General features: G+C 74.6%; 47 protein-coding genes and 1 riboswitch (1 of these 48 cut by a window edge). Of the genes, 26 read left to right on the top strand and 21 right to left on the bottom strand.

The window, feature by feature from the left end; genetic code table 11:
• Window positions 1-607, bottom strand: partial view of an EamA family transporter gene (locus tag ABZ449_RS24710; RefSeq protein ID WP_360349663.1) — the 5' portion only. The gene continues 335 nt to the left of window position 1, outside the view; 607 of the gene's 942 nt are visible here — the first part of the coding sequence; it begins with the start codon at window positions 605-607; its stop codon lies beyond the left edge, outside the window.
• A gap of 139 nt (window positions 608-746) precedes the next feature.
• Between ABZ449_RS24710 and ABZ449_RS24705 the strand changes: the two genes are divergently transcribed.
• Window positions 747-1,256: a MarR family transcriptional regulator gene (locus tag ABZ449_RS24705; protein ID WP_360349661.1), complete on the top strand. Its 510-nt coding sequence runs from the start codon at window positions 747-749 to the stop codon at window positions 1,254-1,256.
• Window positions 1,257-1,357: 101 nt separating this feature from the next.
• On the opposite strand, the gene ABZ449_RS24700 is transcribed toward ABZ449_RS24705, so the two are convergent.
• Together ABZ449_RS24700 and ABZ449_RS24695 are read right to left on the bottom strand one after the other, a co-directional pair.
• A complete protein-coding gene (locus ABZ449_RS24700; RefSeq protein WP_360349658.1) occupies window positions 1,358-2,020 on the bottom strand; it encodes a class I SAM-dependent methyltransferase in 663 nt (220 codons plus the stop codon).
• A 262-nt stretch (window positions 2,021-2,282) separates the two neighbouring features.
• Window positions 2,283-3,476 (bottom strand): FAD-dependent monooxygenase, encoded by a 1,194-nt coding sequence (locus ABZ449_RS24695; RefSeq protein ID WP_360349655.1) that lies wholly within the window; start codon window positions 3,474-3,476, stop codon window positions 2,283-2,285.
• 117 nt (window positions 3,477-3,593) lie between these two features.
• Between ABZ449_RS24695 and ABZ449_RS24690 the strand changes: the two genes are divergently transcribed.
• Entirely contained in the window at window positions 3,594-4,256 is a 663-nt protein-coding gene (locus ABZ449_RS24690; RefSeq protein WP_360349652.1) for a TetR/AcrR family transcriptional regulator, read from the top strand.
• Between the two features lie 93 nt (window positions 4,257-4,349).
• Here ABZ449_RS24690 and cpt read toward each other — a convergent pair whose 3' ends face one another.
• From cpt to ABZ449_RS24660, 6 genes are all read right to left on the bottom strand, one after another.
• Window positions 4,350-4,880: a chloramphenicol phosphotransferase CPT gene (cpt, locus tag ABZ449_RS24685; RefSeq protein WP_360349702.1), complete on the bottom strand. Its 531-nt coding sequence runs from the start codon at window positions 4,878-4,880 to the stop codon at window positions 4,350-4,352.
• Window positions 4,881-4,994: 114 nt separating this feature from the next.
• Complete coding sequence (locus ABZ449_RS24680; RefSeq protein WP_360349649.1) at window positions 4,995-6,428, bottom strand: cobyrinate a,c-diamide synthase; 1,434 nt, start codon at window positions 6,426-6,428, stop codon at window positions 4,995-4,997.
• A 19-nt stretch (window positions 6,429-6,447) separates the two neighbouring features.
• The gene (gene cobO / locus ABZ449_RS24675; RefSeq protein WP_360349646.1) at window positions 6,448-7,053 is read right to left on the bottom strand and encodes a cob(I)yrinic acid a,c-diamide adenosyltransferase; all 606 of its coding nucleotides are present in this window, start codon (window positions 7,051-7,053) and stop codon (window positions 6,448-6,450) included.
• 6 nt (window positions 7,054-7,059) lie between these two features.
• The gene (locus ABZ449_RS24670; protein ID WP_360349643.1) at window positions 7,060-9,180 is read right to left on the bottom strand and encodes a putative cobaltochelatase; all 2,121 of its coding nucleotides are present in this window, start codon (window positions 9,178-9,180) and stop codon (window positions 7,060-7,062) included.
• 82 nt (window positions 9,181-9,262) lie between these two features.
• Window positions 9,263-10,801, bottom strand: a complete 1,539-nt coding sequence (locus ABZ449_RS24665; RefSeq protein WP_360349640.1) for a cobyric acid synthase — start codon at window positions 10,799-10,801, stop codon at window positions 9,263-9,265.
• The gene (locus ABZ449_RS24660) at window positions 10,798-11,814 is read right to left on the bottom strand and encodes a cobalamin biosynthesis protein (protein WP_360349637.1); all 1,017 of its coding nucleotides are present in this window, start codon (window positions 11,812-11,814) and stop codon (window positions 10,798-10,800) included. The genes ABZ449_RS24665 and ABZ449_RS24660 overlap by 4 nt, the downstream gene beginning before the upstream one ends.
• A 107-nt stretch (window positions 11,815-11,921) precedes the next feature.
• A riboswitch (cobalamin riboswitch) is annotated at window positions 11,922-12,055 on the bottom strand.
• A 330-nt stretch (window positions 12,056-12,385) separates the two neighbouring features.
• On the opposite strand from ABZ449_RS24660, the gene ABZ449_RS24655 reads away from it, so the two are divergent.
• Window positions 12,386-13,492 (top strand): alpha/beta hydrolase, encoded by a 1,107-nt coding sequence (locus ABZ449_RS24655; protein ID WP_360349634.1) that lies wholly within the window; start codon window positions 12,386-12,388, stop codon window positions 13,490-13,492.
• A gap of 744 nt (window positions 13,493-14,236) precedes the next feature.
• On the top strand, window positions 14,237-15,562 hold the full coding sequence (locus ABZ449_RS24650) for a hypothetical protein (protein WP_360349631.1): 1,326 nt from the start codon (window positions 14,237-14,239) through the stop codon (window positions 15,560-15,562).
• Window positions 15,563-15,740: 178 nt separating this feature from the next.
• On the opposite strand, the gene ABZ449_RS24645 is transcribed toward ABZ449_RS24650, so the two are convergent.
• The 9 genes from ABZ449_RS24645 to ABZ449_RS24605 all read right to left on the bottom strand — a co-directional run bounded on the left by ABZ449_RS24645 (window position 15,741) and on the right by ABZ449_RS24605 (window position 27,367).
• Window positions 15,741-16,565: a CDP-alcohol phosphatidyltransferase family protein gene (locus ABZ449_RS24645; protein ID WP_359903462.1), complete on the bottom strand. Its 825-nt coding sequence runs from the start codon at window positions 16,563-16,565 to the stop codon at window positions 15,741-15,743.
• A gap of 40 nt (window positions 16,566-16,605) precedes the next feature.
• Entirely contained in the window at window positions 16,606-17,298 is a 693-nt protein-coding gene (locus ABZ449_RS24640; RefSeq protein WP_224280704.1) for a phosphatidylserine decarboxylase, read from the bottom strand.
• Window positions 17,299-17,787: 489 nt separating this feature from the next.
• Window positions 17,788-18,990: an acyl-CoA dehydrogenase family protein gene (locus tag ABZ449_RS24635; RefSeq protein WP_360349628.1), complete on the bottom strand. Its 1,203-nt coding sequence runs from the start codon at window positions 18,988-18,990 to the stop codon at window positions 17,788-17,790.
• A 146-nt stretch (window positions 18,991-19,136) separates the two neighbouring features.
• Window positions 19,137-19,640, bottom strand: a complete 504-nt coding sequence (locus ABZ449_RS24630) for a MaoC family dehydratase (protein WP_359961015.1) — start codon at window positions 19,638-19,640, stop codon at window positions 19,137-19,139.
• 11 nt (window positions 19,641-19,651) lie between these two features.
• Window positions 19,652-20,614: a CoA ester lyase gene (locus ABZ449_RS24625; RefSeq protein ID WP_360349625.1), complete on the bottom strand. Its 963-nt coding sequence runs from the start codon at window positions 20,612-20,614 to the stop codon at window positions 19,652-19,654.
• A 42-nt stretch (window positions 20,615-20,656) separates the two neighbouring features.
• Window positions 20,657-22,687, bottom strand: coding sequence for a protein meaA (locus ABZ449_RS24620; protein WP_360349622.1), 2,031 nt, complete (start codon window positions 22,685-22,687; stop codon window positions 20,657-20,659).
• Window positions 22,688-22,697: 10 nt separating this feature from the next.
• Complete coding sequence (gene ccrA, locus ABZ449_RS24615) at window positions 22,698-24,035, bottom strand: crotonyl-CoA carboxylase/reductase (protein ID WP_360349619.1); 1,338 nt, start codon at window positions 24,033-24,035, stop codon at window positions 22,698-22,700.
• A gap of 369 nt (window positions 24,036-24,404) precedes the next feature.
• Window positions 24,405-25,328, bottom strand: coding sequence for a TetR family transcriptional regulator (locus ABZ449_RS24610; RefSeq protein ID WP_360349616.1), 924 nt, complete (start codon window positions 25,326-25,328; stop codon window positions 24,405-24,407).
• 263 nt (window positions 25,329-25,591) lie between these two features.
• On the bottom strand, window positions 25,592-27,367 hold the full coding sequence (locus ABZ449_RS24605) for a 3-hydroxybutyryl-CoA dehydrogenase (protein WP_360349613.1): 1,776 nt from the start codon (window positions 27,365-27,367) through the stop codon (window positions 25,592-25,594).
• 550 nt (window positions 27,368-27,917) lie between these two features.
• Here ABZ449_RS24605 and ABZ449_RS24600 point away from each other — a divergent pair.
• The 4 genes from ABZ449_RS24600 to ABZ449_RS24585 all read left to right on the top strand — a co-directional run bounded on the left by ABZ449_RS24600 (window position 27,918) and on the right by ABZ449_RS24585 (window position 35,045).
• Window positions 27,918-30,629 carry an MXAN_6230/SCO0854 family RING domain-containing protein gene (locus tag ABZ449_RS24600; protein WP_360349610.1) on the top strand — a complete coding sequence of 904 codons (2,712 nt, stop codon included), beginning with the start codon at window positions 27,918-27,920 and terminating at the stop codon, window positions 30,627-30,629.
• 77 nt (window positions 30,630-30,706) lie between these two features.
• A complete protein-coding gene (locus ABZ449_RS24595) occupies window positions 30,707-32,182 on the top strand; it encodes a glutamine synthetase family protein (protein WP_360349607.1) in 1,476 nt (491 codons plus the stop codon).
• A gap of 3 nt (window positions 32,183-32,185) precedes the next feature.
• On the top strand, window positions 32,186-33,304 hold the full coding sequence (locus tag ABZ449_RS24590; RefSeq protein WP_360349604.1) for an amidohydrolase family protein: 1,119 nt from the start codon (window positions 32,186-32,188) through the stop codon (window positions 33,302-33,304).
• Window positions 33,305-33,557: 253 nt separating this feature from the next.
• Window positions 33,558-35,045 carry a S8 family serine peptidase gene (locus tag ABZ449_RS24585; protein ID WP_360349601.1) on the top strand — a complete coding sequence of 496 codons (1,488 nt, stop codon included), beginning with the start codon at window positions 33,558-33,560 and terminating at the stop codon, window positions 35,043-35,045.
• Window positions 35,046-35,189: 144 nt separating this feature from the next.
• Here ABZ449_RS24585 and ABZ449_RS24580 read toward each other — a convergent pair whose 3' ends face one another.
• Window positions 35,190-36,089 carry a HipA family kinase gene (locus ABZ449_RS24580; protein ID WP_360349598.1) on the bottom strand — a complete coding sequence of 300 codons (900 nt, stop codon included), beginning with the start codon at window positions 36,087-36,089 and terminating at the stop codon, window positions 35,190-35,192.
• Window positions 36,090-36,180: 91 nt separating this feature from the next.
• Here ABZ449_RS24580 and ABZ449_RS24575 point away from each other — a divergent pair, with 91 nt between their 5' ends.
• The 9 genes from ABZ449_RS24575 to ABZ449_RS24535 all read left to right on the top strand — a co-directional run bounded on the left by ABZ449_RS24575 (window position 36,181) and on the right by ABZ449_RS24535 (window position 47,333).
• On the top strand, window positions 36,181-36,621 hold the full coding sequence (locus ABZ449_RS24575) for an SRPBCC family protein (RefSeq protein ID WP_355263872.1): 441 nt from the start codon (window positions 36,181-36,183) through the stop codon (window positions 36,619-36,621).
• 275 nt (window positions 36,622-36,896) lie between these two features.
• A complete protein-coding gene (locus ABZ449_RS24570) occupies window positions 36,897-38,051 on the top strand; it encodes a glycosyltransferase (protein WP_360349595.1) in 1,155 nt (384 codons plus the stop codon).
• A 396-nt stretch (window positions 38,052-38,447) separates the two neighbouring features.
• On the top strand, window positions 38,448-39,962 hold the full coding sequence (locus ABZ449_RS24565) for a sugar transferase (protein WP_360349592.1): 1,515 nt from the start codon (window positions 38,448-38,450) through the stop codon (window positions 39,960-39,962).
• Window positions 39,963-39,968: 6 nt separating this feature from the next.
• Window positions 39,969-41,360 (top strand): O-antigen ligase family protein, encoded by a 1,392-nt coding sequence (locus ABZ449_RS24560; RefSeq protein WP_360349589.1) that lies wholly within the window; start codon window positions 39,969-39,971, stop codon window positions 41,358-41,360.
• A complete protein-coding gene (locus ABZ449_RS24555; protein ID WP_360349587.1) occupies window positions 41,357-43,096 on the top strand; it encodes a lipid II flippase MurJ in 1,740 nt (579 codons plus the stop codon). The genes ABZ449_RS24560 and ABZ449_RS24555 overlap by 4 nt, the downstream gene beginning before the upstream one ends.
• Entirely contained in the window at window positions 43,086-43,937 is an 852-nt protein-coding gene (locus tag ABZ449_RS24550; protein ID WP_360349584.1) for a polysaccharide deacetylase family protein, read from the top strand. Before ABZ449_RS24555 ends, ABZ449_RS24550 begins: the two co-directional genes overlap by 11 nt.
• Window positions 43,934-45,049, top strand: a complete 1,116-nt coding sequence (locus tag ABZ449_RS24545) for a glycosyltransferase (protein ID WP_360349581.1) — start codon at window positions 43,934-43,936, stop codon at window positions 45,047-45,049. The genes ABZ449_RS24550 and ABZ449_RS24545 overlap by 4 nt, the downstream gene beginning before the upstream one ends.
• A 50-nt stretch (window positions 45,050-45,099) precedes the next feature.
• On the top strand, window positions 45,100-46,176 hold the full coding sequence (locus ABZ449_RS24540; RefSeq protein WP_360349578.1) for a Wzz/FepE/Etk N-terminal domain-containing protein: 1,077 nt from the start codon (window positions 45,100-45,102) through the stop codon (window positions 46,174-46,176).
• Window positions 46,173-47,333 (top strand): GNAT family N-acetyltransferase, encoded by a 1,161-nt coding sequence (locus ABZ449_RS24535; protein ID WP_360349575.1) that lies wholly within the window; start codon window positions 46,173-46,175, stop codon window positions 47,331-47,333. The genes ABZ449_RS24540 and ABZ449_RS24535 overlap by 4 nt, the downstream gene beginning before the upstream one ends.
• A gap of 4 nt (window positions 47,334-47,337) precedes the next feature.
• Here ABZ449_RS24535 and ABZ449_RS24530 read toward each other — a convergent pair whose 3' ends face one another.
• A complete protein-coding gene (locus tag ABZ449_RS24530; protein ID WP_360349572.1) occupies window positions 47,338-48,603 on the bottom strand; it encodes a glycosyl hydrolase in 1,266 nt (421 codons plus the stop codon).
• Window positions 48,604-48,972: 369 nt separating this feature from the next.
• Between ABZ449_RS24530 and ABZ449_RS24525 the strand changes: the two genes are divergently transcribed.
• The 9 genes from ABZ449_RS24525 (at window position 48,973) to ABZ449_RS24485 (ending at window position 56,228) form a co-directional block, all read left to right on the top strand.
• Window positions 48,973-49,983 carry a hypothetical protein gene (locus ABZ449_RS24525; RefSeq protein WP_360349569.1) on the top strand — a complete coding sequence of 337 codons (1,011 nt, stop codon included), beginning with the start codon at window positions 48,973-48,975 and terminating at the stop codon, window positions 49,981-49,983.
• Window positions 49,984-50,253: 270 nt separating this feature from the next.
• Window positions 50,254-51,852, top strand: a complete 1,599-nt coding sequence (locus ABZ449_RS24520; protein WP_360349566.1) for an ABC-F family ATP-binding cassette domain-containing protein — start codon at window positions 50,254-50,256, stop codon at window positions 51,850-51,852.
• A 327-nt stretch (window positions 51,853-52,179) separates the two neighbouring features.
• Window positions 52,180-52,413 carry a helix-turn-helix domain-containing protein gene (locus ABZ449_RS24515; protein WP_030059940.1) on the top strand — a complete coding sequence of 78 codons (234 nt, stop codon included), beginning with the start codon at window positions 52,180-52,182 and terminating at the stop codon, window positions 52,411-52,413.
• A gap of 324 nt (window positions 52,414-52,737) precedes the next feature.
• The gene (locus tag ABZ449_RS24510) at window positions 52,738-53,544 is read left to right on the top strand and encodes an enoyl-CoA hydratase/isomerase family protein (protein ID WP_360349563.1); all 807 of its coding nucleotides are present in this window, start codon (window positions 52,738-52,740) and stop codon (window positions 53,542-53,544) included.
• 237 nt (window positions 53,545-53,781) lie between these two features.
• Entirely contained in the window at window positions 53,782-54,270 is a 489-nt protein-coding gene (locus tag ABZ449_RS24505; RefSeq protein WP_360349699.1) for an Asp23/Gls24 family envelope stress response protein, read from the top strand.
• Between the two features lie 62 nt (window positions 54,271-54,332).
• Window positions 54,333-54,524 (top strand): hypothetical protein, encoded by a 192-nt coding sequence (locus tag ABZ449_RS24500; protein ID WP_359903317.1) that lies wholly within the window; start codon window positions 54,333-54,335, stop codon window positions 54,522-54,524.
• 116 nt (window positions 54,525-54,640) lie between these two features.
• On the top strand, window positions 54,641-54,919 hold the full coding sequence (locus ABZ449_RS24495) for a hypothetical protein (RefSeq protein WP_360349560.1): 279 nt from the start codon (window positions 54,641-54,643) through the stop codon (window positions 54,917-54,919).
• 98 nt (window positions 54,920-55,017) lie between these two features.
• Window positions 55,018-55,581, top strand: coding sequence for a DUF6286 domain-containing protein (locus ABZ449_RS24490; protein ID WP_360349558.1), 564 nt, complete (start codon window positions 55,018-55,020; stop codon window positions 55,579-55,581).
• Window positions 55,578-56,228 carry an alkaline shock response membrane anchor protein AmaP gene (locus ABZ449_RS24485; protein ID WP_360349555.1) on the top strand — a complete coding sequence of 217 codons (651 nt, stop codon included), beginning with the start codon at window positions 55,578-55,580 and terminating at the stop codon, window positions 56,226-56,228. The genes ABZ449_RS24490 and ABZ449_RS24485 overlap by 4 nt, the downstream gene beginning before the upstream one ends.
• Before the next feature lie 42 nt (window positions 56,229-56,270).
• Here ABZ449_RS24485 and ABZ449_RS24480 read toward each other — a convergent pair whose 3' ends face one another.
• Window positions 56,271-57,032: an SDR family oxidoreductase gene (locus tag ABZ449_RS24480; RefSeq protein WP_360349552.1), complete on the bottom strand. Its 762-nt coding sequence runs from the start codon at window positions 57,030-57,032 to the stop codon at window positions 56,271-56,273.
• Window positions 57,033-57,190: the final 158 nt, after the last annotated feature.

Below are 57,190 nucleotides of genomic sequence, written 5' to 3'. Positions count from 1 at the left end.
CGCCCTCGACCACGGCGGCGAGCGGCACGAGGAAGATCGAGCCGGCCAGGAGCTGCCAGGCGGTGAGGTCGAGCAGGGAGGCGCCCTCGGGGCGGCCCCAGCGGCGGGTGAGGACGGTGCCCATGGCCATCAGCGAGATCCCGGCGACCATCGAGGCGATCCCGACGCCGTCCAGCCGGGCGCCGCTCTTGAGCACCAGCAGGGCCACGCCGCCGACCCCGACCAGCCCGGCGATCACCGCCCGCCGTCCGGGGCGCACCCGCAGCACGCCGATCGAGAACCCGGCGACGAGCAGCGGCTGGATCGCCCCGATGGTGGCGGCGACGCCGCCGGGAAGGCGGTACGCGCCGACGAACATCAGCGGGAAGAACAGCCCGATGTTGAGCATCCCGAGTACGGCCGCGCGCCCCCACCAGCGCCCCTTGGGAAGTCGACGGCCGATCAGCAGCAGGAGCAGTCCGGCCGGGAGGGCGCGGAGCGCCGCGAGCAGCAGCGGGCGTCCCTCGGGCAGCAGCTGGGTGGTGACGAGGTAGGTGGTGCCCCACGCGGCCGGCGCGAGGGCGGCGGTGACGGCGATCCCTGCGCGCTTGCGGTCCATGACGGCCATGACGTCCCCCTGAACGTTGATTATCTGAACGTTGAGATACTTTCTACGCCCGGGATCGGAGAACGTCAAGTATGTGAATGTTAAGATATCTGCGATGGATGGACGGCTTCGGACAGGCGGCTCCGGGAGGGCGGCGGGCATGGAACAGCGCGACACCGTGGACGACATCGTCGAGCAGTGGGCCCGGGCCCGCCCCGACCTGGACTCCGGGCCGATGGCCCTGATCGGCCGGCTGCGACGACTCAACGTCCGGGTCGACAACGCCCTGCGCGAGTACTTCACCGCCTGCGGCCTGGACTCCTCCGAGTTCGACGTCCTGGCCACCCTGCGCCGCTCCGGCGAGCCGTACGAGCTCAACGCCCGCGCACTGCTCAAGTCCGCGATGGTCACCTCCGGCGCCATCACCAACCGGGTCGACCGGCTGTCCGCCAAGGGCCTGGTCGAGCGCAATCCGTGCCCGACCGACCGCCGCGCCGTCCTGGTCCGCCTCACCCCGGCCGGCAAGGACCTGATCGACGGCGCGCTGACCGGTCACGTCCACAACGAGGAGCGCATCCTCTCGGCCCTCGACGTGGACGAGCGCACCCGGCTCGACGCCCTGCTGCGCAAGCTGCTCATCGCGCACGGGGACACCGAGCCGCTCCTCTGAACCGGGGCCGGTGCCCCCGGGGTGGGGCGCGGCGGGACGACGGACGGCGTGTCCAGCGGCGTCCCGGCCGCGTCACTCCTGACGGGCGCCCGGAGGGGTGCTCAGCGGCGCGCGACCAGCGCGTACCGCTCGTCGTCCACCGGGCCGCCCCACAGCTCGGCCTCCCCGCCGAGCGGCTCGACCCGCAGCTCGGACACCAACGGCCGGACGGCCGCCGTGAGTTCCTCCGCCCCGACCCCGTCGCCCCACGGCAGCGGCCCCGCCCCGGCCGGGTACGGCGAGGAGGTGGCCTGCCCGGCCTCGCGCCAGCGGCCCTCGACCAGGACCAGTCGGCCGCCGGGCCGCAGCAGCCGCACCCAGGCGCGCAGCGCCCGCTCGGGCTCGGGGAGCGTCCAGACCAGGTGGCGCGACAGCAGCGCGTCGAAGCTCCCGTCCCCGAGCGGAGGCGCGCCGGCGTCCCCCACCAGGAAGCGCGCCGTCAACCCCGCCGCGACCAGCTTCGCCCGGGCCCGCGCGACCATCCGCGGCGCCAGGTCCACCGCCGTCACCCTGTGCCCGTCCGCCGCGAGCAGCAGTGAGAGCGAGCCGGTGCCGCAACCGACGTCCAGCACGTCCGCGGCCCCGCCCGGCACCCACCCCCGCACCCGCCGCGCCCACGCGGCCCGCACCGGCTCCTTCCGCAGCCCGTGGTCGGGCTCCTCGTCGAAGGCCTCGGCGGCTGCGTCCCAGTACTCGGCAATGGCCCGGCGGCCGGAGTCACCCATGGCGCGCATCATCGCAGCCGCCACCGACACGTTGACCGGTTCGACCTGTGCCGCGCTCCACGCACCCCGGTCGTGTTCCCGGCCGCGCCGTTCGCCGTGCGCGCGCCGGAGTCCCCCGGTGAACCCGGCGCGGTGGCCCAGTGGTTCCCGGTGGGCGGCGAGCTGCCGGTCCCGTGGCCCTTGCCGGTCCCGCGCGGCGCGTGACGATGCCGCCGACCGGCACGCCTGCCGTGGCCGACAGTGCCCGGCCGCCGCGATCCGCTCAGCCCGCTCCGCCCAGGGTCGGCGGCTGCCAGCCGTACGTCCGGGCGGAGCGGCTCAGCAGGGCGCGGGCGGGGAGGAGGCCCGCGAGGGTGAGGGCCGTGGTGCGCAGGAGGGTGGCGGCGGGGGAGCGGAGGGCGACGAGCTCGCCGATGCGGCGGGAGCCGGCGACGACGGCGGTGGTGCGGGGGAGCCGGGCGGCGGTGTAGGCGGGCAGGGCGGCGGCCGGGTCGGCGCCGGGGGCGAGCAGGGAGGCGAGGACGACGGCGTCCTCGATGGCCTGACAGGCGCCCTGGCCCTGGAAGGGGCACATCGCGTGGGCGGCGTCGCCGAGGAGGACGACCCGGCCGCGGTGGTGGGCGGGCAGCGGGTCGGCGAGGTCCCGGACGTCGTGGCGCAGGACGCGCTCGGGCTCGGCCAGGGCGAAGAGCTGCGGTACGGGGGCGCACCAGTCGCCGAACCGGCGCAGGAGTTCGGCCCGTTCGTCGCCGTCGGCGGCCCGCTCGCCGGCCGGGGCGAGGGCGGCGCCGTACACGTAGACCCGGCCGTCGGCGAGCGGGACGATTCCGGCGAGCCTGCCACGGCCCCACACCTCGCCGGCGGCGGCCGGGTGGCGGCCGGGGGTGACGATGGTGCGCCAGGTGGTGAATCCGCTGTAGCGGGGGCCGGGGTGCCCGGGGAAGAGCAGGCCGCGGGTCGCGGAGTGGATGCCGTCGGCGGCGACGACCAGGCCGGCCGCCTCCTCCCCGTCGGCGGTGCGGACGACGGCGGGCTCGGTGGCGCTGCCGGGGGTGACCAGGGTGGCGGGTGAGCCGGTGCGGACGGTGTCCTCCGGGAGCGCGTCGACCAGGGCGGCGATGACGTCGGCGCGGGCGACGGCGGCGATGGTGTCGTTGAAGTAGGCCACGAAGTCCGAGGTGTCGATGCGGGCGAGCCAGCGGCCGGAGGGGTGGCGCAGGCCGACGGCCGGGTGCGGGGTGGCGAGGGCGCGCAGACGCCCGCCGATGCCGAGCCGGTCGAGGGAGCGCAGGGCGTTGGGGGCCAGGGCGAGCCCGGCGCCGACGGGTTCGAGGGAGTCGGCGCGCTCGTGGACGCGGACCGGGACGCCCTGCCGGTGGAGGGCGAGGGCGGCGGTGAGCCCGCCGATGCCGCCGCCGATGACGATCGCCTGCTGACTGCCCTGCGGGTTGCCCATGGGAGGGCTCCTCTCCTCGCACTACATCCGTAGTGCTCATCTGCCAGCACCGTACTACAGATGTAGTCTGCGAACACTACTGCTGTAGTGAGTTGGGGTCGCCCCAGGAGAGAGGCCATGATCGGACCCATGACGCCCCCGCGCCCGACCCTGATCGCCGATGCCGCCATCACCCTGATCGCCGAGCGCGGCCTGCGCGGGCTGACCCACCGCGCCGTGGACGAGGAGGCCGGCCTGCCCGCCGGCTCGACCTCCAACCTCGCCCGGACCAGGGCCGCCCTGCTCGAACTCGCGCTCACCCGGATCGTCGAACGGGAGACCGAGGACCAGCCTGTCCTCGCCGAGGAGGCTCCCGCCGCGGCCCCGCCCGTCCCCGCCGCCGCCATCCCCGCAACGCCCGCCGGCCCCGCCGTGCCCGCCACCCCCGCCGCCGCGCGGGACCTGCTCGTCCGGGGCGGCGCCGAGCTGCTCCACCAGGCGCTCACCAGCGGCCGCCGGTTCACCCTGGCCCGCCTGGAGCTCGCCCTGGAGGCCACCCGGAGGCCCGAACTGCGCGCCGTCTACGACCGCCTGGGCGGGCGCTTCGCCGGCACCGCCGCCGCCCTGCTCGCGCGGTGCGGCTCGGCGGACCCGGCGGCCGACGCCCGCCGCCTGATCCGCTGGTGCGACGGGGTGCTGTTCAACGCGACGGCGGGCAGCGGGCACTGGCACATCCCGGCACCGGAGGAACTGCGCGACGAGGTGGCGGGCTACCTCTCCGCGCTGCTCGACCGGGAGTAGCCGGCGAGTGGCACGCGGGCCCGCGAGGGGCGGGGGCCGCGGCGTCCGCGCACCCGCTGACCCGCCGGCCTTCCCGTTCGCCCGTTCACCGGTTCACCCGTTCATCCGTGCGGCCACGGCCCGGGCGCAGTCCGCCGCGGACGCCCGTGAGCTGTCCACCACCAGGTCGTACGCGACGCCCCGGTGCACCGTCTCCGCCTGCGCGGCCGCCATCCCGGCCACCCGGTCGCCGCGCGCGGCCTCCCGTTCCACGGCCACCGCCGGAGCGCAGCGCACCCCGACCCAGAGCACGTCCAGGCCCTCCAGCGCCGCCCGCCACCGGGCCTGTGAGGCGGCGCCACCGAGGAACACCTCGTCCACCACGATCCGGGCCCCGGCCCGGGCCATCGCCGCGACCCCGATCGTCCAGGCGGCGTCCAGCGCGGCGAAGACCGGACCGACCTCGACCGTGCCGTCCCCGTCCTCCAGCCCGCCGATCCCCGCGCCGCCGCTGCGCAGCGAGGGCGGCAGCGCCTCGACCATGGTGTCCGCGCCGAGGTGCAGCCAGGGCTCCGGCAGTAGCTCCTGCAGGCACCGGGCGATGCTCGACTTCCCGGAACTGGACCCGCCGTTGAGAACGATCACGTGCATGCGCGCAGCCTAGGTCCGGGTGGCCCGCGGCGTCGCGGCGTTATCCCCGCAGGGCCGCCGCCGAGGCCGGAGCCAGGCGGGACGCGCAGCCGCCGCCGCTTCTCCCGGCTAAGCCTTCCCGGCGGCCCCGGCGGCCCCGGCGGCCCCGGCGGCCCCGGCGGCCCCCGCCTTCCCCGCCACTCCCGCCGCGAAGTCCGCCGCCGCCGCCGTGAAGGAGGACGCCACCGCCGGTGCGCCCGCCCAGTGCAGGTGCAGGTAGGAGGCGTGCACGTTGCCGCCCCCGAAGCCCTCGGTGCGGGGCCCGGTCGGCAGGCGCCAGCCCCAGGCCGGGAGTTCGCCCGCCCCCGGGTCGCAGACCGTGCGGTGGAACTCGTGGCCGCGCAGCCTGGTACCGGCCGGGGCCAGCGGGGAGTCGTGCAGGGCGACCGCCTCCCGGTAACCGAGGGTGAGCCGTTCGGTCATCCGGGCGTCGGTGGCCAGCACGCCGCACATCGGCAGGCCGTCCAACTCCCGCCCCAGGTAGAGCAGTCCGGCGCACTCGGCGGCGACCGGCCCGCCCGCGGCGGCGAACGCGGCGATGGCGGAGCGCAGCGGGCCGTTGCCGCTCAGCTCGCGGACGTACAGCTCCGGGAAGCCGCCGCCGATCACCAGGCCGGCCGTCCCCTCGGGCAGCGCCGAGGCGTGCAGCGGGTCGAAGGGGACCACCTCCGCGCCCGCCGCGTCCAGCAGTTCGGCGTTCTCGGCGTACGAGAAGGAGAAGGCCGCGCCGCCCGCCAGCGCGATCCGCGGCCGGCCGGCCACCGGGGTGACCTCGGCCGACGGGTCCCACGGCTCGGCGTCCAGGTCCGGTGCCGTCCGGGCGAGTGCGAGCAGGGCGTCCAGGTCGACCGAGGAGGCGACCAGTTCACCCATGTCGGCGACCGCCCGGAGGGCCTCCGCCGAGCGCTCCACCGCCGGGATCAGCCCGAGGTGGCGGGACGGCGTGGCGACCGCCGCGGAGCGGCGCAGCGCGCCCAGCACCGGCACGCCGGAGCCCTCCTCCAGGGCCTCGCGCAGGAGTTGCTCGTGCCGGTCGGAGGCGACCCGGTTGAGGATCACCCCGGCGAGCCGGACCTCGGGGTCCCAGGAGGCGAAGCCGTGCACCAGCGCGGCCACCGAGCGGGACTGCGAGGAGCCGTCCACCACCAGCACCACCGGCGCCCGCAGCAGCTTGGCGACGTGCGCCGTGGAGGCCAGCTCCCCGCGGCCGGAGGCCCCGTCGAACAGGCCCATGACCCCCTCGACCACCGCGACGTCCGCCCCCGCCGCGCCGTGCAGGAACAGCGGGGCGATCCGCTCCGGCCCGCACAGGAAGGCGTCCAGGTTGCGGCCCGGGCGCCCGGCGGCGAGCGCGTGGTAGCCCGGGTCGATGTAGTCGGGGCCGACCTTGTGCGGCGACACCGCCAGCCCGCGCGCGGCGAGCGCCGCGATCAGGCCGGTGGCGACGGTGGTCTTGCCGGCGCCCGAGGAGGGCGCGGCGACGACGAGGCGGGGGACGTTCACGGGGCCGGTGCTCAACGCTCTACCACTCGATACCGCGCTGGCCCTTGCGGCCGGCGTCCATGGGGTGCTTGACCTTGGTCATCTCGGTGACCAGGTCGGCGAATCCGGTCAGCGCCTCGGGCGCGTACCGGCCGGTGATGACGACGTGCTGACTGCCCGGACGGTCCCCGAGCACGGCCACCACCTCCTCCGGGTCGATCCACCCCCAGTGCATCGGGTAGGTGAACTCGTCCAGCACGTAGAAGCGGTAGGTCTCGGCCGCGAGGTCCCGCTTGACCTGCTCCCAGCCCTCCTTGGCCGCCTCCTCGCTGGACATCTCCTGCTCGGCGGAGCGCTGGATCCAGGACCAGCCGGAGCCCATCTTGTGCCAGTCGACGGTGCCGCCCTCGCCGGAGGCGCCGAGCACGCGCAGGGCGTTCTCCTCGCCGACCTTCCACTTGGCGGACTTCACGAACTGGAACACCCCGACCGACCAGCCCTGGTTCCAGGCCCGCAGTGCCATGCCGAACGCGGCCGTGGACTTGCCCTTCCCGGGGCCGGTGTGCACGGCGGTGATCGGCAGCGTGCGGCGCTGACGGGTCGTCAGGCCGTCGTCGGGAACGCTCTCGGGGACACCCTTGGGCATGTCGGCTCAGGCCGCCTTTCGCATCGAAGCAGTCGAAGTGGCACCACGGTTCTCGGTACGGCTCTCGCGGACGAGCGAGGCCACGCCCTCGGCGCGCAGCTCGTCCAGGCTGACGGCGGTGCCGCCGAGCAGCCCGGCCAGGGTGCGGGCCAGGCCCAGGCGGACCGGGCCGGACTCGCAGTCCAGCACCACGCTCGCCGTGCCCTGTGCCGCGAACAGCGCGGCCGCGCGACGGGACCGGTCGAGCGCGTCCCGCCCGCCGGTGGCCCGGCCGTCGGTCACCACGACCAGCAGCGGGCGCCGGTTCGGGTCGCGCAGCCGCTCCACCCGCAGCACCTCGTGGGCGCGCAGCAGGCCGGCGGCCAGCGGGGTCCGCCCGCCGGTGGGCAGTGACTCCAGCCGGGCCGCGCCGACCTCCACCGAGGAGGTGGGCGGCAGCGCAAGCTCGGCACCCGCACCCCGGAAGGTGATCATGCCGATCTTGTCGCGGCGCTGGTAGGCGTCCATCAGCAGCGACAGCACCGCGCCCTTGACGGCGGTCATCCGCTGCCGGGCGGCCATCGATCCGGAGGCGTCCACCACGAACAGCACCAGGTTGGACTCCCGTCCCTGACGCACCTGTTCGCGGAAGTCGTCCTTGTGCACCACCAGGGCACGCCCGCTGCGCCCGCGCGCCACCTGGTGCGGTGCGGCGGCCTGGAGGGTCGCGGTCAGGTGCAGCCGGGCGAGCGCGCCCTGCGGGCGGCGGGCGCGGATGGTGTGCCCGCCGGTGGTCTCGGCGGGGGAGCGGCGGCCCTGGGCGCCCTGCCCGGTGCCCTTGACGGTGAACAGCCGGGTCCGGTACGGGTCCCCGGCCGCGACCGGCGCCGACTCCCGTGCGGGGGAGGGGTGTTGCGCGGGCACGGGCGGCTGCGCGGGCTCCTCGGCGCCCTCGGTGGCGGGGGTCTCGGAGGCCGGCCCCTCGGGGCCGCCGTCGGACGGCTCGGGTGCGCCGCCGCCGTCGGGGCCGCCACCCCCCGGGCCGTCGTCCTCCGGGCCCCCGTCCGGCCCGCCCTGGGGCCCGCCGTCGCCGTCCGGGCCGGGACCGTCGCCCTCGGGCTCGGGGTCCTCCTGCTGCGCGTGCTCCTCCAGCGTCCGGTCCAGCTGCTCCTCGTCCAGACCCGGCGCGTCGAAGGGGTTGCGGCGGCGCCGGTGCGGCAGCGCCAGCTGCGCGGCCTTGCGGACGTCCTCCTCCAGCACCTCGGAGCGCCCGTCCCAGGCCGCCAGTGCGACGGCGGTGCGGGCCATCACGATGTCCGCGCGCAGCCCGTCCACCTCGAACGCGGCGCACACGGCGGTGATCTGACGCAGGGCCACATCGGTCAGCTCGACCTTCGGCAGCAACCCCCGTGCCGCGACGATGTGTTCGGCGAGCGCCCGCTCGTCCTCGGCGAACCGGGCGGCGAAACCGGCCGGGTCCGCGTCGTAGCCGAGCCGACGGCGGACCACCTCGGCGCGCTCGGCCGGGTCCCGGGTGGCGGCGATCTCGACGGTCAGGCCGAACCGGTCGAGCAGCTGCGGCCGCAGCTCGCCCTCCTCCGGGTTCATCGTGCCGACCAGCAGGAACCGGGCCGCGTGGCGCACCGACACGCCCTCGCGCTCGACGTAGGAGCGGCCCATCGCGGCGGCGTCCAGCAGCAGGTCCACCACGTGGTCCTGGAGCAGGTTCACCTCGTCGATGTAGAGCACGCCGCGGTGCGCCCTGGCGAGCAGTCCGGGCTCGTACGCCTTGACGCCCTCGGCCAGCGCCCGCTCCAGGTCGAGCGAGCCGACGATCCGGTCCTCGGCCACGCCGACCGGCAACTCGACCAGTTGGGAGGGGCGTTCGGAAGCGGACGGGGAGACGTGCGGCCCGTCCGGGCACTGCGGGTCGGGTGCGGCCGGGTCGCAGGCGAAGCGGCAGTCGTCCACGGTCGCGATGGACGGCAGCAGGCCGGCCAGCGCGCGGACCATGGTCGACTTCGCGGTGCCCTTCTCGCCGCGCACCAGCACGCCGCCCACGGCCGGGGAGACCGCGTTCAGCAGCAGCCCGAGCCGCAGGTCGGCCATGCCGACGATCGCGGTGAACGGATAGCGGACGTCACTCATGCCGTACCCCACTCCTGTCGTGCCCGGCTCTGCGTTCCTGCCCGGTCCTGCGTTCCTGCCCGGCGCCGTCGACCTACCCGGCTCATGCGTCACTCCCAGGGGCCCCGGGCGGCACGAACGGCAGCGATCCGGCCGCCGGCACCCCGCCCTCGATCAGCTTCCACAGCGCGTCGGTGTCGGCGTGCTCCTCGATCAGGTCGCCCAGCCGGTCCAGCCGGGCCTCGCGCGCCGCGGCGAAGGAGGTGTCCGGGGCCGGGACGAACGCCCGGCCCGACAGCTCCGCGACCTCGCGCAGGAACGCGCGGCGGAACCCGTCGTTCTCCAGCGCGCCGTGCCAGGTCGTGCCCCGGACCGAGCCCACCCGGCAGCCGTCCAGGCTCCGTCCCCGGCCGTCGGAGAGGAAGGTCTCCCCGCCCTCGACGGTGACCACCCCGTGGTGGATCTCGTAGCCCTCCACCCGCTGCCCGTACGCCTCGCCGACGGGCCGCGCCAGCACCTTCTCGGCGCCGAACCGCACCCGCGTCGGCAACAGGCCGAGGCCCTCGACGGCGCCGGCCCTCGACTCGACCTCGTCCACGATCGAGTGCGCCAGCATCTGGTAGCCGCCGCAGACCCCGAGGATCGGCAGCCCGGCCGCCGCCCGCGCCTTCAGCACCGGCTCCAGGCCGCGCTCGCGCAGCCAGGCGAGGTCCGCGACGGTGGCCCGGGTGCCGGGCAGCACCACCAGGTCGGCGTCGGCCAGCTCCTCCGGCCGGGTCGCCCAGCGGACCAGCACGCCCGGCTCCTGCGCGAGCGCGTCCATGTCGGTGAAGTTGGACAGCCGCGGGAAGCGCACCACGGCCACCCGCAGCACGTCCGCGCCGAGCGGTCCGGGCCCGTCCGCCCGGTCCACCACCGTCGACAGGTCCAGCGAGTCCTCGGCGTCCAGCCAGAGCCCGGGCAGCATCGGCAGCGTGCCCAGCACCGGACGGCCGGTCAGCTCGTGCAGCATCTCCAGCCCGGGCGCGAGCAGCCGCGCGTCGCCGCGGAACTTGTTGACGAACCAGCCGGCCACGTGCCGCTGGTCCTCCGCCGACAGCAGCGCCAGTGTCCCGTACATCGCCGCGAAGACCCCGCCGCGGTCGATGTCCCCGACCACCACCACCGGCAGGGCGGCGGCCGTGGCCAGGCCCATGTTGGCGATGTCGCGGTCGCGCAGGTTGATCTCGGCGGGCGAGCCCGCGCCCTCGCAGACCACCACGTCGTAGCGGCGGCGCAGGTCGGCCAGGCACTCCAGGGCGCGCTCCAGCAGGACGGGCTTGCGCTCCCGGTAGTCCAGCGCGCCCACCTCGGCCACCGGCTTGCCGAGCAGCACGACCTGGCTGCGGCCGTCCGCGCCCGGCTTGAGCAGCACCGGGTTCATCGCCGCCTCCGGCTCCACCCGGGCGGCCTGCGCCTGCATCGCCTGGGCGCGGCCGATCTCGGCGCCGTCGGCGGTGACGAAGGAGTTGAGCGACATGTTCTGCGCCTTGAACGGCGCGACCCGTACGCCCTGGCGGACGAGCCAACGGCAGATCCCGGCCGTCACCACGCTCTTGCCCGCGTCCGAGGTCGTCCCCGCGACCAGCAGCGCGTTGCTCATGCCCGTCCCCTCTTCTTCAGCAGTGTCCGCAGCAGGACGTGCCCCGCGACCGTCGTACCCAGCGCCAGTGCGCCCACCCGCCGGGAGAGCGCGCAGGCACGCTCGATGTCGTCGACCGTCACCGGCCGCAGCTCCGCACCCAGTACGGGCCGGTGCTCCACGCGCTCGCCGTACCGCAGCGTCCCGCCCAGCCGGACGCCCACCGCTCCGGCGAACGCCGACTCGGCCTGGCCCGCGTTCGGGCTCGGGTGCGCGGAACCGTCGCGCCGCCAGACCCGCCAGGCGGTCCGGGGCTCGGGCGCGGCGGCCACCGTCAGCAGCGCCGTCAGCCGGGCGCCCGGCCAGCCCGCCAGGTCGTCCAGCCGGGCCGAGGCCCAGCCGAACCGGGCGTAGCGCGGCGAGCGGTGGCCCACCATGGCGTCCAGGGTGTTGACGGCGCGGAAGGCCAGCAGGCCGGGGGTGCCGGCCAGGGTGCCCCAGGTCAGCGCGTTCACCACGGCGTCGGCGGTGTTCTCGGCCACCGACTCGACCACCGCCCGGGCGATCTGCTGCCCGTCCAGCGCGCTCGGGTCCCGCCCGCACAGGTGCGGCAGCCGCTCCCGGGCGGCCGCGAGGTCGCCCGCGGCCAGCGAGCGGCCGATGGTGCGCGCCTCCCGGGTCAGCGAGGTGCCGCCGAGCACCGTCCAGGTCGCGGCCGCCGCCAGCGCCGCCCGGCCCAGCGGGCGCCGGCCCACCGTACGGTCCAGGGCGAGCGCGCCCGCCGCGACCGTGCCCACGCACAGCGCCGTGTACCCGGCTCCCGCGCCGCGGTCGTCGCGCCACAGCCGGCGCTCCAGCCGGGTGGCGGCGCTGCCGAAGGCGGCCACCGGGTGGCCGCGGCGCGGGTCGGCGAAACGGGCGTCGGCGGCGTAGCCCGCGGCGGCGCCGAGCGCGAACGCAGCGGCGCGGACCAGCGGGCGCGGAGCGCGGGCAGGCCGGCGCGGGGAGGAGGACGGGGGTGCGGACGCGGTCATCGGGCGCACGACGGAGGGCGGCTCGGAGTCCGGCAGGGCGGGGCAGCCTGCATCGCGTGCGTGTCCTCACTCAGGGTCCGCGCCCTGGATCGACGTGACGGGGGCGAGAGTCTCCTGGCTTCCGGGTCGGACGCACCCCCGGAGCCTTCCAGCGGCCGTCGACGGCCCGCCGTGGCGATGTTCCGAACGTGCTCCCCGGTGACAGTGGCGGGACCGCGCCGGAATTCCACCGGCTTCCTCTCCATGCCTCCGTTTGGCCCCAGGATCCCATCACGCGCCCGAACCGGGAGTCAACCGAGGTCACGGAGGGGTTGGTCACACGCGGACGCCGCTGACACCCCGTGGGACGCCCGGCACGGCACCACTCCGGGCCGGCCGCACCGCCCCACGTCGCCCCCTGCGCCGCCCCCGCCACCGGCACCCTCGCCGCCCGCTTCTGGCACCTCCTCAGCGCCGTCGGGCCGCCGCCCGGGTGACCCGGACGGCCCAGCCGGGTGGCCGGGCGGGCGGGGCGCCGGTGGACTGGTGCTCGAACACCGTCCGGTCCGTCAGCAACAGAGCGGGGAGCGAAATGCGTTGGGGAACCGCCGCCGTCGTGGCGGCCGCCGCGGTCGGGGCCGCCGTGCTGGTGATCGGCCGTCGGGCCTCCGAGCGGATGGTCCGTCCGGAGGCCACCGTCCAGGAGTCGGGGCCGGTCCTGGTCCGCGAGCTCGCCCCCGGCCGGATCACCTTCACCCGCGCCCCCGAGAGCCTGCGCCCCGGCCGCTGGGCGGTCGAGTGGGCGGACGGCGGGCACGCGGTGGTCGAGGAGGTCCTGCACGGCGACGAGTCGGGTGTCACCCGCCGGCTGGTCCGCGCCGACCGGGGCACCCTCGCCCCGGGCACCGAGGTCCGCTTCACCCCCCGCGTCCACCTCGGCGACCCCACCGAGGCGCTCGGCCTCGCCTTCGCCGACACCGCCGCCGACGGAGAGCTCGGCGCCCTGCCCGCCTGGCGGCTCGACGGCAAGCGCGGCACCTGGGTGATCCTGGTGCACGGCCCCGAGGCGGACCGCCAGCAGACCCTCCCGGTGCTCCCCGTCCTCGACCGGCTCGGCCTGCCCGCCCTCGCCGTCACCTACCGAGGCGACCGCGGCGCCCCCGCCTCCCCGGACGGGCTCAGCCACTTCGGCGAGACCGAGTGGCGCGACATCGAGTCGGCGGTACGGCTGGCGCTCGACAGCGGCGCGGGCCGGGTGATCCTCTACGGCTGGTCCCTCGGCGCCACCATGGTCCTCCAGACCGCGGCCCGCTCCGCCTGGCCGCACGCCATCAGCGGCCTGATCCTCGACTCGCCGGTGCTCGACCTCCCGGCCTCCGCCCGCCGGGACGCCGCCCGGGCCGGCTTCCAGGGCGTCGCCGCCGAGCTCGGGGCCCTGGCCGCGGAGGGCCGCACCGGCGTCGACCTCGCCGACTTCGGCCGCATCGCCGAGGGCACCGACCTGCGGGTGCCCACCCTCCTCCTGCACAGCCCCGAGGACCGGATCGCGCCCTTCGGCACCGCCGAGAAGCTGGCCGCCGCCCGTCGCGACGTGGTCAGCCTCCAGCCCTTCCCCGGGGCCGACCACGCCACCCTCTGGAACACCGCTCCCGACCGCTACACCGAACTCCTCCGCCGCTGGCTCACGCCGCTGCTGTAGGGCGACTCCCGCGGCTCGTGGCCGGGCCCCGGGACGGGGAAGGTCCCGGAGTCCCGCGGAACCCACGAGCCGGGCCCTCGCCCCCCTCCTCGTGCGGGCGTTTCCGGCGGCGCCCGACGACCTTTTCCGGTGCGCTTCCCCCCGTCCACGAATGAACGTTTCCCCCATTCCGCCCACGGCGCGCGAGAAGTCGGCCAGTCCGACTTCTCGCGCAGCACGATCCCCCCACCCCGCGCGCCGCCCGTCCGGATTCGTTCTGGACAGCTCCGCCGGAAGTCGGCGGAGGACGAACCACCATGCGAGCCGCGCGAAATCCACCCTGATGTCAGGGGCAATTATTGACCCGGCCCCTGACCCCCCACCCGTACGCGCAGTGACCGCCCGGGCAATTCCGGTGACCGGGACGGCACGAGTGGCATGGGCAGGTCACTCGTTTCCGGCCAGGCGGTTTGCCGCTGTTGCCCGATCTTGCGGAGGTGCCACCGGCGGTCGCCCGGTCGTACGGACAACCGGATGTGACAGAAGGCCGGTACAAGGGGAAGACTGCTCGACGTGACGTCTCGGAACCCGCGCGACCGTGATGCCCCGCTCCCGCCGACGATCGGTACCGGTGCGACGGTGACCCGTCTCCCCGGAACGGCCCAACGGCCCGCCGGCGGCAGGCCGGGCGGGGCGGGTGTCCCCCGTAACGGAGTACCCCGGCGGCGAGGGCCCGCTCCGGCTCCCGGGCGGGGCAGGGTTCCCGTGCCGGAGGGCTTCCCGGCACCCGCCGAGCTGGCGCCGCTGGCCCGCCGGATGCTGGTGGACGCCGTCCGCGTCGCCCGCTGGGCCGGCGAGCTGGCCGAGGTCGACAAGCGCGGCGAGCTGCTCCCCGAGGACGCCCGTGAGGCGGGCCGGGCGCTGGCCATGACGGTCGCCGCCGCCGCCAAGGCGTGGGGACAGGCGCTGCTGGTGGGCCTGGTGGAGGCCCGGGACGGCGGAGCCGGCCCCGGCTGGCGCCTGCACGCCTGGGAGCACGACGACGAGGCCGTGGTGCGCGGCTGGTCGGCGCTGTTCGACGCCTGGACCCTGCTCGCCCCGGTGCCGCCCGCCGCGCTGCGCGGCGTGTTCGCCGTCCTGGCCGGACAGGCCGTGGACCAGGCCCCGCAGCTGCTCTCCTTCCTGCACCTGGTGGACGGCCCGGTCGCCGAGAGCGAGCTGCTGGAGCTGCTGCGCCGGGGCCTGGACGAGCGCCGGGTCGGCGCCGGCCTCGGCGGACCGGGGCTGTCGCCGGTGCCGCACGCGGCCTCGGCCGTCTCCGCCGTCCGCGGCACCTGCCGGGCGCCGCAGATCGACACTCCGGCCGCGCCCTCGGACGTGGCCGCCGTCCTGGACTGGATGCTGGACGGCCTGGCGGCCGTCGGCGCCCTGGTGCGCAGGAACGATGCCGCGGAGCTGTCGCCGCTCGGCCACTGGGCGGTGCGGGCCAAGCTGGAGGAGATCTGCACCGTCGCGCAGACCGCGGCCGGGCACATCGAGCAGAGCGCCTTCGAGCTGCTGAACGCGTGCGCGGACTACTCGCCGGGACCGGCCCGTGCCGAGTTCCGGGCCTGGGTCGCGGCCCGCCCGGCGGACCGGGCGGTGGGCGAGCTGCTGGAGGCCGCCCAGGGCGACGACGCGCTGGTGCGCGGACTGGCCTTCGAGGCGCTGCGGGTGGCCGGCGGCCCGGCCGAGCAGGCGGTGCGCGCGGCGGTGGACGAGCCGGTGCTGCGCCCCTACGCGCTGCTGTGGCTGGCGGAGCGCGCCGACGAGGGCGTCTCCCCGGCGGACGTGCTGGGCGCGGAGGACGCGGCCTGGCTCTGGGTGGACACCGCGGCCGCGGTGCTCGACCACGGCGAGACCGAGCTGCTGGTGGGCCACGTCGAGGGCGCCGCGGCGGGCGACCCGGTCCGGCTGTTCGCCCGGGCCCGGCAGTCCGGCCACCCGCGGGCGGCCTCGGTACTGACGGCGGTCTCGGGGGTGCACCCGGACCCGGGCGTGGCCCGGGCGGCCCGCCGCTCGGCGTTCAGCGTGCACACCGGCGGCGCCTGAGCCCCGCACCCCGCCGCACCCGCCGCCACCGCGGCGCTCGCAGCCGTCACGAGACAAGATCGCCCGTGGCCGTCACGACACAGCCGTCACGACGCGCACGACACAGGGGAAGGGCCCGGAACCACCAGGTTCCGGGCCCTTCCCCATGACGATCACGCGGACCGAGCCGAGCCGGGACTCAGCCGAGCCGGGACTCCGCCCGCCGGGCGCGGACGTCGCCGACCTTCTGCCCCACCTTGCGGCGGATGACCAGCAGCGGCGCCATCGCCGCGAGGGTGATCTGGGCGAACGCGCCGACGTGCATCAGCTGGTTTCCGCCGGGCAGCCCGGTGGCCCAGGCGGCCAGGCAGCCGATGGAGACCACGATCCAGCAGAGCGTCGCGGTGGCCAGCAGCCCCTGCGGCTTCGGGTACTCGATCCGGCTGACCATCAGGTACGCGGCGCCGAAGATGGCGAGCAGACCGGGCAGGAACGGCGGGTCGAGCAGCACGATGGCGATCACCGTCATCGCGCCCATCGGGCAGGGCATGCCCTGGAACACCCCCGGCCGCATCTTGACGGCCGAGAAGCGGGCCAGCCGCAGCACCACCGCGAGCAGCACCGTGATGGCGATGAGCGCCGACAGCTTGCTGTTGGAGCCCTGGGAGACCATGCCCCAGACGGCGACGAAGTAGGCCGGCGCGATGCCGAAGCTGATCAGGTCCGCCAGGTTGTCCAGTTCCGCTCCGAGGGCGGAGGAGCGCAGCTTGCGCGCCACCAGGCCGTCGAAGAGGTCGCACATCGAGCCGATCAGCAGCAGCGTGACCGCCGTGGCGGCGCTGTGCCGGTCCGGAGCCGCGTCCGGGTTGGTGATGTGCGGGACGAGGACCCCGGTGGTGATCGAGTAGATCGCCAGGAAGCCGCAGACGGCGTTCCCCAGGGTCAGGAAGTCGGCGGTGGACAGGTGTTGAGGAGAGCGCGGGGCGCGCAGCTCGCGGTCGCGCGCCCAGCGGCGGCGGCGCAGGGCCGTCTCCTCGTCGTCCAGGCCGACGATTGTCTCAGGATCAGTCACGGTCAAGGCGCGTCACCCCGGCTGTGGTCTTCTGGCCGACCTCGACGCCGACCTCGACGCCGGCCGGCAGGTAGGTGTCGACCCGGGACCCGAACCGGATCAGACCGATCCGGTCGCCCTGCTCGACCTTGGTTCCGGCGTCCACGTACGGCACGATGCGGCGGGCCACGGCCCCCGCGATCTGGACCATCTCGATGTCGCCGAGCTCGGTGTCGAAGTGCCAGACGACCCGCTCGTTCTGGTCGCTGTCCTTGTTGAACGCGGGGACGAAGCCGCCCGCGACGTGCTCGACCGACGTCACCGTGCCCGGCAGGGGCGCGCGGTTGACGTGGACGTTGAGCGGGCTCATGAAGATCGCGACCCGGGTGCGGCCGTCCGGCCAGGCGTCGATGCTCTGCACCACGCCATCGGCGGGGGAGATCACTCTGCCCGTGCCGATCTCACGCTCGGGGTCGCGGAAGAACCACAGCATGCCAGCGCTGAGCGCGCAGGCGGGTACCGCCGCCAGGGCCCACTTGCCGCTGCGCCGGGTGAGGGCGGTGGTCACGGCGGCCGTGGCGAGGGTGGGGACGAACCAGGGGGTGGCTCCGCGCGCGATGGTCACGCGGGGTCGCCGACCGGCCGTCGGGGCTGCGAGGGCATCGCGGTCCGTGACGGAGGTGTGAGGGGACGGGCTGATGGGCATCGAAGACCTTTGTCGCGGGGGATCATGGCCGCTGGACGGGGGCCACCGCGGGATCGGTAATAGAGGGACGGCTTGCTGTCCCGGTGGATGCTATCGGGAGCACACGGTGGGTGGGCAACCCGCCTGCTCGTTCATGTGTCCGGTGGCGGCGCGTGTGCGCGTCCACCTCTACGACCGTAGCTCGACCCGGTCCGGTTCCCAAGGGACCGGACAGGGCTGGTGACTCTTGTCTCAACGGGTGCGCCGACGGAACCCGGCGGGCGAAACGGCCGTAGCGGCCGGAAGCAGGTGTGCGGAAGCGGCCGCAGGGCGCGTCGTTGCAGCTGTACGCCCTGCGGCCGCTTCCGAAGGGCCGTGCCGGACCCAGGCGGACCAGGCTTGGGCCCGTGACGGGGCACGGCGCTCCGCCGGGACGGGCCCGCACGCCCGTCGACCGGCGGTTCGAGGGGGCCGCCCGGCGACGTGGTCCGTCGGGGGGCGGCCCGGGGGTCAGTCGGCGATCCGGTACTCCTCCAGGAGCCGGCGTCCGACGATCATCTTCTGGATCTCCGCAGTACCTTCACCGATGAGCAGCATCGGGGCCTCGCGGTAGAGGCGCTCGATCTCGTACTCCTTGGAGAAGCCGTAGCCGCCGTGGATGCGGAAGGCGTCCTCGACGACCTCCTTGCAGTACTCGGAGGCGAGGTACTTGGCCATGCCGGCCTCGAGGTCGTTGCGCTCGCCGCCGTCCTTCTTGCGGGCGGCCATGACCATCATCTGGTGGGCGGCCTCGACCTTGGTGGCCATCTCGGCGAGCTTGAACTGGATCGCCTGGTGCTCGGCGATCTTCTTGCCGAAGGTGGAGCGCTGCTGGGCGTAGGAGATGCCGAGCTCGAAGGCGCGGCGGGCGACGCCGCAGCCGCGGGCGGCGACGTTGACGCGGCCGACCTCGACGCCGTCCATCATCTGGTAGAAGCCGCGGCCCGGGACGCCGCCGAGGACGCGGTCGGCCGGGACGCGGACGTCCTGGAGGACCAGCTCGGTGGTGTCGACGCCCTTGTAGCCCATCTTCTCGATCTTGCCGGGCACGGTCAGGCCGGGAACCCGGGGGTTCGGCCCGAAGCCGGCCTCCTTCTCGATCAGGAAGGTGGTCATGTTCTTGTACGGGGTGTCGCCGCCCTCGTCGGTCTTGCAGAGGACCGCGACCAGGGTGGAGGTGCCGCCGTTGGTGAGCCACATCTTCTGGCCGTTGAGGACGTAGAAGTCCCCGTCCTTGACGCCCTTGGTGGAGATGGCCGAAACGTCGGAGCCGAGGCCCGGCTCGGACATCGAGAAGGCGCCGCGGATCTCGCCGGCCGCCATCCTCGGAAGGAAGTGGTCCTTCTGCTCCTGGGTGCCGTGGGCGTTGATCATGTGCGCCACGATGAAGTGGGTGTTCACGATGCCGGAGACCGACATCCAGCCGCGGGCGATCTCCTCGACCACCAGGGCGTAGGTGAGCAGCGACTCGCCGAGGCCGCCGTACTCCTCGGGGATGGTGAGGCCGAACAGGCCGAGCTGCTTCATGCCCTCGACGATGGCGGTCGGGTACTCGTCCTTGTGCTCCAGCTCGGTCGCGACCGGAATGATCTCCTTGTCGACGAAATCCCGCACGGTGGCGAGGATGTCCCGCTGGATCTCGGTGAGGCCGTCGGTCTGTGCGAGGCGTCCCATCGTGCGGCTCCGGAATGTCTGAAGAGGGCGGGGGGGGGGATTTCCGGGGGCCCTGCCGGCGTGGCTGCGGCAGCAGGGCCCCCGACCGGGTGGGGGTCGGCCGATGACGGCGGCCTCCCCGTCCGGGGTCTGTGGAGGGGAGGGGCTCAGGAGAGCGGGGTCGGACGGCCGGGCTGCTCGCCGCCGCGCTCCTTGGTGTACGTCTCGGTCGGCACCATCACCTTGCGGCGGAAGATGCAGACGACCGTGCCGTCCTGCTTGTACCCCTTGGTCTCGACGTAGACGATGCCGCGGTCGTCCTTGGACTTGGACGGCCACTTGTCGAGGACGGTGGTCTCGCCGTAGATGGTGTCGCCGTGGAAGGTCGGTGCGACGTGCCGCAGCGACTCGATCTCCAGGTTGGCGATCGCCTTGCCGGAGACGTCCGGGACGGACATGCCGAGCAGCAGCGAGTAGATGTAGTTGCCCACCACGACGTTCTTGCCGAAGTCCGTCGTCTTCTCCGCATAGTTGGTGTCCATGTGGAGCGGGTGGTGGTTCATGGTGAGCAGGCAGAAGAGGTGGTCGTCGTACTCGGTGACCGTCTTGCCGGGCCAGTGCTTGTAGACCGCGCCGACCTCGAACTCCTCGTAGGTGCGTCCGAACTGCATGCCGTGGGCCCTCAGCTTTCCGGGATCTCGAACTTGGTGGTGCGCTGCATGCCCGCGGCCCGGCCCTTGCCGGCGACGACCAGCGCCATCTTGCGGCTGGCCTCGTCGATCATCTCGTCGCCGAGCATGGCGGAGCCCTTGGCGCCGCCCGCCTCGGAGGTGCAGTAGTCGTACGCGTCGAGGATCAGCTCGGCGTGGTCGTAGTCCTCCTGCGAGGGCGAGTAGATCTCGTTCGCGGCGGCGACCTGGTCCGGGTGGAGCACCCACTTGCCGTCGAAGCCGAGGGCGGCCGAGCGGCGGGCGACCTCGCGGTAGCCCTCCTGGTTGCGGATCTGGAGGTACGGGCCGTCGATCGCCTGGAGGTCGTTGGCGCGGGCGGCCATCAGGATGCGCATCAGGATGTAGTGGTAGGCGTCGGCGTTGTAGCCGGGCGGCTGCTCGCCGACGACCAGCGACTTCATGTTGATGGAGGCCATGAAGTCGGCGGGGCCGAAGATGATGGTCTCCAGCCGGGGCGAGGCCTCGGCGATGGCGTCGACGTTGATCAGGCCCTTGGCGTTCTCGATCTGCGCCTCGATGCCGATCCTGCCGACCTCGAAGCCCATGGTCTTCTCGATCTGGGTGAGCAGCAGGTCGAGCGCCTTGATCTGCTCGGCGTCCTGCACCTTGGGCAGCATGATGCAGTCGAGGTTGGGGCCGGCGCCCTCGACCACGGTGATCACGTCGCGGTAGGTCCAGTGGGTGGTCCAGTCGTTGACCCGGACCACGCGGGTCTTGCCGCCCCAGTCGCCGTTGTTGAGCGCGTCGACGATGTTGTGGCGCGCGCTCTCCTTGACCAGGGGGGCGCAGGCGTCCTCCAGGTCGAGGAAGACCTGGTCGGCCGGCAGGCCCTGGGCCTTCTCCAGGAAGCGCGGGTTGCTGCCCGGCACGGCGAGACAGGAGCGGCGCGGGCGCAGGCGGTTGACAGGAGTCATGAGAATCGAGGGTCCCTTCCCAGTGGTCAGCTGGTCAGCTGTTCAGTTCGTGGCCGCGGTCGGTGCGGGCGTCCACGGCTGGAGCTCGTTGGCCAGCCGGATCTCGTCCACGATCCGGCCGATGATGGTCGTGATGCCGAAGTCCTTCGGGGTGAACACGGCGGCGACGCCGGCGGCCCTGAGGGCCTCGCCGTCCGCTGCCGGGATGATGCCACCCACGATCACCGGGACATCCTCCACCCCGGCGCGGCGCAGCCGCTTCAGGACGTCGGGCACCAGCTCGCCGTGCGCGCCGGAGAGGATGGACAGGCCCACGCAGTGCACGTCCTCCGCGACGGCGGCGGAGACGATCTGCTCCGGGGTCAGCCGGATGCCCTGGTAGACCACCTCGAAGCCGGCGTCGCGGGCCCGGACGGCGATCTGTTCGGCGCCGTTGGAGTGCCCGTCCAGGCCGGGCTTGCCGACCAGCAGGCGCAGCTTGCCGGCGCCCAGCTCCCGGGCGGTGGCGGCGACCGCGGCACGGACCTGCTCCAGCTCGCCGCCGGGCTCGGCGGGCACCGCGACGGGGGCGCCGCCGACGCCGGTGGGCGCGCGGTACTCGCCGAAGACCTCGCGCAGGGCGAAGGACCACTCGCCGGTGGTGACGCCGGCCCGGGCGCAGGCGAGCGTGGCCGGCATCAGGTTGGCCCCGGTGGCGGCGACGGCCTTGAGCTCGGCCAGCGACGCCTGGGCGGCGGCCTCGTCGCGCTCGGCGCGCCAGGCCTCCAGGGCGGCGAGCACGGACTGCTCGGAGGCCGGGTCGACCACCATGATCGCGGTGTCGAGGTCGGCGGTGAGCGGGCTCGGCTCGGTGGTGTCGAAGCAGTTCACCCCGACGATCTTGTCCTCGCCGGACTCGATCCGGGCCCGGCGGGCGGCGTGCGAGGCGACCAGGTTGGACTTCAGGTAGCCGGACTCGACGGCCGGGATCACCCCGCCCATCTCCAGCACCTTGGCGATCTCCGCCTCGGCGCCGGCCAGCAGCTCGTCGGTCTTGGCCTCGATCACCTCGGAGCCGTCGAAGATGTCGCCGTACTCCAGCAGGTCCGACTCGTACGCCAGCACCTGCTGGATGCGCAGCGACCACTGCTGGTCCCAGGGCCTGGGCAGGCCGAGCGCCTCGTTCCAGGCGGGCAGCTGGACGGCGCGGGCGCGGGCGTCCTTGGAGAGGGTGACGGCCAGCATCTCCAGGACGATCCGCTGGACGTTGTTCTCCGGCTGGGCCTCGGTCAGGCCGAGCGAGTTGACCTGGACGCCGTAGCGGAAGCGGCGCTGCTTGGGGTCGGTGACGCCGTAGCGCTCCCGGGTGACCTTCTCCCACAGCCGGGCGAAGGCGCGCATCTTGCACATCTCCTCGACGAAGCGCACGCCGGCGTTCACGAAGAAGGAGATCCGGGCGACCACCTCGCCCATCCGCTCGGCCGGCACCTGTCCGGAGTCGCGCACGGCGTCGAGCACCGAGATGGCGGTGCACATCGCGTAGGCGATCTCCTGGACGGGCGTGGCCCCGGCCTCCTGCAGGTGGTAGCTGCAGATGTTGATCGGGTTCCACTTGGGGATGTTGCCGACCGTGTAGGCGATCATGTCGGTGATCAGCCGCACCGACGGGCCGGGCGGGAAGACGTGCGTCCCGCGCGACAGGTACTCCTTGACGATGTCGTTCTGGGTGGTGCCGGTGAGCTTGGCGATGTCCGCGCCCTGCTCCTCGGCGACCACCTGGTAGAGCGCCAGCAGCCACATGGCGGTGGCGTTGATCGTCATGGAGGTGTTGGTCCGTTCGAGCGGGATGCCGTCGAACAGGGCGCGCATGTCGCCGACGTGGCCGACCGGGACGCCGACCCGGCCGACCTCGCCGCGGGCGAGGACGTGGTCGGAGTCGTAGCCGGTCTGGGTCGGCAGGTCGAAGGCGACGGACAGGCCGGTCTGGCCCTTCGCCAGGTTCCGCCGGTAGAGCGCGTTGGAGTCGCTCGCGGTGGAGTGGCCGGCGTAGGTGCGCATCAGCCAGGGACGGTCGCGCTTCTGAGGCTCGGTCATCTGATCCGTCTCACACGTTCCGGAAGCGGTTGATGGCGTCGATGTGCTGGGCGCGGAACTCCGGGTCGGTGACGCCGAGTCCCTCCTCGGGGGCCAGGCAGAGCACGCCGACCTTGCCCTGGTGCTTGTTGTGGTGCACGTCGAGGGCGGCCTGGCCGGTCTCCTCCAGGGAGTAGACCTTGGACAGGGTCGGGTGGATCTTGCCCTTGGCGATCAGGCGGTTGGCCTCGAAGGCCTCGCGGTAGTTCGCGAAGTGCGAGCCGACGATGCGCTTGAGCGACATCCACAGGTACCGGTTGTCGTACTGGTGCATGTAGCCGGAGGTGGAGGCGCAGGTGACGATGGTGCCGCCCTTGCGGGTGACGTACACCGAGGCGCCGAAGGTCTCGCGGCCCGGGTGCTCGAAGACGATGTCCACGTCCTCGCCGCCGGTGAACTCGCGGATCCTGGCGCCCAGGCGCTTCCACTCGCGCGGGTCCTGGGTGTGCTCGTCCTTCCAGAACCGGTAGCCCTCGGCGGAGCGGTCGATGATCGCCTCGGCGCCCATGGCGCGGCAGATCTCGGCCTTGGCGTCGCTGGAGACCACGCAGATCGGGGTGGCGCCGCCGGCCAGCGCGTACTGGGTGGCGTACGAGCCGAGGCCGCCGCTGGCCCCCCAGATCAGCACGTTGTCGCCCTGCTTCATGCCGGCGCCGTTGCGCGAGACCAGCTGGCGGTACGCGGTGGAGTTGACCAGACCGGGGGAGGCGGCCTCCTCCCAGGTGAGGTGCTTGGGCTTGGGCAGCAGCTGGTTGGTCTTCACCAGGGCCAGCTGGGCCAGGCCGCCGAAGTTGGTCTCGAAGCCCCAGATGCGCTGCTCCGGGTCCATCATCGTGTCGTTGTGGCCGTCCGCGGACTCCAGCTCGACCGAGAGGCAGTGCGCGACGACCTCGTCGCCCGGCTTCCAGGCGTTGACCCCGGCACCGGTGCGCAGCACCACGCCGGCGAGGTCGGAGCCGACCACGTGGTACGGCAGGTCGTGGCGCTTGGTGAGCGGCGACAGTCGGCCGTAGCGCTCCAGGAAGCCGAAGGTGGAGACCGGCTCGAAGATCGAGCTCCAGACGGTGTTGTAGTTCACCGCGCTCGCCATGACGGCGACCAGGGCCTCGCCGGGGCCCAGCTCGGGCAGGGCGACCTCGTCGAGGTGAAGGGACTTGCGGGGGTCCTTGTCGCGGCTGTCGAGGCCCGCGAACATCTGCTCCTCGTCCTTGTGGAGCGTCACCGCTCGGTAGGACTCGGGGAGCTCGATCGCCGCGAAGTCCGCCGACGTGGTGTCGGTGCTGATGATCGCGTCGAGGATTTCCTGCATGGCTGCCTCCGAAGGCGTACCTGTGTGAGGGCACAGGGCGTCTGGGGGAGCCGGGAGCGGACACCGGCTTCGCTGAGGTGGGTGGTGGGCGGGTCAGGCTGGGCGCCCGGGGTGGACCGGGCGGGTGCTGGCTCTGCTCCCGGGGTGTGGGAACGCCGGACGACGGCGCGCCGAGGTGGGGAGCCGCGGCGCCGCGACTGGTGGGTAACAAGGTAGTGGCACCCTGTGCCACTCGTAAAGACACCGGGTGTCACGAATTCCGACGGCTTCCGAGCCCGCGCGACGCGCGTTGCGCGGACATGCGAAGGGCCCGCGCCGATTCCTCGGCGCGGGCCCTTGATGCCGCTCTGACCTGCGTAAATGCTGTGGCTATGACTCCCGGGCGCCACTCAGTGCGGCCCGGATGCTGTCCACGACGACCTCCAGCGGGGCGTCCGTCCGGGCGACTGTGATGAGGACCTCACCTCCGGGGCTGGCACTCAGTGCGCTCTCCGCCCCGATGTCACCCGGGGTCCCACTGGCACCCGGTGCCACCAGTGAGCCCCGCCGCCTGGCACCCGGCGCGCTGGCGGCCCAGAAGGTCCGCCGGATCACCTCGAAGGAGTGGTCCAGCTGCGCCTCCACGTCGCCCCGGCCGCCGGCCCGGAGCCAGCGCCGCAGCACGTGGTTGTGCGCCGCGACCACCGCCGCCGCCGAGACCTCGGCCAGCATCGAGTCGTCCTCGCCGCCGCGCTGCCAGCCGGACGGGATGGACTCGCTGGTGTCGAAGCGCCCCAGCAGGTAGCGGGTGAACAGCCGCTCGTAGCGGGCCACCACGGCGATCTCCCGCTCGCGCAGCGCCGGGACCTGACGGATCAGCTGGTACCGCGCGACCGACACCCCCGGGGTGGAGGCGTACATCCGCAGCACCTCCTTGATGCCGCGGCACACCACGTCCAGCGGGTGCTCCTCCGGCTCCGCGCTGGCCAGCAGGTCGGCCACCCGCACCAGGGTGTCGTCGTGGTCCGGGAAGATCGCCTCCTCCTTGGACCGGAAGTACCGGAAGAAGGTGCGCCGGGCCACCCCGGCGGCGGCCGCGATCTGGTCGACCGTGGTCTCCTCGTAGCCCTGCGAGGCGAACAGCTCCATCGCGGCCGTGGCCAGGTCCTGGCGCATCTGCTGGCGCTGTGCCGCCGCCCGGCGGCTGCCCGGCCCGCCGTCCGGCCCGGTGCCCCCGGTCGAGGGGGCGGTCCGGTCGGCGCCGCCGTGCGGCCCGGCGGGGTGCTGCGGGGAGGTTGACTGAACCCGATCCATGTCCGGAACGCTACACGGCCCGGACGGCGCGGCCACGGCCCTTCCCCGCCGCACCGGCGCGACCGGGCCGGTCACGGCCGGACGGGGCCAGCGGGCGGACACCGTCCCGGGGCTCCAGCCGGGGCGCGCGGAGGACGCGGAGGACGCGGAGGACGCGGAGGACGCCGAGGACGCGGGGCCGTACGGCGGGGTGCCGTTGCCGGAGGCAGCCCCGCCGTGGGGCTGCGCCCCGGGCGGCGGGGATCCGTACGGCTGCGGCGTGGTCATCGGCGCGCGTGGTCGCGGAAGCCGCGGCCGGTCTTGCGGCCCAGGCAGCCCGCCGCGACCAGGTGCTCCAGCAGCGGCGCGGCGGCGAGGCCGGGCTCGCGGAACTCCTGGTGCAGCACCTGCTCGATCGTCAGCGAGACGTCCAGGCCGACCACGTCCAGCAGCTCGAACGGGCCCATCGGGTAGCCGCAGCCGAGCTTCATCGCGGTGTCGATGTCGTCCACCGTCGCGTAGTGCTCCTGGAGCATCCGCACCGCGTCGTTCAGGTAGGGGAAGAGCAGCGCGTTGACGATGAAGCCGGCCCGGTCGCCGCACTCCACCGGGTGCTTGCGGACCTTGGCGGTCAGCTCCAGCACGGTGGCGGTGACGTCCGGCGAGGTCAGCACGGTGGAGACCACCTCGACCAGCTTCATCGCCGGGGCCGGGTTGAAGAAGTGCATGCCGATCACGTCCTGCGGCCGCGTGGTGGCGGTCGCGCAGCTGATCACCGGCAGCGAGGAGGTGGTGGTGGCGAGCACCGCGCCCGGCTTGACGATCTTGTCCAGGGTGGCGAACAGCTCCCGCTTGACCGCCAGGTCCTCGGCCACCGCCTCGACCACCAGGTCCACGTCGGCCAGCTCGGCGTACCGGCCGACCGGGGTGACCAGCGCCAGCGCGGCGTCCCGCTGCTCGTCGGTCAGCCGGCCCTTGGCGACCGAGCGCTCCAGCGACTTCGCCAGCTGCGCCTTGGCCCGCTCGGCCTTCTCCTGGCTGCGGGCGGCCAGCAGCACCGGGTGCCCGGCCTTGGCGAAGACCTCGGCGATGCCGGTGGCCATCGTCCCCGAGCCGCAGACGCCGACGCTGCGCACCTCCCGGCCCGGCACCTTCGGCAGGCCCGGCCCGGTGGCCGCGTCCACGGCCCGGGACGAGCCCGGCGCCTCGTAGGTGTAGAAGCCGCGCCCGCTCTTGCGGCCCAGCAGCCCGGCGGCGACCAGCTGGCCGAGGATCGGGGCGGGCGCGTGCAGGCGGTCCCGGGACTGCTCGTACATCGCCTCCAGCACGGTGCGGGCGGTGTCGACGCCGATCAGGTCGAGCAGCGCCAGCGGGCCCATCGGCAGGCCGCAGCCGAGCCGCATCGCGGCGTCGATGTCCTCCCGCGACGCGTACTTGGACTCGAACATCGCGGCGGCCTGGTTCAGGTACGCGAACAGCAGGCCGTTCACCACGAAGCCGGCCCGGTCGCCGGCCGCCACCGGCTCCTTGCCGAGGTCGCGGGCGAACTCGGCGGCGTCCTCGGCGGTCCGCGGGGAGGTCAGCACGGTGCGGACCACCTCGACCAGCTTCATGGTGTGCACCGGGTTGAAGAAGTGCAGGCCCAGCACCCGGTCCGGGCGGGAGGTCGCGGCGGCGATCCGGGTCACCGACAGTGCGGTGGTGCCGGTGGCCAGCACGGTGGTCTGCGGGCAGATCCGGTCCAGCTCGGCGAAGACCTCCCGCTTCAGCTCCAGCTGCTCGGGCACCTCCTCGATCACCAGGTCCGCCCCGGCGGCGGCGGCCAGTTCGTGGCCGACGGAGATCCGGGCCAGCAGCCCGGCGCGCTCCTCGGCGGTCAGCCGCTCCCGGTCCACCGCGTGCGCGGTGGCCTCCTCGATCCGGGCCAGCGCCCGGGCGGCCGAGTCCTCGGTGGCCTCGATGCCGATCACCCGGCGGCCGCTCTTGGCGACCGCCACCGCGACGCCGGCACCCATCGTGCCGAGGCCGACGACGGCGACAGTGGGGAAGGGACGCTCCATCTGTCCTGACTCCTAGTCATGAAGGGCCCGCGCGTGCTCCGGCGGGCACGCCGCCGCGCCCGGGCGCACGCCGGGGGCGGCCGCCGCCGGAGGAGGAGGGTCCACGCGCGGGGGCTGGGGAGATGACGGGGTTCGGCGCACCCGGGCAGCGGCCGGTCCGCTCCGGCCGAACTGCGGATGTGCCGTGGTGCTCAGGCGCTCGAAGGTGAAGGAAGCGGCTCTGATACGAGGAGGAACCCGGCCCGCCGCGGTCCGCGGCACCTGCCGGTGAAGGCGCACCGCGCGGGCGCCGGAGAAACGGCGACCGCGGCCTGCCGCCGGTGCGGCTCCCGAAGCCCGGCGGAGGTGCGTGTCCGGCCACTGTAGCGAAGCTACTCGCGAGTAGGAAGAGGGCGTGGGCGGAAAACCGTTCGGGTCGCGGGCGGGCTTTCGCTAGGGTGACCGACGCGGGGGCGGCTCCGCGGCGTGCTTCCTTCTCACTCATCTCCAAAATGACCCGAGTGCGCCCACTCTCCGCCCCCGCTTTGTCGTATCCACCGGGGGAAGAGCAGTGAAGAAGCAGAACGCCGTGGTGCCCGAGGCCGCACTGGCCGCCTACCTGCTGCGCCGTCACGGGACGGTCCTGGTCCCGGGCCCGGCCGCGCCCGAGGAGCCCGACCCGTGGACGGCCAGGGGCCTGGTGGCCCTGGAGGCCGACCTGGTGCGGCGCGGATACGTCCTGACCGCCCCGCTGCGGGCCGCACTCGGGCGGCTCCGCCCGCAGGCGCTCGCCGAGAACGGGGCGGGACTGCTGGAGCGGATCGACGCCGAGCTCGGCGCCGACCGTCCGCACCAGCCGCTGTTCCGCGGCTTCCCCGGCTCCGTGCCCTCGCACGCCCACGCCTCCTACTCCGCGATGATCCGCGGCTTCCTGCTCTGCCAGGCGGGCCAGATCTGCCTGAGCTGCGCGCGGAGCAGCCTGGAGGCCGGGGTCGGCGCCCTCGCCCCGTGCGCCCACCTGCTGTGCGGCGAGTGCCACGAGGAACTGGTCGAGCAGGGCCGCGGCGACAGCTGCCCCTTCTGCCACGTCCCGCTGGAGCGCCGGCGCCACCTGGCGCTCGACACCAGGGCCGCCCGCAACGCCGCCGCCGAACTGCGGCCCGGTCAGCTGCTCAAGCCGCTGCGCCTGGCCGAGGCCGCCGACACGGCCGCACTCGCCGGCGCCGCGCTGGCCGCCCTGCTCGCCCGGCGGACCCCGCTGAGCCCGCAGGACCGCGAGGACCTCGCCCTGCTGCTGCGGCACGCCCCGGCCGACCCGGCCGGCTGGCTGCCCGCCGAGATCCCCGTCCGGGAGATCCGCGCCACCGTGCTGGCCACCCTGCTGCACCGCGACCGGGAGACCGTCCGCCCGCTGCTCGCCGCCCACCTCACCACCGCCACCGACGTGCTGCGGCTGATCTGGGCGTGGTCCGGCGCCGAACCCGACCTGCTGCCGCAGACCGCCCGCACGCTGCGCCTGCGCAACCTGCCCCGCCCGCTGCGCCGCGAACTGCTCGCCGTCCTGGACGCGCTCCCGGTCGGCACCCTCGCCGAGGACCTGCGCCGCCACCGCGAGCCCTGGCTGCGCGCCGGCGAACTGCTGCACCCGTACGAGCACCGCGCCCGCTTCCCGTACGCGGCGGCCGCGTTCGCGGTGGTCCGGCAGAGCGATCTGGACCTGCACGGCCTCGGCCCGCTGCTGCGGGAGGCGCCCGCCCCGCTGCGGGTGCGCGAGACGCCCGGCGGCCACACCCGGCTGACCGTGGAGACCTTCGCCGCCCGGGTCGAGCACGCCCTCGGACAGGGCGACCTGCCCGCCGCCGTCCGGCTGCTGGCCCGCCGCCCGGGCGAACTGGTGCGCCGACTGCACCACCTGCTGCGGGTGCACGCCGACTGGAGCCCCGGCGAGCCGCTGCCCGCCGAACTCGCCGAGGCCCTGCCGGGAGCGCTGCGCGCGGTCGCGCCCGGCCCGCTGCTCGGTGCGTACGGGCGGCTGCGCGCGCCGCGCCGGGCCGGCGAGCGGCGGCTGTACTTCCCGCGCGGCCGGGTCGCCTCGGCGCACTCCCGCTCCGACTGGGGCACGGTCGTCCCGGCCGCCCTCGGCGCGCCGGTCTGCGCCCTGATCGAGGCCGAACTGCTGCGCCGGGCCGAGCGGACGGCGCGGGAGGCGGGCCGCTACGAGGTGGCCGTGCTGGACGCCGCGCTGGCCGACCTGGTGGTGCCCTTCGCCGAGCGCGCCAGCGCCAAGTCCCTGGTCGCCGTGCCGCGCGGCAGCGTGCAGGGGCTGCCGGACGGGCAGCACCTGCGGCTGTTCGTGCACTGGACGCAGCGCCCGCACCAGCGGGTCGACCTCGACCTGTCGGTCGCCTTCTACGACGAGCAGTGGCAGTTCACCGGCCTGTGCGACTACACCCGGCTGGTCCTCGGTCCGCGCGCCGCCGTCCACTCCGGGGACTTCACCACCGCCCCGCCGCCGCACGGCGCCACCGAGTTCGTCGACCTCGACCTGCGGGCGCTGGGCGAGGCCCGGGCCCGGTACGCCGTGGTCGTGGTGTTCAGCTACAACGACGTCCCGTTCGAGGACCTCACCCACGCCTTCGCCGGCTTCATGACCCTGACCCCGTCCGAGGCGGCCCGCACGCGCAAGGGCGGCTTCCACCCCAGGAGCGTGCGCCAGCGCCTCGATCTCGCCGGGGACGCCAGGATCTGCGTGCCGGTGATCGTCGACCTCCAGCGCCGCGACTACACCTGGACCGACCTCAACGTCGGTGCCGACAGCGGGTTCCACAACCTCGCCCGGCACCACGCGCGGATCGGCTCGCTGGCCGCCGACGTGCTCGGACACTTCGCCCCCGGCGCCCGGGCCACCCTGTGGGACCTCGCCTGCGCCACCGCCGCGGCGGGCAGCTCCGAGGTGCTGGTCCGCGACCGGACCGGCCTCGGGCTCGACGTCTACCGGCGGGGCGCGGACGAGCCGGTGAGCGCCTTCGCCGAGCGGGTGCGCGCCCGCCACCGGAGCGACCGGCGCACCGAGCAGCGGCCGGACGACACCGGCCGGCTGATCGCCGAACGCCTGGCCGGCACCCGGGCGTTCGCCGCGCTGGTGCACGCCGACGTGCCCGCGCCGGTCGAGCTGGGCGGGACGCTCTACCGGCTCTACCCGGGCCCGACCGACGCCGCCCCGGACACCCTGGAGCGGATCACCGCGGGGGAGTTGACCGCCAGGTTCGCCCCGAACGAGTGAACGGATGAGCAGGGCCGCCAAGAGGACCACCCGATAGGGGAGTTACCCGGCCCCGGCCGGCGGGGCAGCATGAGGGCATGACCCCCGGAACCGCCACCGCCGGCCCCACCGCGCCCGGTCCCGCCGAGCCGCCCGTCACCGCCGAACGGCTCGTCGCCGCCGCCGCGGCGGCCGTCGCGCTGCCACCGCGCGACGAGCGGGCCCGGCGCGCCGAGGCGGCCGTCGACCGGCTGCGCACCGAGGCCGTCGAGGCGGTGGCCGTCACCTGGGTGGACAACGCCGGCATCACCCGGGTCAAGGCCGTGCCGCTCGGCGGTCTGGTGCACGCCGCGCAGTGGGGCGTCGGCACCGCACCGTGCTTCGACGTGTTCCTCGCCGACGACGCGATCACCACCAGTCCGATCATCGGCGGCCCCACCGGGGACCTCAGGCTCTACCCGGACCTCGACCGGATCGTCCCGCTGGCCGCCCAGCCCGGCTGGGCCTGGGCCCCGGGGGACAGGTACACCCAGGTCGGCACCCCGCACCCCGGCTGCCAGCGGCTGTTCGCCCGCCGGGCCGAGGCCACGGCCGCCGCGCGCGGCCTGGGCCTCAAGGCCGGCATCGAGGTCGAGTGGACGGTCGCCCTGCCCGGCGCCCCGCAGGAGGGCCCGCAGGACGCCCCGCAGTACCCGACGTACGGTCCGGCGTACGGGATGCACCGGGTCACCGACCTCTCCGACTACCTGCGCGACGTCCTGCGCGCCCTCGGCCGGCAGGGGCTGAACGTCCTGCAGATCCACCCCGAGTACTCCCCGGGCCAGTTCGAGGTCTCGGTCGCCCCCGAGGGCCCCGTCGCCGCCGCCGACACCTCCGTCCTGGTCCGGCACACCGTCCGGGCCGTCTCCGCCCGGCACGGCCTGCGGGTCTCCTTCGCCCCGGTGGTCGAGGCCGGCGCCGTCGGCAACGGCGGGCACCTGCACGTCAGTCTCTGGCGCGGTGAGCGCAACCTCGGCCACGGCGGCCCCGGCCCGCACGGCCTGACGGCCGAGGCCGAGGGGTTCCTCGCCGGGGTGCTCGACGCCCTGCCCGAGCTGCTGGTGCTGGGCTGCTCCAGCCCGGCCGGGTACCTGCGGCTGGTGCCCTCGCACTGGGCCGGCGCCTACCAGTGCTGGGGCCTGGAGAACCGCGAGGCCGCGCTGCGTCTGGTGACGGGTTCCACCGGGGAGCGGGCCGCCGCGGCCAACGCCGAGGTCAAGTGCTTCGACGCGAGCGCCAACCCGTACCTGGCGGTCGGCGGGGTGATCGCCGCCGGCCTCGCCGGGCTGGACCAACGCCGCGCGCTGCCACCGGAGTTCACCGGGGATCCGGCGGCCGCCGAGCCCGGCACGGTGCCCCGGCTGCCGGTCAGCCCGGCGGAGGCGATCACCGCGTACGAGCGCTCGGCGGTGCTGCGCGAGGCGCTCGGCGAGCCGCTCTACCAGGCGGTGCTGGCGGTGCGCCGGGCCGAGCGGGACGCGTACGCGGCCGTCACTCCCGAGGAGCTGGTCGCGGCCACCCGTTGGCGGTACTGACCGGTGGCGCGGCCGGAGGAGCTCGTCCTGGTCGACCACCACTGCCACAGCGTGGTGGCGGCCGAGCTCACCGACGACGCCCTGGCCGGGCTGCTCACCGAGTCCGACCGGCCGCCCGCCCCCGGCTGTTCGCCCTTCGACAGCGCGCTGGGCCTCGCGGTGCGGCGCTGGTGCCCGCCCGCGCTCGGCCTGCCGGCGCACGCCCCGGCCGCCGACTACCTGGCCCGGCGGCGGGAGTTGGGCGCGGTCGAGGCCACCGGGCGACTGCTGGCGGCGGCCGGGCTGGACACCTGCCTGGTGGACACCGGGCCGGCCACCGCCGCCGGCCACGAGTTGCTGCCGCTGACCGAACTCGCCGAGGCCACCGGGGCGTCGGTGCGCGAGGTGGTCCGGCTGGAATCGGTCGCCGAGACGGTGACGGCCGGCGCCGGACAGTGGCCGCGGGCCGTCGCCCAGGCGCTCGGGTCGGCCGCCGCCGGGGCTGTCGCGGTCAAGTCGGTGCTGGCCTACCGGCACGGCCTGGCCGCCCCCGCCGAACGCCCCGCCGCCGCGGCCGTGGTGGCCGCGGCCGGTGCCCACCTGCGCGGCGGTCGGCGGCGGTTGACCGACCCGGTCCTGCTGCACCACCTGCTCTGGACGGCGGTGGACGTCTGCGCCGAACTCGGCCTGCCGCTCCAACTCCACACCGGCTTCGGCGATCCGGACCTCACCCTGCACCGGGCCGACCCTTCGCTGCTGACGGACTTCGTGCGGGCCGCCGAGCCCGCCGGAGTCCCGCTGGTGCTGCTGCACGGCTACCCGTACCACCGGCAGGCCGCCTGGCTGGCCCAGGCCTTCCCGACGGTGTACACCGACCTCGGGCTGACGGCCTCCTACACCGGGCCGAGGGTGGCCGCGGTGCTGGGCGAGATGCTGGAGCTGGCCCCGTTCGGCAAAATGCTGTTCTCCACCGACGCCTACGGGTTGCCCGAACTCTATTTGGTGGGCACCTGTCAGTTCCGGTACGGACTGGGTGCGGTGCTCGCCGGCTGGCGCGCCGACGGCGCCTGCTCCGCGGCCGACGCCGAGCGGGTGGCACGGTCGGTCGCGGCCGGCAACGCGCGTCGACTGTACGCGTTGTAGGGGTGCGATCCGTGCTGGTGGGGGATGTCGTGACGGCTGTGGCCGCACGTCGGCGAACCATCACTTTTTAACACTCTTGACCTCTGTTTCCCTTGTTGGGCCTCGGGCGCGGGTAACCCCTACTCCTGGTCAAGATGTGACGATTAGATGACTACCTCTTGCGCTTATAACCAAATATTCATTAGCGTCCCGGTCATTCCCAGCGCATCTGCCGATGGCAGCTGCCGCCTGACGAGCCGGGAGGCCAACCCTCATGCGTGTTCCTCGGATCAGCCGTACCCGGTACGCGGCGGTGGGCGTCGTGCTCGCCACCGCGGGCGCCCTCGCGCTGCCGGCCGGCACCGCTGTCGCGGCCCCCACGGCCGACTCGACGACCGGTCCGCTGATGAGCTACGTCGTCAACACCAAGGCCAACCACGGCCAGGTGCAGAAGGTCGAGAAGGCCATCACCGGCCTCGGCGGCACCGTGGTCCAGTCGTACGAGCAGGTCGGCGTCATCGTCGCCCGCTCCAACGACACCAAGTTCGCCGAGAAGCTGCGCCTGGCCAAGGGCGTCGACTCGGTCGGCGCCAGCCGCACCAAGGGCATCCAGGCCTCCGACCAGGGCAAGGCCGAGGTCGCCACCGAGTCGGCCACCACGGCCGCCGCCCCGGGTGAGGACCCGGACGAGGCCTACCAGTGGGACATGCGTCAGATCGGTGCCGACAAGGCGCACAAGATCTCGCTCGGCAGCCGCAACGTCACCGTCGGCGTGCTGGACTCCGGCATCGACGCCACCCACGAGGACCTGGCCGCCAACGTGGACGCCTCGCAGTCGGTCTCCTGCATCGACGGCAGGACCAACACCGACTGGAAGGCCTGGCAGCCGACCACCAGCGACCACGGCACCCACGTGGCCGGCACCATAGCCGCCGCCAAGAACGGCAAGGGCATCGTCGGCGTCGCGCCGAACGTGAAGCTGGCCGCCGTCAAGGTCGTCGACGACGGTGGGTTCATCTACCCGGAGAACGCGGTCTGCGGCTTCGTCTGGGCCGGCGAGCACGGCTTCAAGGTGACGAACAACAGCTACTTCGTCGACCCGTGGATGTTCAACTGCAAGACGGACAAGGACCAGGCCGCGATCTCGGACGCCGTCCGCAAGGCCGTCGCCTTCTCGCAGCGCAAGGGCGTCCTCAACGTCGCCGCCGCGGGCAACGAGAACATCGACCTGGCCCACAAGACCGTCGACGTGGCCAGCCCGGACGACACCACCCCCGGCACCCGCCCGGTCACCAACGACTGCCTGTCGCTGCCGACCGAGCTGCCCGGCGTCGTCGCCGTCTCCGCGGTGGGCTCCGACGGCGTCAAGTCGTACTACTCCAGCTACGGCAAGGGCGTCGTGTCCGTCACCGCGCCGGGTGGCGACCGCCGCTTCCAGTTCCCGAACACCCCGGACAAGGACGGCCGCATCCGCTCCACCATCCCCGGTGGCAAGTACGGCTACATGCAGGGCACCTCGATGGCCACCCCGCACGTCGCCGGCGTGGCCGCGCTGCTCGCCAGCACCTTCCCGTGGGCCAGCCCGGACGAGCTGACCGAGATGCTGACCAGCCACGCCGAGTCCGTCCCGTGCCCGACCGGCGAGTTCAACCCGGGCGGTGCCGGCACCTGGAAGGCCACCTGTGAGGGCGGCGCGGACGACAACGGCTTCTACGGCGCGGGCCTCGTCAACGCCGAGAAGGCGGTCCAGTGGTGGCGCTGACGCGCTGACCGCGGACACCTCTGAACAGTAGAGCCGGGGAGCGGGACCACTGGGTCCCGCTCCCCGGCCGCGTTCGCCCACCGGCCGGTCACGCGTGGCCGCCGTTCGGGCGCGGGCGAGGGCGCCAAGGCCCCGCGCCCGGTGCTACCCCTCGTCGAAGTGGTGGTCCCAGACCGTCTCCACCGACGGCTTGCCGTGCAGGTCCGGCACCTCCCGCAGCCAGGCCGGCCGCCCCGCCCTGGTCCGGGCGGCCTGCCGCCGCTCCGCCTCGCGCAGCTGCTCGGGCGTGGCGAAGCCCTCCGGCAGCCACTCCTCGGAGAGCACCACCCGGGCGGCCAGGTGGGTGACGTAGGCGTGCCGCACCGCGTCCACCGAGTCGAAGCCGGGCTCGTCGGCCAGCCACTCGTCCGGGACCAGCGCCACGACCTCCTCCAGCAGCGGCACGGTGACCAGCGGCCCGAGCTCCTCGTCGGCCAGCCGGACGTCCGGGGCCGAGCCGCCGAGCGCGTGGGCGCTGAGGTCGTACCGCTTGCCGACCGCCGCCCCGGCCCCCGCCCAGCGGTGGTGGAAGATCAGCGCGGCGCCGTTGTCGATCAGCCAGAGCCGCCCGTGCCAGACCACCAGGTTGGGGTTGTGCACGGTGCGGTCGACGTTGCCGGTCAGGGCGTCCAGCCAGACCACCCGGCCGGCCTCGGCGGAGTCCACCGCGATCATCCCCGGCCGGAAGTCCCGCGCGCCGGGCAGCAGGTCCATCCCGAGGTTGAGGCCGGAGCTGGCCTTGAGCATGTCCTGGATCTCGGTGTCCGGCTCGTCCGCGGCGACGGCCGGGTCGAAGTCCACCAGCCGCAGCTCCGGCACCCGCAGACCCAGCCGCCGGGCCAGCTCGCCCACGATCACCTCGGCGATCAGCGCCTTGCGGCCCTGCGCGGCCCCGGTGAACTTGACCACGTACGTTCCCAGGTCGTCGGTCTCCACCACACCGGGGACGGAACCGCCGGCCCGCAGCGGGTCGACGTAGCGCACAGCAGTCACCAGATCGAGCACACCGGCCACCCTATCCCGCCGCGTCGCGGGTGTGAGCCTGTGATTGGCTTGCCGGACAGAGCGGTTCCCACCACACGAGGAGAGCAAGTCCATGGGACAGGTGCAGGCCACCACCGAGCGCGTCTACGACGCCGCCCCCGAGCGGGTGTACGAGGCGCTGGCCGACTACCAGGTGACCCGCCCGAAGCTGCTGCCCGCGCAGTACAGCGAGTACGAGGTGCGGGTCGGCGGCACCGGTGCCGGCACCCAGGTGCACTGGAAGCTCCAGGCCACCGAGAAGCGGGTGCGCGACTGCCTCTTCACCGTCTCCGCGCCCGAGCCCGACCAGCTGGTGGAGAAGGACGCCAACTCCAGCATGGTGATCACCTGGACGGTCTCGGCCGTCGGCGAGGGCCGCTCCAAAGTCACCGTGACCGCCACCTGGCAGGGCGCGACCGGCATCGGCGGCTTCTTCGAGCGCACCTTCGCCCCGAAGGGCCTCAACCGGATCCACGACCAGGTGCTGGCCAACCTCGCCGCCGAGGTCCGCTGACCCCTCGCGGGCCCTCCCGGGCCCACCACGGGCTCGCTGAGCCCTCCCGGGCTCGCTGAGCCCTCCCGGGCTCGCCGAGCCCGTCGGGGTCCCGCCGGAATCGTCCACCATGCGATTCGCGCGCGTGGATCCATCGAAGCGATCGAATCGCGTGCGGATTCGAGCGGTTCGGTCTCCCGTACGAGCCGAAAGCCGTACGGGTGGCCGAACCGCCACCTGCGGGTGACGAGAGCCACCCGGCGCGGGGGAGCCACCCTAGGCTCGCCGCCGTGCATATGACGATCCTTCACATTTCGCAACCGGTGGACGGCGGGGTCGCCCGCGTCGTCGCCGATCTGGTCAGGGGGCAGCGGGAGGCCGGTCACCGGGTCCTGGTCGCCTGCCCGCGCGACGGGCGGCTGGCCGGGGAGGCCGCCGCGGTGGGCGCGCTGGTCCAGGACTGGTCCGCGCGGCGCTCGCCGGGCCCGGGCACCCCCGCCGAGGCCTGGCGGCTGCGCCGGATCGTCCGGGCGGCCGCGCCCGACGTGGTCCACCTGCACAGCGCCAAGGCCGGGCTGGCCGGCCGGCTCGCCGTGCGCGGCGCGGTGCCGACCGTCTTCCAGCCGCACGCCTGGTCCTTCGCCGCCGTCGACGGCGCGCTGGCCGCCGCCACCCTGCGCTGGGAGCGCTTCGCGACCCGCTGGGCGCACCGGCTGCTGTGCGTCAGCGTCCAGGAGCGGGCCGACGGCGTGGCGGCCGGGCTGCACGCCGACTGGGCGGTGGTGCCCAACGGCGTGGACGTGCGCCACTACGCGCCCGCCGACCGCCGCGCCGCCCGGATCGCGCTCGGGCTGGACCTGGACGCCCCGCTCGCGGTGTGCGTCGGTCGGCTGTGCCGGCAGAAGGGCCAGGACGTGCTGCTGGCCGCCTGGCCGGAGGTGCTGCGCCGGGTGCCGCGGGCCCGGCTGGCGCTGGTCGGCGGCGGGCCGGAGGAGCAGCGGGTGGCGGAGCTGGTCCGGCGGACCGCCGAGCCCGCCAGGATCCGGTTGGTGGGGGACGTGCCGGACCCGCGCCCGTGGCTGGCGGCGGCCGATCTGGTGGTGCTGCCCTCGCGCTGGGAGGGGATGGCGCTGGCCCCGCTGGAGGCGATGGCGGCCGCCCGTCCGGTGCTGCTGACGGACGTGCCCGGCGCCCGGGAGTGCCTGCCGCCGTCCGAGCTGGCGCAGGCGGTGGTCCCGCCGGAGGACGCGCAGGCCCTCGCCACCCGAATGGGGGACGCGTTGATCGATCCGATCGAATGCGAGCGGCGCGGCGCCCGGTTGCGCGACCACGTGGTGGGCCGGCACGACGTGCGCACCGTGGTCGAACAGGTGGACGTTCTCTACCGCCATCTGCTGGGCGCGGGACCGGCGTCGGGGCGGCGCAGGGCCCGTGTCCCAGAGCGGATCTGATCGTTTCACATGCCGTGAATGCCCGCCGCTTCCGGTGTTGTCGTATTCGTATCCTCGACCGGATACGGAGGCGAGGCGTTAAATCCGAAATACCTATTAATGGGCGGCTGGAATGAATCGGCAAGTCAACTTCCGGCCTGTACGGCCCGGTTCTGTATTGTCGGATTTTGCCTGCTTCGTTCAGATTTCATGCCGGAAATTCACGGCTGAGCCCCGCGCTACCGACTCCTTCGTGACCGGTTCCTTCGCGATCGGCCCCGCCGGCGGACATCCGGAAGCCGCCAGCGGCAGCAGGCGCAGTCAGGACCGCGCCCACCGGGCCGGGACGGCAGCCCCGCGCCAGCCGGTGCCGGGGCACCGTCACCCCGGGCACACAGCAGGGGAGATCGTGCGCTGATGACCATTGACCACGACAGTGTGCCGCGTGCGGGGGGTCCTCTCTCCGGCCCCCGCCGGCCCGCCACCGGGCTGCTCGACCGGCCGGCGGGAGCGGCACAGCCCGGGGTGGTCCCCTCGCCGCGCCGGCCCCGCGGGGCGGTCCGCTCCCGGCTCGCCCTGTCGCTCGCCCTGGTCCAGGCCGACATCATCGCGCTGTGCTCCGCCGGCGGCATCGCCAACCGCGCCGTCGACCCGACCGCCCCGCTCGACCCACTGCTCGGCGTCCCCGCCGTCCTGCCCCTGCTGCTCCTGCTCAACCTGTCCGGCGGCCTCTACCGCTCCCGGCTCACCCTGTCCGTCCTGGACGAACTGCCCGCCCTCACCGCCCGCGCCGTGGTCGCCACCGCCTTCGCCGTCACCCTGTCCGGCTGTCTCGGCGACCGCTGGCCCGACTGCGGCCCGGCCAGCCCCGCCCGGCTCACCGTCCTGCTCGGCGCCCAGCTGCTGATCGTCGCCGTCGGCCGCGCCGTCCTCTACCACCTGGTCCGGCGGGTCCGCCGCAGCCGCCCCACCCCCGTCCTGGTGGTCGGCGCCGGACGGCTCGGCCGCCGGGTCGCCACCGCCCTGCGCGAGCACGGCGAGTACGGGATGCGCCCGGTCGGCTACCTCGACGCCGACCCGCCGCTGCTGCCCGGCGACACCGACCTGCCCGTCCTCGGCGGCCGCGAGGCACTGGAGCGCGAGGTGCGCCGGCACGGCGTCCAGCACGTGATCGCCACCGCCGACGAGGCCGAGACCGCCGCCACCCTGCGCGACGCCGCCGGGCTCGGCTGCCAGGTCTGGCTGGTGCCCGCGCTGCGCGAGTACGGCTCGCTGCCCACCACCCCGGTCACCGGAGGCGACCACCTGTGGGGCTTCCCCTGCCTGCGGGTCGGCCGCCCCGCGCGGCGCCGCCCCGGCTGGGCCGCCAAGCGCGCCCTGGACGTCACCGCCGCCGCGTTCGGCCTGCTGCTGCTCGCCCCCGTCCTGGTGCTCTGCGCGCTCGCCGTCCGCTTCGACACCGGCCCCGGCGTGCTCTTCCGCCAGCAGCGCACCGGCCTGGACGGCAGGGTCTTCACCGTCCTCAAGTTCCGCACCCTGCGCCCGAGCGACGAGCACGAGTCCGCCACCCTCTGGAACATCTCCCAGGACCACCGGATGGGCGCCGTCGGCCGGCTGCTGCGCAAGAGCTCGCTGGACGAGCTGCCCCAGCTGTGGAACGTCCTGCGCGGCGACATGAGCCTGGTCGGCCCGCGCCCCGAACGGCCGTACTTCGTCATGAGGTTCGGCCAGGCCTACCCCGAGTACGCCGACCGTCACCGCGTCCCGGTCGGCCTCACCGGCCTGGCCCAGGTCAACGGCCTGCGCGGGGACACCTCCATCGAGGACCGGGCCCGCTTCGACAACCGCTACATCGAGAGCTGGAGCCTCTGGCAGGACGTCAAGATCCTGTGCCGCACCGCGGTCCTGATGCTCCACCCGGACGGGAGCTGACCGCGCGTGGCCCTGACCGTCCCCGCCCTCCACCGCCCGGCCTTACGCGGGGCCCTGCCCGCGCTCGCGCGGCGCACCAGCCCGCTGGCCGCGGTCACCGTCCTGCTGGTCTGCGTGCCCACCGGGGACAAGGACGTCGCCGCCGCCGTCCACGTCACCGCCGCCGACCTCGCCTCACTGGCCCTGGTCGCCCTCACCGCGCTCGACCTGCTGCGCGGACGCCTGCCCGTCATCAGCCGCACCACCTGCGCGCTGTTCGGCGCGATCGTGGTCGCCGCCGCCGTCGCCACCGTCGGCTCGATCGACCCGGCCGCGAGCGTCACCGGTTTCGTCCGCCTCACCCAGGTGTTCGTCCTGGTCCCCGCCGCCGTCCTCTGCTCGCTGCGCGACCGCACCGACCAGCGCCTGGTCCTCGGCTCCTTCGTGCTCGCCGCACTGATCCAGGGCGTGGTCGGCGCGAAGCAGTACCTCACCCACACCGGGGCCTCCTACACCGGCCAGCCGATCCGGGCCGTCGGCACGTTCGGCGCCCTCGACATCATGGCGATGTCCAGCGTGGTCAGCTACGGGCTGCTCGCCGCCCTCGCGCTCGGCCTCGGCGAGCGCGGACCGGGCGGCGACGCCCGGCTGCGCCGCGCGATGTTCGCCGCCGCCGCCTTCCTCGTCTTCCCGCTGGCCGTCTCCTTCAGCCGCGGCAGCTGGATCGCCACCGGCCTCGCCGCCACCGTGCTGCTGCTGCGCGCCGACGCCCGGCTGCTGGTGCGCGGCGCGGTCCTCGGCCTGGCCGCCGCGGTCGTCCTGGTCGGCGGCCTCGGCCTCGGCGGCTCCGGCGTCACCAAGCGGCTCAGCTCGATCGGCTCCGTCTCCGCGGCCCCCGACCAGTCCGTCTCCGACCGGTACGACCTGTGGTCCACCGCCGGACGGATCTGGCAGGACCACCCCGTGCACGGAGCCGGGCCGAAGGCCTTCCAGCAGCTGCGCGACAGCCACGCCCCGCTGCGGCTGTCCTCCGGCAGCGACACTGCCGACTCCACCATCGGCTTCCAGCGCGAACCGCTGCTCTCCCCGCACGACATGTACTTCCTGGTGCTCAGCGAGCAGGGCCTGATCGGCATCACCGCCTACGCCGCGCTCTTCCTCACCCTGCTGATCGGCTGCCTGCGCCACCGCCGGGGCCCCGGGCTCGCCGCCCTCGCCCTGCTCACCTGGGTGCTGGTCGACTTCCTGTACGCCGACATCGGCGGCGCCACCACCGTGCTGACCTCCGTCGTCCTCGGCCTCGCCGCCCGCGCGGCCGCCCACCCACCCGTTCCTCCCGCCACCGGGCCGACGAGCACCGGGCCGACGACCACCGGGCCGACGACCACCGGGCCGACGACCACCGGAGCGGCACGGTGACCACCGACCAGCCCGCCACCGTCGCCTCCTCGCTCCCGGCCCCCCGCGCCACCCCCGGCGACGGCCCGTCCGCCGAACCCGCCCCGGCCTCCCGACGCGGCTTCGTCGCCAAGGCCTTCGGCGTCACCGCCGTCCTCAGCGCCGCCGGTTCCGGCCTCGGCCTGCTGCGAGACCTCCTGCTGGCCCGGTACTTCGGCGCCAACCAGGGCACCGACGCCTTCCTGGTCGCCTGGACCGTCCCCGAGACGGCCGCACCGCTGCTGATCGAGGACGCCATGTCCTTCCTCATGGTGCCCGCCTTCGCCCTCGCCCTGGTGCTGCGCGAGGAGAACCCGGACGCCCCCGACCCGGTCCGCCAGCTGGTCCGCGCCACCCTGCCGTGGCTGCTGATCGCGCTCAGCGGCCTCGCCCTGGTCACCGCCCTGTGCGCCCCGGAACTGGTCGACCTGCTCGCCCCCGGCCTCACCGACCCCGGCCTGGCCGTCACCTGCACCCGGATCACCGCGGTCACCGTGCTGCCCTTCGGCGTGGCCGGCTACCTGGCCGCCGCGCTGCGCGCCCACCACCGCTTCACCGCCCCGGCCGGCATCTACGTCGCCTACAACCTCGGCATCCTCGCCGTCCTGCTCGGCCTCCACTCCTGCCTCGGCGTGCGCTCCGCCGCCCTCGGCGTCGCGGCCGGCAGCCTGCTGATGGCCGGTCTGCTGGTCGGCCCCTTCCTGCGCCGCCTGCGCCAGGGCCGGCGCGACACCGGCCGCGGCCGCCGTTCGCACCGGGCCCTGGTGCTGATGCCGCTCGCCCTGCTGCCGGTGGCCGCCTTCACCCTCACCCGCCAGTCCCAGGTCTTCGCCGAGCGCTACCTCGGCTCGGCGCTGCCGCCCGGCACCATCTCGCACCTCAACTACGCCGCCAAGGTCTCCCAGCTCGCCATGACGGCGGGCATCCTGATCTGCACCGTCACCTTCCCGCTGGTCGCCCGGGCGCTCGCCGCCGGGGACCTCACCGCCGCCCGCGACCGGGTGGAGAAGGACCTCGGCCAGGCGGTGGCCGTCGTCCTGCTCGGCACCGCCTTCCTGATGGCCTGCGCCCCCCCGGTGGTCTCGCTGCTGTTCGAACGCGGTGCCTTCGGCCCGCACGACACCGCCGCCACCGCGGACGTCATCCGGGTGTACAGCGTGGGCCTGCCCGCCCAGGCGCTGATCGGCGTGATGATCCGCCCCTACTTCTCGCTGTGCCCGGTGGTCCGCCGGGCCGACGACCCGGGCACCGGGGACGGCCGCCGCCGGCTGCTGGACTGGTACCCGGCCGCCGCGATGGTGCTCGGCCTCGGCGTCACCGTCGCCACCGGACTGCTCGCCACGCCCCGCTTCGGTGCCCTGGGGCTGGCCGCCGGCAACGCGGCCGGCATCACCGCCGCCGCCGCACTGCTGCTGCACGGCCTGGTGCTGCGCGGCATCCCGCTGCGGCTGCGCCGGGTGCTCGGCGGCCACGTCCGGCTGGTGATCGCCGCCGCCGGGGCCGCCGCGCTCGGCGCGGCCGTCGCCGGGCCGACCGCCGACCCCCTGCTCGCGACCCTCCTCGGAGGCCTCACCGTCGCGCTGGCCTTCGCGGCCCTCGGCGCCGGGCTCGGCGCCCGCGAGGTGCGCGGCCCGGTCCTGGCCGTCGCCCGGGCCCTGGGGTCCGTCCGGAACCCGTCAACCGCCGCCGAAGAAGGGAAACGTCCCCATGGACGATGAACCGGGCACCGTCCGTTCGGCCCGGGCGAGCACCGGCACCGCGCCGCCGCACCGGCCACGGCTGCCCAGGAGCCGCCGGCCGGCCGGCGAACCGCCGCTCCCCGGCACCGCCTCGCCGTGGATCCTGATGTACCACTCGGTGGCGTTCGAGAAGGAGGACCCGTACCGGCTCGCCGTCAGTCCCGAGCGGTTCGCCGAACAGATCGCCTGGCTGCACCGGTGCGGCCGGCGCGGCGTCTCCGTCCGCGAGCTGATGCGGGCCCGCGCCCTCGGCCGGGACGACGGACTGGTCGGCCTCACCTTCGACGACGGCTACGCCGACGTCGCCCGCCACGCGGTGCCGATCCTCCGGGCGTACGGCTTCACCGCCACCGCGTACGTGGTCGCCGACCTGCTCGGCCGGGACAACGACTGGGACGCCGAGGGTCCGCGCAAGAAGCTGCTCACCGTCCGGGAGGTCACCGAACTCGCCGCCGCCGGCTGGGAGATCGGCTCGCACGGCCTCGGCCACCGGGCGCTGCCCGGCCTGCCGGCCGAGGTGCTCGCCGTCCAGGCCCGGGAGAGCCGGCGCCTGCTGGAGGAGGTCGTCGGCAGCCCGGTCACCGGCTTCTGCTACCCGTACGGCGCCGTCGACCTGCCCGCCACCCTGGCCGTGCGCGACGCCGGGTACGACCACGCCTGCGCCATCGCGCACTCCCCGCTCACCGGCCGCTTCGCCCTGCCCCGCTGCTACGTCGGCGACCGTGACGGCGCCTGGCGGCTGCGCGCCAAGCGGGGCCGGCACCGGCTGCGCGATGCCGTGACCGAGCTGCGCCACGGCCGTCGGGAGCCCCGGTCATGAGGGTGCTGCACATCGTCACCGGGCTCGCCGCCGGCGGTGCCGAGCGTCAACTCCAGTTGCTGCTGCGGCACCTGCCGGAACACCAGCAGTGCGAGGTGCTCACCCTGACCAACCCGGGCGCGGTCGCCGCCGCGCTGCGCGCCGACGGCGTCACCGTCCACCACCTCGGCATGCGCGGCAACCGGGACCTCGGCTCGCTGCCCCGGCTGGTCCGGCTGGTCCGGGCCGGGCGCTACGACCTGGTGCACACCCACCTCTACCGGGCGCAGTTGTACGGCCGGCTGGCCGCCCGGCTGGCCGGGGTGCGCGCGGTGGTCTCCACCGAGCACTCGCTGCACGCCGGGGTGATCGAGGGCCGCCCGGTCACCCGGGGCGTCAAGGGCCTCTACCTGGCGGCCGAACGGCTCGGCAGCACCACCGTCGCGGTCTCCCGGCAGGTCGCCCAGACCCTGCGTTCCTGGGGCGTCCCGGCGGCCCGGATCGAGCTGATCCCGAACGGCATCGACGCCTCCCGCTACCTCCTCCCGCCCGCCGAACGGGTCGCCGCCCGCCGCCGGGTGCGGGCCGAACTCGGTCTGCCACAGGGGAGTTGGGTGGTCGGCGGGGTGGGCCGGCTGGTTCCCGGCAAGCGCTTCGAGGTGCTGGTCGAGGCGCTGGCCGAGCTCGACCCGGCCACTCGGCTGGTGCTGGTCGGCGAGGGCCCGGAGCGCGCCGCGCTGGAGCGCCGGGCCGACGAACTCGGCGTGCGGCAGCGGCTGGTGCTGGCCGGTGAGCGCGACGACGTGCCCGAAGTGCTGGCCGCCCTGGACGTGCTGGCCGCCCCCTCCACCGCGGAGACCTTCGGCCTCGGCGTCCTGGAGGGCCTCGCGGCCGGGCTGCCGGTGCGGCACAGCGCCTGCCCGGCGCTCGACGAACTGCCGCCCAGCGCCGCCCCGCAGGCCCGCCGCATCCCCTCCGAGCCGGCCGCCTACACCGCCGCGCTGCGCGACCTGCGGCCGCTCAGCGAACACATCGACGACCCGCTGCCGCACCCGCCGGCCGTCGGCCACTACGACATCGCCCGGGTCGCCGCCGACCTGGGCGCCCTCTACGACCGGCTGGCCCGCGTCTGACCGCCCGCCACCGCCGGAACCGCCGTACCAGACCCAAGGAGCAAGAACCCATGACCACACCGCGCCGAAGCGCCCGCCGCCTGGTCCGCCGCTGGTGGCCGGTGGTGCTCGCGGTTCCGCTGGGCGCCGCGGCCGGCGCCGGGTACGCCGTCGTCTCGCACCCGTCGTACGCCGCCAACGCCTACGTCCTGGTGGTCGCGCAGAACCCCGGGGAGGCCACGATCGCGACCAGCTTCGCCCAGGCGTACGGTCGGCTGGCCGGCCAGCCGCAGGTGCTCGCGGTCGCGGCCGCGGAGACCGGCCACACCCGCTCCGACCTGGCGTCCCTGGTGCACGGGACGACCTCCCCGGACGCCCCGATGATCGAGATCACCGGCACCGGGCAGCGCCCCCAGGAGGCCGCCCGGACCGCCGACGCGGTGGCCCGCTCGCTGGTCGCCTTCGCCAACACCAGCAGCAAGGACACCAACGTCCGGCTGGTGACGCTGTCCCCGGCCGCCGCGCCGGACAAGCCGACCACGCCCTCCGGGAAGCTGGACGTCGCGGTCGGCGGCGCGGCCGGGCTGCTGGTGGGCGCCCTGGTGATGATGACCCGCCGCCGGGGCGGTACCGGGACGCCGGAGGCGGTCGGGAGCGCCGCGATGCCGCGGGTGCTGCGGGCCGCGCGGGCCATGCGGGCGTCGCAGGCGGCGCGGACGCCGCAGGCCGCGCCGGCGGCCGAGGCTCCCGCCGCTCCCGCGCCGGCGGCCGTCCCGGCGACGCCCCGCCCGCGCCGCGAGGAACCGGCCGAGGCCAAGAGCGCGCCCAAGCCCGAGCCTGAGCCCAAGCCCGAGTCCGAGCTCAAGTCCGAGCTCAAGTCCGAGCTCAAGTCCGAGCCCGAGGCCACGGCCGAGCCGCCGAAGAGCGAGGGCGCGAAGAAGGGGAGGACCGTGAAGGCGAGAAGCCCGAAGGCCGAGAAGAAGACCGACGTGAAGACCGACAGGCAGCCCGGCGCCGAAGCCGCGGCGGCGGCGGCGGAGCGGCCCCAGGCCCAGGACCGGACCCCGGCCGTCGAGGCACAGCCCCCCGCCGCCGAGCAGTCGGCCCCCGCCGTCCAGGTCAAGGCCCCGGCCGGGAGTGGCCGATGAGCACCGAGACCCGCAGAAGCAGCCTGCCCGCCCAGGCGGCGGCGCCGGCCTGGACCACCGAGCTGCGCCGCGAGGACGACGCCCTGGACGCCCTCGCCGAGGAGTGGGACGACCTGGCCGCCCGCTGCCGGACCGCCACCTTCTTCCAGGCCGCCGACTGGCAGCGCTCCTGGTGGCGCCACTACGGCCGCCCCGGCAGCCTGCTCGTGGTGCTGGTCCGCCGGGACGGCCGGCTGGTCGGCGCGGGCGCCTTCGTGCGCCGAGGCGGCCTGTTCGGGGGCCTGACCGGCCTCGGCGGCGGGCTGGTCGACTACACCGACGTCCTGCTCGACGACGAGCACGCCGACCGGGCCGCCGCCGAACTCGCCGCCGCGCTCCCGCTCACCCGCCCCTGGCACTGGCTGGAGCTGCGCGAGGTGCACCCCGAGGCGGCGGTGCAGCGGGTGTACGCCCAGTGGCGCGGCAGCCGCCGCCGTTACCGGGACTCGCTCTGCCAGTACCTGCCGGCCGTCCCGATGGACCGGCTGCTCAAGCGGGTGCCCGGCAAGACCGCCCAGCGCAGCCGGGTGAAGCTCCGCAAGATCGCCGAGGCCGGGGTCACGGTCCGCGCCACCCCGGCGGCCGAGGTGCCGCAGGCGCTGGAGGGGCTGCTGCGGCTGCACTTCCAGCAGTGGCAGGCGCGCGGCGTCACGCCCGAGCACCGCACCGAGCGGTTCGCCCGCCACCTGACCGAGTCCACCACCGGACTGGTCGCCTCCGGCAGGGCCGCCGTCCACCAGTTCCACCTGGACGGTGAGCTGGTCGCGGTGAACCTGCTGCTGCTCTGCCCGTCCTTCGGCGGGCTCTACATGTACGGGGCGCACCCGGTGCTGCGCGAGCGGCTGGACATCGCCGGACTGCTGTTCAGCGCGGCGCTGGACGAGACGGTCGGCGTGGGCGTCCCGCTGCTCGGCCTGCTGCGCGGTCAGGAGCCGTACAAGCAGCGCTGGCGGCCGGACCAGCTGGCCAACGAGCGGCTGCTGCTCGGCCCGGCGGGGGCGGCGCCGGCGGCCGCCGCCCGGGCCGGGCTGGTGCGCGCCCGGCAGGCGGCGGCGCACCAGCTGCGCACCCGCTTCCCCCGGCTCAAGGAAGCGCTGCTGGCCCGCCGCCGCAGCTGACCGCTCAGTGCCGGGCGTGTACCGCGCCCGTCGGCCGACCCGTCGGCTTGCCCTTCGCCGGGCGGGCCGACGGGTGCGGCGTCTTGCCGGCTGCGCCGCCCCCGGGCACGGCGGGCGCGGACGGCACGGCGGGGGAGTCCGGAGGGCTGGGCGGGCCCGGCACCGTGGGCACCGCCGGTGCCGCCGGGGTGGCGGGCGCGGCCGGTGCCTCCGCCGGTGCCGGGGCGGGCGCCCCCTTCGAACCGGACATCAGCTGCTTGAACCTCGTCGCCGAGCGCGGATTGCGGTCGCACTGGAAGAAGCCGTGCGGACAGTAGTCGGTGACGGTCTGGTAGGCGGTGTCGTGGGTGCGGATCCAGTCGACCATCCGCTGCACGTACTCCGGGTTGTCGCCGTTGCGGAACAGCCCCCACTCCGGGTACGAGACCGGCTTGCCGCGCTTGGCGGCGAACTCCACCTGGTCCTGGAGGCCGTACGGCTCGCGCACGTAGTCGTCGAAGGTGGCGCCGGCGGGCTGGTCGTAGCTGTCCATGCCGATGATGTCGACCACGTCGTCGCCCGGGTAGCACTTGGTCCACGGCACGGCGTCCAGGCCCCGGCTGGGGGCGAAGTCGAAGCGGAACCGCTGCCCGGGCACCGAGCGCATCACCCCGACGATCCGCCGCCAGTACGTCTTCCAGGCGGACGGGTCGGGCTTGCAGCGGTGGGTGTAGGTGGTGCCGTTCATCTCCCAGCCGAGGGTGAGCACGGTGTCCGCGCCGCCCAGTGCGACCAGCCGGCGCGCGAGCTTGAGGAAGTGCCCGTCGAAGTCCCCGCGCGCCCCCTGGGCGAGCAGTTCGGCGACCTCGCCGTCCGGCACCTTGGCCTCGTTGGGCACCAGCATCGGCACGCCGAGCACCAGCAGCCGGGACGGATCGGCCTGCCGCCACTGCGACCAGAGGCCGAGCACCATCGGCTCGCCCTCGATGTCGCTCCAGCCGTTGCCCGCCAGATAGGTGTGGCCGACCTGCATGTTCGCGTCGCCCAGCCACTGCGCGTACCGGCCGATCTGCGGGATGTAGTCGTCCCAGGAACCGACGAAGGCGCCGAACGGCGGCTCGTGGTTCGGCCGCTGGACCGGCGGGCGGGGGGCCGCGCCGCGGGGCTCGACGGCCTCCGAGGAGAGGGCGGTGTGCCGTTCGGTCTGGCTGAACGGCGTCCCGGCCGGGACGCTGGCCGTGGCCATCAGCAGCAGGGTGGCGGCGGCCAGCGTCAGGCGGCCGATTCGCATGGTGCTCTCCTCCGGACGTCGCGTGGGCGGGGCGCACGGTCTCGGCGTGGACGGACCGTGGCGCCCCGCTCGCCGACAGTAGGCCCGAAGGGGGACGAAAAAGCCGAATGTCACCCTAAAGTGGGCGCCAATCGAACGCCGTCTGCCGCAACGGCCGGCAACCCACCGTCATGTATCAGCTCTGTAACGGTCCCGTCGGGCCCCCGCGGCCCGCTCCGGAACGCCCCGCGCAGCGGCCGGAGCCCCGACGGCGCAGGTGGGCGGGCGGACGTGCGGGGAGGGCGCGCGGGACCGGACGGACGCCCGCCCGGGCGTGGCGGCGGCGGAACCGGGCTGACTCGCGTGCCCGGTGAAAGGTACGCTCCGGCCGTGTCCTGGAAGCCGCTGCGTGTACTGACCCCCCGCTCGATCCTGCCTGCCTCGGCGGTGATGCTGGTCCTTGCGGCCGGAGCGGCGGCGCACGCGAACAAGCCGGTGCCGTTCGGCGACCGGGTCGCGGGACCGGGCGACGCGGGGGCGACGCCGGTGAACTCCGAGTCGCTCAGTTCGGCCGACCTCGACCTGCGGGTGGGCCCCGGCCTGGAGGCCTTCCACAAGCAGACCGGCGAGCAGGCCTGGTCCTACCGCCGCGAGGGCGCCGAGGCGCTGTACCTGGCGATGGCTGGCGACAACGCGATCGTGGTCTGGGACGACGGCATGGTCACCTCGGTGCGCCCCGGCGACCACGAGGTGCGCTGGCACCGCGCGGTGCCCGGCCTGGCCGACTGGCTGCGCGGGGACGGCGAGCCCGGCGCCGACAAGCGGACCGACGCCCAGCGCAAGGCGCTCGCCAAGCAGCGGGCCGCGGCCGCGCTGCACACCGTCCAGCGGGACGGCTCGCCCTGGCTGGCCCTGGTCACCCCGAACCTGACCATGGGCCTGCGCGACGCCGACGGCGACCTGCGCTACAACGACAAGCCCTCCGGCGGCTGCGTCTACGACCCGCTGCGCGCCGTCCACACCGACTACGCCGTGCTGATCCCGCGCACCTGCACCAACAGCGCCGGACAGGCCGTCTCCGGCGGCATCACCGGCTACCGGCTGGACAGCAACGGCTGGGCGACGAGCACCGGTCCGACCGCCACGGTCAAGGTGCTGGACCGCAGCCGGGTGGAGATCACCGACGGCCCGATCGTCCCGCCCAGGGTGTTCGACACCAAGGCGGCCGCGCCCGAGACGCCCTGCGGCAGCGTGGACGCGCCGTTCGCGGCGGTCCGTCCGCAGGGCGGCTGCGCGGCGGACCCGGTCGCGGGCGACCCGGCGGCCACCGGCACCGCTCCGGGCGACCCCGCGGCCACCGGAGCGCCCGCGGGGGACCAGCCGACCGCGCAGCCGCGGTAGCGCGGACGGCCCGCGGCCGCGGCCCGCGGTCGGCGGCCGTCGGCCCGGGAACCGGCGGGCGGTGGGCCACCGAATACCCCCGGCCGGTACTCCACCGGGGGCGGCACGGGGCCCGGTAGACTTGCCGCCATGGCTATTTTCTCCGGGCAATAGCGGGCGGCGGCGCCACGAGGGCCGCGCCGACCGTCGATGAAGTCCCCCTCACGCCAACCCGGCCCCGGGTCCGTCCCACCCGGCCGCCCGCCCACGTCCCAGGAGCAGCTCCCAGCCATGATTTCCGCCAACGCCCTCGAACTGCGTGCCGGTGCCCGGATCCTGATCGAGTCCGCGAGCTTCAAGGTCGCCGCCGGTGACCGGATCGGTCTGGTCGGCCGCAACGGCGCCGGCAAGACCACGCTCACCAAGGTCCTGGCCGGCGAGGGCCTGCCCGCCGCCGGAACCGTCACCCGTTCGGGAGAGGTCGGCTACCTCCCGCAGGACCCCCGCACCGGTGACCTGGACGTCCTCGCCAAGGACCGCATCCTCTCCGCCCGCGGCCTCGACACCGTGCTGAAGAAGATGCGCGAGAACGAGGACCGGATGGCCAACGGCAAGGGCGCCACCCGGGACAACGCGATGAAGAAGTACGCCCGGCTGGAGACGGAGTTCCTCACCAAGGGCGGGTACGCCGCCGAGGCCGAGGCCGCCACCATCGCCGCCGCGCTGGGCCTGCCGGACCGCATCCTCGGCCAGCCGCTGCACACCCTCTCCGGTGGCCAGCGCCGCCGCGTCGAGCTCGCCCGGATCCTCTTCTCGGACTCCGACGTGCTGCTGCTCGACGAGCCCACCAACCACCTGGACGCGGACTCGATCGTCTGGCTGCGGGACTTCCTGAAGACCTACAAGGGCGGCTTCATCGTCATCTCGCACGACGTCGACCTGGTCGAGACGGTCGTCAACAAGGTCTTCTACCTGGACGCCAACCGCTCGGCCATCGACGTCTACAACATGGGCTGGAAGCAGTACCAGCAGCAGCGCGAGGACGACGAGAAGCGCCGCAAGCGCGAGCGGGCCAACGCCGAGAAGAAGGCCGCGACCCTGAACGCCCAGGCCGACAAGATGCGCGCCAAGGCGACCAAGACGGTGGCCGCGCAGAACATGGCCCGCCGCGCCGACAAGCTGCTCTCCGGCCTGGAGCAGGTCCGGGCGAACGACAAGGTCGCCAAGCTGCGCTTCCCGGACCCGGCCCCCTGCGGCAAGACCCCGCTGACCGCCAGCGGCCTGTCCAAGTCCTACGGCTCGCTGGAGATCTTCACCGACGTCGACCTGGCGATCGACCGGGGCTCCCGGGTCGTCGTGCTGGGCTTCAACGGTGCCGGCAAGACCACCCTGCTGCGGATGCTGGCCGGGGTCGAGGCGCCGGACACCGGTGAGGTCATCCCGGGCCACGGCCTGAAGATCGGCTACTACGCCCAGGAGCACGAGACGCTCGACCCCGAGCGCACCGTCCTGGAGAACATGCGCTCGGCCGCGCCGGACACCGACCTGGTGCAGATCCGCAAGATCCTCGGCTCCTTCCTGTTCTCCGGCGACGACGTCGACAAGCCGGCCGGGGTGCTCTCCGGTGGTGAGAAGACCCGTCTGGCGCTGGCCACCCTGGTGGTCTCCTCCGCCAACGTGCTGCTGCTCGACGAGCCCACCAACAACCTCGACCCGGCCAGCCGCGAGGAGATCCTGGGCGCGCTGCGCGAGTTCTCCGGTGCGGTCGTGCTGGTCACCCACGACGAGGGCGCGGTCGAGGCGCTCGACCCGGAGCGGATCATCCTGCTGCCGGACGGCGTGGAGGACCTCTGGAACCCGTCGTACGCCGATCTGGTCTCCTTGGCCTGACCGGAAGTAGACGCGAGATCCGCTTTTCGGATGAGAATATCTAGTCCTTTCGGCGTGTCCGGGAATGAAGTAGACCCGGATTCCGTTTAAGGACTTTCCGTCGGCCCGCCACTCGATCGTGGTCGGGCCGACGCTGCTGATCAGCCTTTTCTCGGCGAACGGCCGGATTCGCCCGGGGGCGTGCACTCTGTGTGAGCGCCCTGATGCGCTCGGATCACCACCGACGGACCACGCATTTCCGACATCGACCTTGTCGAATGGGTGGCCAGGAGGCGGTGGATGGGTGATCATGGGAATCTGACCGAGCAACGCTACGAGGAGGCACGGGTGGCCGAGACTCTGAAAAAGGGCAGCCGGGTGACCGGTGCCGCGCGTGAGAAGCTCGCGGCCGATCTCAAGAAGAAGTACGACTCCGGGGCGAGCATTCGCGCTCTCGCGGAGGAGACCGGTCGTTCGTACGGCTTCGTGCACCGGATGCTGAGCGAGTCCGGAGTCATTCTCCGGGGCCGCGGCGGTGCCACGCGGGGCAAGAACAAGGCGACTGCCGGGGCCGGTTCCTGACGGTTCGTCGGCCATTGGCCGGATGACGCGGCGGCAGGGTGCCGGCCGAGGAGACGACAGCTGACCCTCAGCTGGGTGTCCGCCCTCGGATCGTGCGGGCCGGCCGCCGATCGTCATGTCCGGGTGCGGCCGGCCCCCGTTTCTCGACTGCGCGCGTTCCCCTTGCGCTCTTCGCCCCGCCCCGCCTTCGCGCCTCGACGGCTTCGCGGAGCCTCGTGGGGCGCCGTGCGGCTCGTCGATCTTTCCCGGTCCGGGCCCCTGCCCTCGTGCGTCGAGTTTTGTTACTCTCCGGTAGCCAAGTCCCTCGCCACCGGAGGTCCCCGCATGACCGCTCCCGCCACCGACCCGCAGGCCCCGAGCTGGGAGCGGGACGGCGTCCGTCTGGAGATCGAAGGCGAGCTCGCCGTCGTCACCCTGTGCCAGCCCAAGCGGCGCAACGCCCAGTCGCCCGCGCTCTGGCGCGCCCTCGCCGACGCCGGCCGCGAGCTGCCCGGCAGCGTCCGGGTGGTGCTGCTGCGCGCGGAGGGGGTCTCCTTCTCCGCCGGGCTGGACCGGGCCATGTTCACCCCCGAGGGCATCCCGGGCGAGCCCACCTTCCTCCAGCTCGCCGCCTCCACCGACCGGGAGCTGGACGACGCCATCGCCTCGTACCAGGAGGCCTTCACCTGGTGGCGCCGCCCGGACCTGATCTCCATCGCGGTGGTGCAGGGCCACGCCGTCGGCGCGGGCTTCCAGCTGGCCCTCGGCTGCGACCTGCGGGTGGTCGCCGAGGACGTCCAATTCGCGATGAAGGAGACCTCGCTGGGCCTCGTTCCGGACCTGGCCGGCACCAAGCCGCTCACCGAACTCGTCGGCTACGCGCGGGCGCTGGAGATCTGCGCCACCGGCCGCTGGGTGGGGGCCGAGGAGGCCGCCGCGATCGGGCTGGCCAACCTCGCGGTGCCGGGCGAGGAGCTGGACGCGGCCGCCCGCGACCTCGCGGCGGCCCTGCTGGCCGCTCCGCGCGGTGCGGTGATCGAGACCAAGGCCCTGCTGCAGGGGGCCGCCGGGCGCTCCTTCGACGAGCAGCGTTCGGCCGAACGGGCGGCGCAGGCCCGCCGGCTGCGGGAGCTCGCCGGGATCGGCGACTGACCGTACGGTGACGACGCAGGGCCCGGCTCCGGGGATCTCCCCGGGACCGGGCCCTTTCTCCTGCGCGGGGCAGGGGGGCCCTCGCGCGCGGCGGGGCCAGGGCGGGTGCGAGGGCGGGCCGCCGGCGCTCGGCGGGCGGGGATCGTGGCGAAATGCCAGAGTTGGGGAGGTTTGCGATATAGCTGGAGCCGTACGACGGGAGAAGCGCCCATGCCTGACACTCCGACGCCCGCGACCATGCACAAGCACCCCGGTAGCGGCAGCGCCCCGACCCCCGGCCCGCCGGGTGCCGGCGGTGGTGGCAAGCCGGTGGCGGAGCGCGGCCGCACCGCGCTGGCCGTCGGCGTGGTGGAGAAGATCGCCGGGATGGCGGCCCGAGAGGTCGCCGGAATCCACGCGCTCGGCTCCGGGCTCGCCCGCACCTTCGGCGCGATGCGGGACCGGGTGCCCGGCGGAAAGCCCAGCGTCGGGCGGGGCATCAAGGCGGAGGTCGGCGAGAAGCAGACCGCGATCGACATCGCCCTGGTGGTCGAGTACGGCGTGGTCATTCCCGAACTGGCCCGCCAGGTGCGGGAGAACATCGTCGGCGCGGTCGAACGGATGACCGGCCTGGAGGTCGTCGAGGTCAACATCGCCGTCAACGACGTCCACCTCCCGGACGAACCGGAGTTCGAGGAGGAAGAGGAACCGGTGGCGGCGTCCGGGCAGCGGCCGAAGCTCAAGTAGCGCCTTCGGCGGCAGGCCGGCGCCGGGGCCCGACGGAGTAGCGGGAAACGAGGGAGAAGCGGATGAACCTGGCCATCGTCGGCCTGGTGGTGGGTATGGCCCTCGGCTTCGCCGGGTACTTCGGCGGGTTCGCGGCCTTCCTGCTGGTGGCCGTGCTCGGGCTGGTCGGCTTCGTGATCGGTCGCCTGCTGGAGGGCGACATCGAGCTGGGCGACCTCGGGGATCTGCTCCGCGGTCGCGACCGGCGCCGCTGATGGCGGGGTCCGCGTCGGTTCCGGTCTCCCGTTCGGGGGCGGGATCGGGCTCCGGGGCCGGCACCGGTTCCGGCTCGGCGCCCGGGCGCCGGGGGCGGCTTCGGGTCGCCGACCGGGTGTACGAGAGGATCGCGGCCCGGGCCGCCCGGGAGGTGCTGGCCGAGGCCTGGCCCGCCGGGCGGGCGAAGGGGGCGCCGCCGCAGGTCTCGGTGACGGTACCGGGGAGCACGGTGAGGGTCCGGGTGGCGCTCGAGCTGCCGTTTCCCTCGGACGTCGCGGTGCTGGCCGGGGCGGTGCGGGCGCGGATCGCCGAGCGGGTGGCGGGGCTGACCGGGGTCAGGGTCTCGGAAGTGGTCGTCGTGGTCGAGAAGTTGGTGACGGGAGGCACGCCGTGACCGCGGAGGCTCCCGGGGCGGAGGAGGTGCGGGGGGCGGCGTCGGAGGTCCGGCCGGGGAAGGTGAGGCGGCTGCGGGCGCCCCGTACGGCCGCGGCGGTGTTGGTGGCGACAGGGGTGCTGGTGGTGGCGGGGGCGCTGTTGTACGACGTGGTCGCGGTGCGGGCGGGGCAGCCGGCCCGGCGCTGGCGGGCGCAGATCGCCGACGAGCTGGCGAGGCGTCACCTCGACGACCCGGCGGTCCTGGTGGGGGCCGGTGCGGCGGCCCTGCTCGGCGGGTGGCTGCTGTGGCTGGCCATCGCCCCGGGGCTGCGGAGGTGGCTCGTCCTGCGGCCGTACGGGGGGACGACCGCGGCCGTCGACCGGGCCGGGATCGGGCATCTGCTGACGGACCGGGCGGCCGGGCTGGACGGGATCGACCACCTGCGGATCCGGGTCGGGCGGCGTCGGGTCCGGATCTCCTTGGCGGGGGTGGCGGAACCGGCCCTGGTGGAGCGCCAGCTGCGGGACGAGCTGGAGCGGGTGGGGCTGGGGCGGCCGATGCGGCTGGACGTGCGGACGGCGCGGGGAGCGCGCGGGGCCGCGGAGGTGGTGGAGGAGGAGCCGGGCGGGGGGCCGGACCCGGGTCCCGGGACGGCCGGTCGTGAGGGGGCGGCGGGGTGAGGCGGACCGTCGTCAACCGGGTGCTGCTGGGAGTGGTCGGAGCGGTGCTGCTGGGGGTCGGGGTGCTGGTGCTGGCGGGCGGGCTCGACCTGTACCGGCGGCTGGGTGTGCACCCGCCGCAGTGGTGGCCGTTCACCTCGCCCGACCGGCCGGTGGTGAGCGCGGGTACGCGGGAGCGGTGGGTGGCGTCGGCGTGGTGGTGGCCGACGGTGATCGGCGGGCTGACCCTGCTGGTGGCGGGGATGGCGTGGTTGCTGGTGGCGCAGCTGAGGCGCACCGGGCTGTCGAGCATCGCGGTGCCGACGCCGGGGGCGAGCGGGCTTCGACTGCGGGTCGGTGCGCGGGCGCTGGAGGAGGCGCTGGAGAACCGGACGGTGGTGCTGCCGGAGGTCGAGCGGGCCGGGGTGCGGCTGGTGCGGGCGCCGAGGCATCCGCGGCTGCGCGGGGCGGTGCGGTTGCGGCCGGGCGGGGACCCGGCCGCGCTGGTGGAGCACTTCGAGGACGGGCCCCGGGCGGAGGCGTGCGGGAGCCTGCGGCTGGCGGAGCTGCCGGCCGATCTGCGGATCCGGGTCCTCCAGGCGGCCCCCGCCGAGCCGCGGCACGGGCGGCGGGGGCGGCGCCGGCGGCGGCCGTCGCGGGTGGAGTAGCCCCGGGTGGAGTGGCCCCGGGGCCGTGGATCGGGTCCGGGGTCAGAGGGTGCGGAGGGCGCCGCCGTCGACGGGGACCATGATGCCGGTGAGGTAGGAGGCGGCGGGGGAGAGCAGGAACGCGGCGACCTTGCCGAACTCCTCGGGGGTGCCGTAGCGGCCCAGCGGGATGGCGGCGCTGGCCTGGGCGCGGGCGGCGTCGGGATCGGAGGCGAGGCCGTCGAGCTCGCGGACCCGGTCGGTGTCGATCCGGGCCGGGAGCAGGCCGAGCACGCGGATGCCGCGGGGGCCGAGCTCGTCGGCGAGGGCCTTGGCGGCCATGGCGAGCCCGGGACGCAGGCCGTTGGAGATGCCCAGACCGGGAATCGGCTGGCGGACCGAGCTGGAGAGCACGAAGGCGATCACACCGCCGTCGGAGAGCGCGGCGGCGGTGGCGCGGGCGAGCCGGAGGGCACCGAGGAAGACCGACTCGAAGGCGTCGCGCCACGCCTCCTCGGGGGTGGCCTCGACGGAGCCGGCCCGGGGGCCGCCGACGCTGATCAGGATGCCGTCGAGACGACCGAACTGGTTCCGGGCCTCGGCGATGAGGCGCTCGGGGGTGTCGGGGTCGGCGTTGTCGGCGACGAGGCCCCGGGCGGTGCCGAGGGTTTCGAGTTCGGCCACGGCGGTGTCGACGGCCTCTCGGGTGCGGCCGCTGATGAGCACACGGGCACCGTCGGCGGCGAGTTCGCGGGCGCCGGCGAGGCCGAGGCCCCGGGTGGCGCCGGTGACGATGTAGGCCTTGTCTTTCAGTCCGAGATCCATGGGGACATCTTGCCCGGTGGGGGTGGGGACGTGGTGGGGGTGGGGTCGCGGGGGGGGGGGGGGGCCGGCCCCCCCCCCCCCCCCCCGCCGCCGGCGGTTAGGGCCCGGGCGAGGTTTATCAAGTATTGGGACGAGACGGGGGCGGGGGTTTGGCCGGC

The organism is Kitasatospora sp. NPDC005856 (assembly GCF_040629945.1).
Classification (GTDB): Bacteria; Actinomycetota; Actinomycetes; order Streptomycetales; family Streptomycetaceae; genus Kitasatospora.
This window is presented reverse-complemented; position numbering and strand designations above follow the sequence as displayed.

What these genes read in the sequence shown, in the direction of transcription:
- ABZ449_RS24705 (WP_360349661.1), top strand. Translation starts at nt 747, where the DNA reads ATGGAACAGCGCGACACCGTGGACGACATCGTCGAGCAGTGGGCCCGG.
- ABZ449_RS24700 (WP_360349658.1), bottom strand. Translation starts at nt 2,020, where the DNA reads ATGGGTGACTCCGGCCGCCGGGCCATTGCCGAGTACTGGGACGCAGCC.
- ABZ449_RS24695 (WP_360349655.1), bottom strand. Translation starts at nt 3,476, where the DNA reads ATGGGCAACCCGCAGGGCAGTCAGCAGGCGATCGTCATCGGCGGCGGC.
- ABZ449_RS24690 (WP_360349652.1), top strand. Translation starts at nt 3,594, where the DNA reads ATGATCGGACCCATGACGCCCCCGCGCCCGACCCTGATCGCCGATGCC.
- cobO (WP_360349646.1), bottom strand. Translation starts at nt 7,053, where the DNA reads ATGCCCAAGGGTGTCCCCGAGAGCGTTCCCGACGACGGCCTGACGACC.
- ABZ449_RS24670 (WP_360349643.1), bottom strand. Translation starts at nt 9,180, where the DNA reads ATGAGTGACGTCCGCTATCCGTTCACCGCGATCGTCGGCATGGCCGAC.
- ABZ449_RS24665 (WP_360349640.1), bottom strand. Translation starts at nt 10,801, where the DNA reads ATGAGCAACGCGCTGCTGGTCGCGGGGACGACCTCGGACGCGGGCAAG.
- ABZ449_RS24660 (WP_360349637.1), bottom strand. Translation starts at nt 11,814, where the DNA reads ATGACCGCGTCCGCACCCCCGTCCTCCTCCCCGCGCCGGCCTGCCCGC.
- ABZ449_RS24655 (WP_360349634.1), top strand. Translation starts at nt 12,386, where the DNA reads ATGCGTTGGGGAACCGCCGCCGTCGTGGCGGCCGCCGCGGTCGGGGCC.
- ABZ449_RS24640 (WP_224280704.1), bottom strand. Translation starts at nt 17,298, where the DNA reads ATGCCCATCAGCCCGTCCCCTCACACCTCCGTCACGGACCGCGATGCC.
- ABZ449_RS24635 (WP_360349628.1), bottom strand. Translation starts at nt 18,990, where the DNA reads ATGGGACGCCTCGCACAGACCGACGGCCTCACCGAGATCCAGCGGGAC.
- ABZ449_RS24630 (WP_359961015.1), bottom strand. Translation starts at nt 19,640, where the DNA reads ATGCAGTTCGGACGCACCTACGAGGAGTTCGAGGTCGGCGCGGTCTAC.
- ABZ449_RS24625 (WP_360349625.1), bottom strand. Translation starts at nt 20,614, where the DNA reads ATGACTCCTGTCAACCGCCTGCGCCCGCGCCGCTCCTGTCTCGCCGTG.
- ABZ449_RS24620 (WP_360349622.1), bottom strand. Translation starts at nt 22,687, where the DNA reads ATGACCGAGCCTCAGAAGCGCGACCGTCCCTGGCTGATGCGCACCTAC.
- ccrA (WP_360349619.1), bottom strand. Translation starts at nt 24,035, where the DNA reads ATGCAGGAAATCCTCGACGCGATCATCAGCACCGACACCACGTCGGCG.
- ABZ449_RS24610 (WP_360349616.1), bottom strand. Translation starts at nt 25,328, where the DNA reads ATGGATCGGGTTCAGTCAACCTCCCCGCAGCACCCCGCCGGGCCGCAC.
- ABZ449_RS24605 (WP_360349613.1), bottom strand. Translation starts at nt 27,367, where the DNA reads ATGGAGCGTCCCTTCCCCACTGTCGCCGTCGTCGGCCTCGGCACGATG.
- ABZ449_RS24595 (WP_360349607.1), top strand. Translation starts at nt 30,707, where the DNA reads ATGACCCCCGGAACCGCCACCGCCGGCCCCACCGCGCCCGGTCCCGCC.
- ABZ449_RS24585 (WP_360349601.1), top strand. Translation starts at nt 33,558, where the DNA reads ATGCGTGTTCCTCGGATCAGCCGTACCCGGTACGCGGCGGTGGGCGTC.
- ABZ449_RS24575 (WP_355263872.1), top strand. Translation starts at nt 36,181, where the DNA reads ATGGGACAGGTGCAGGCCACCACCGAGCGCGTCTACGACGCCGCCCCC.
- ABZ449_RS24570 (WP_360349595.1), top strand. Translation starts at nt 36,897, where the DNA reads ATGACGATCCTTCACATTTCGCAACCGGTGGACGGCGGGGTCGCCCGC.
- ABZ449_RS24565 (WP_360349592.1), top strand. Translation starts at nt 38,448, where the DNA reads ATGACCATTGACCACGACAGTGTGCCGCGTGCGGGGGGTCCTCTCTCC.
- ABZ449_RS24550 (WP_360349584.1), top strand. Translation starts at nt 43,086, where the DNA reads ATGGACGATGAACCGGGCACCGTCCGTTCGGCCCGGGCGAGCACCGGC.
- ABZ449_RS24545 (WP_360349581.1), top strand. Translation starts at nt 43,934, where the DNA reads ATGAGGGTGCTGCACATCGTCACCGGGCTCGCCGCCGGCGGTGCCGAG.
- ABZ449_RS24540 (WP_360349578.1), top strand. Translation starts at nt 45,100, where the DNA reads ATGACCACACCGCGCCGAAGCGCCCGCCGCCTGGTCCGCCGCTGGTGG.
- ABZ449_RS24535 (WP_360349575.1), top strand. Translation starts at nt 46,173, where the DNA reads ATGAGCACCGAGACCCGCAGAAGCAGCCTGCCCGCCCAGGCGGCGGCG.
- ABZ449_RS24530 (WP_360349572.1), bottom strand. Translation starts at nt 48,603, where the DNA reads ATGCGAATCGGCCGCCTGACGCTGGCCGCCGCCACCCTGCTGCTGATG.
- ABZ449_RS24520 (WP_360349566.1), top strand. Translation starts at nt 50,254, where the DNA reads ATGATTTCCGCCAACGCCCTCGAACTGCGTGCCGGTGCCCGGATCCTG.
- ABZ449_RS24510 (WP_360349563.1), top strand. Translation starts at nt 52,738, where the DNA reads ATGACCGCTCCCGCCACCGACCCGCAGGCCCCGAGCTGGGAGCGGGAC.
- ABZ449_RS24505 (WP_360349699.1), top strand. Translation starts at nt 53,782, where the DNA reads ATGCACAAGCACCCCGGTAGCGGCAGCGCCCCGACCCCCGGCCCGCCG.
- ABZ449_RS24500 (WP_359903317.1), top strand. Translation starts at nt 54,333, where the DNA reads ATGAACCTGGCCATCGTCGGCCTGGTGGTGGGTATGGCCCTCGGCTTC.
- ABZ449_RS24480 (WP_360349552.1), bottom strand. Translation starts at nt 57,032, where the DNA reads ATGGATCTCGGACTGAAAGACAAGGCCTACATCGTCACCGGCGCCACC.